We start from the raw sequence: 57,061 nt of genomic DNA, 5'->3' as shown, positions 1-57,061 counted from the left end.
TCAAAAAGGTGAGCTCATCGAGGTGCTCGGGCTCGGTGAAATACAGCCGGGCTGCCAGGTGAGCACCGTCCTCGTCGATGACGTTCTTCCACCGCATCTCGAGCACGAGTGGCCGCCGCACGGATTGTTTGACGTCGTGCGCGCATCCCCTCTGCGACGGGCCGCAGGGACAGAACTGCAATGTGCCTTCCAACGCCCGGTCGCGCTTGCGCTTGATCTGAGCGCGCAGGTCGGCGCGAACCGCCGGCGGCAGGGACGCCAGCATCTCGCGCAGGCCAGGGTCTGCTCGCGCAACATCCGGCGTCACCCACATCGCGGCGCCGTCACGCGTCGACCGGACTCCGGGCGGCCACGCCAGCCTCATCCGGCACCTTCACTCATCATGATCCCGAGAGTGCCACCCGCCACCGACAACGCTCAACGCTCACTCGAGTAGGGCCTCAGCGCGGTTCAGCACCTCACGAACCGAAGCGGTACGCCGCTGGCGGCCGAACGTGGCGAGCGTGGCGGCCTGGACTTCGGGCGCTGACGCCGGAGCGCCGAGCTGGTCGGTCCAGTAGCGCAGCGCGTTCGCTACTTCGCGTGGACACAGATCCTCCGGCTTTGCCCGGGGCCCGGGCCGGAATTGCGTCCACTCCGCGAGCTTGATGTCCACCGGCCAGATGAAGCCATCACTGTCGATGTCGCCCGGGAGCTGCTTGATCTGGCGCATCAGGCTCCGCCGCAGGGCAGGTGAGATGCGACGCTCGAAGGCTGCGGCAGTAAGCCGCGCCAGCCGTTCCGTCGACACCGGCCCTTCTGTCTCTACGATGATCTTCAGCGCGCCTTGCACACGTTGACGGCAAGCGTCCCGTTTCAAGTTCTCGATGTCCGAACGCTCCCCGAGGATGACGGGGTGCCACGGTTCGTATGCCAGCCGTTCGTCGCCGAGTGGGGCACCGTCCAGCACTGCGGGGATGGCGGGGATGGGGACCTCCGGCGTGACGGCCCCGTCGATGTCCTCCGCGGGCATAAGCTCGCGCCGCGCTGGCATGGGCTGCCCACCCCCGTACAGTGCGCGTCCAACGTCGTCACGAATCGCAGCGAGACGGCGCGCCCCCTCAACGTCTCCCAGCGCATCGAGGAGTTGCGCAGCATGGTCACCGGCGCGCCATGCGTCGTGGGGTTCGAGAACGTCGTTGTGTCTTTCCGTGTTCCGGAGCTGGCGCAGCTGGGTGCCGAGGGACGAGACGCGTCGGGGATGTCGCGGGTCATCGTCAAATGGGTAGCCGAGTTCACCCAGTCTCTCGGTGAGCATGCGCAACTGCGCGGCGAGGTCGTTTCGCGAGTACTGGCCGCGTGGACGCCCCCGGGATTCGTCGAGGGCTCGGAGAATCTCCGTCCATTCCAGACCGTGGAGGAACTCACGAAGACGCGCGTCGATCAGCGGCTCGAGTCTTTCTTCGAGAGCGTCGAGAGCCCGGCGGACCTCGTGCCTCGTCTGCACTGGGTCACTCATCGCGCGTCCTCCGCATACTTCGGGGCCAGGGTTTCCATCTGCTGCATGACTCTCACGATGGCTTCGGGTTGCTGATCCGGCGGGTAGCCGTACTTGCGCAGCAGTCGTCGGATGGTGGTGCGTAGCTTGGCGCGCACGTCTTCACGCACCGTCCAGTCGATGCGCGTGTCGCGTCGCATGGCGGCCACCAGATCACGCGCGATCTGAGCGAGCACGTCGTCGCCCATGACGTCGACGGCGGCTTCGTTCTCGGCCACGACGTCGTAGAACGCCAACTCGTCATGTTCCAGCGGTGGTGAGAACCGCTCACCACGCCGCCCCTCGGCTGCGGCCTCCTTGGCGAGCTCGACGAGCTCGGCGATCACCTCGGCCGACGTCAGCTGCTGGTTGGTGTACTTGAACATCAGTTCGTTGACGCGTTCGGAGAACAGCTTGGAACGCACCTCGTTGCCGGCGGTCGCGGTGCGCGCGTCGGTGAGCAACTGCGCCTTGAGCGCGTCGATCGCGGCCTGTGCACGGTCGGGCTGTGCGGCCTCTTCGATCCAGGTCGGCGACAGGTCCGACAGCGTCGGCGGTTCGAGCCCGGCGGCACGGTAGATGTCGACGACACCCGTCGCCTCGGTCGACTCGACGACGAGGGCCCCGAGCTGCAGTCGGATGTCCTCCGGGATCGGTTCACCGCGCGCGACACGATCGGCGGCGTCGCGCTTCGCCATCCACTCGCGCACCTCACCGAAGAAACGCACCTGCGGGCGCACCCGCTCGACCGTCGTCTCACCGGCTGCGAGCGCCCACGCTCGCGCGAGCTTCGCGGCGGTCACCCGGAACTGCTCACCCAGGGGCCGCACGTCGGGGTCGCCCTCGTCGCGGTTGCCCGGCGTCAACGGCGAACGCAACGCATTCGTGACGGCGAGCGCCGCGTTGCGCCACGCGCGCGGCGTGTCCTCGTTCGCCAGGGCACGCCAGTCGACGCCGGCAGCGGTGACGGTCTCCTCCAGCGAGTCGACGAGGTCGAACACGATCTCTGCGGCTTCACCGGCCGTCTGCCCGACGGCTTTCTCGCCGGGCGTCCCGGCCTCGCGGGTGAACTCGCCGAGCGCCTTCGTCAGGTTCTCCGCGAGCGGCGCGTACGCGACGAGCAGGCCGTCGGCCTTGCCCCGGTAGGTGCGGTTGACCCGGGCGAGGGTCTGCATGAGCAGTGCGCCCTTGAGCAGACGGTCGATGTAGATCGTGTGCAGCGCCGGCGCGTCGAAGCCGGTGAGCATCATGTCCTTGACGATGACGATCTCGAGCGGGTCGTCCGCGTTCTTCATCCGCTTCTTCACGGCGGCCGTCGCGCTGGGGCGTCGCAGGTGTTTCGTCACCTCGGCGTCGTCGCTCGGCGTGGCGTTGTAGACGACCTTGATGACGCCCTTGTCGTCGGCGTCGTCGTGCCATTCCGGGCGCAGCGCGACGATCTTCGCGTAGAGACGCGCCGCGGTGCGTCGCGTCGCGCAGACGATCATCGACTTGCCGGGCCCGCCGATGAACGGCGCCATGAGTTCGCGCCGCCTCTCCCAGTGGCTCACGACGTCCGCGGCCAACTTCTCGAGACGTTCGTCGGAGCCGTAGATCGTGTCGAGCTTGGCGATGCTCTGCTGCAGTCGCGCCTTGTCGGCGTCGTCGAGCCCGGCGGAGACCTCCTCGGCGCGTTCGTCGATGTCTTCGTCGCCGAAGCCGTCGACGCGTTGTACCTGGATGAGGCGCTGCTCGAACGCGACCGGCACGGTCGCGCCGTCCTTGACGGCTCGCAGCAGGTCGTAGACGTCGATGTCGTCGCCGAACACGCGCCGCGTGTCGCGCTCACCTTCGGCGATGGGGGTACCGGTGAACGCGATGAGCGTCGCGTTCGGCAACGCCATCTTGAGGTGACGTGCGTACCCGTCGAGGGTGTCGTAGTGGCTGCGGTGCGCCTCGTCGGCCATGACGATGATGTTGCGCCGATCCGACAGCAGCGGATGGTCGGCGCCCGCTTCGCGTTCGCTCTGGGTGAGGCCGAACTTCTGCAGCGTCGTGAAGTAGATGCCGCCCGTCAGCTGTTCGCTGAGCAGGCGCCGCAGCTCGTCGCGCGAGGCCACCTGCTTTGGTTCCTCCGGCAGCAGGGCGCTCACCCGGAACCCGTCGAAGAGCTGGGTGTCGAGTTCTTGACGGTCGGTGATGACGACGACCGTCGGGTTCGCGAGGCGCTGGTGGCGCATCACCTTGGCCGTGTAGAGCTCCATCTCCATCGACTTGCCGGAGCCCTGCGTGTGCCAGACGACGCCGGCGCGGCCGTCACTGTCGACGGCGTTGATGGTGGACGCGACGGCTTTCGTCACGGCGAAGTACTGGTGGGGTTTGGCGATGCGCTTGCCGAGGCCTTCTTCGGATTGATCGAACGCGATGAAGTCGCGCATGATCTGCCCGAACCGGTCGATGTTGAACAGGCCCGTCAGTGTGAGGTCGAGTTCGGTCGTCGCCTCGCCGTCGAGGTCGGTCTCGCCGAACTCCATGAGGTGGCCCTCTTCGTCGACGCTCCACGGCGCGAAGTGGTTGTACGGCGTCCACGGCGTACCGTACTTCGCGCTGATGCCGTCGCTCGCGACAACGAACGCGCAGAACCGGAACGCCATCGGAAACTCGCGCAGGTACGTCTGCAACTGGTTGTAGGCGCCCTCCACCGTCGCGTTCTTCGCGGCGGCCTGCTTGAGTTCGACGATGACGAGCGGCAGGCCGTTGACGTAGAGGACGACGTCGAAGCGACGCTCGCGCTCACGGCTGCGGATGGTCACCTGCTGCACCGCGAGGTAGGCGTTCTTCGAGACGTCGCCGTGAGCCATGAAGTGGATCGTCGGGCTCTGCTCGCGGCCCTCGTCGTCGACGTACGTGATGCCCGCGTAGCCGCGGATGAGGATGTCGTGCAGGCGCTTGTTCTCCGCCAGCGCGTCCTGCGACTGCGGCGCGAGTACCTCCGCCTTCGCCTGCTGCAGGTACTCCTCGGGCACCCCGGGGTTGAGGTCGCGCAGCTTCTGACTCAGCGTGCCGTGCAGGACGATGTCGGCCCACGACTCGCGCTCCTTCGAGCCGGGTGCCAGCTCCTTGCCGTGCTTCGGCTGCCACTCCAACTCGCCGAGCTGATCGAGCACGAGCTGCTCCCAATCGGCCTCAGTCATGACCGGCACTCACACCACCCCTTCCACGCGCTTCTCCGCGTCCCTGACGGTGATCTTGCCCGACATGAGCAGCGTCAACAGCTCATCGCGAGTTTTCGCGAGGGCTTCGTTCTCCGCCAACGCGCCCAGAGCCCTCACATGCATCGCGCTCACGCGCTCTTCCACCTCCGGGGCTGCCGCCCGATCGATGACGGGGAGGCGCGTCTGACGCACTTCTTTTCCGTTGACGGACGCGAAGACTGTGCCGGTTCCCTGGAACTCGTTCCAGGCATGTGAACTCGCCCGCACGGTGTAGAAGAAGGACACAGGGTTCTCGTATGCACGCAGCGCAGCAAGGCCTCGGCCGATACACGTGGGCTCAATCGCGACATTCACCTCACCGACCGGAGCGCGCACAGCGAACAGAACGTCCCCCGCCTGGGCCATCCTGACGGGCTGAGTCGCAAAGACCCTGCGTGTCGGCGACAGCAGCCCAAAGTCACGCACACCTTGGAAGAAGGTAACGCCGCCCCCGTCCTCATTGAGGTATTCGCCCTTAGGAGATGAACCCATGACCACTTGCGCCCGCTCCTCCAGGGGCAGGGACTGAGAGGAGAAGGCTCCGCTCACGATGCCCTCGGAGAGCGAGACCGCAAGCTCAGCGACCCGACGGTTGGCGGCGATCTTGTCATCCAACGCCCCCAGCACCTCGGCTAAACGCTTGCGTTCACTGGCGTCAAAGAGCACCACGGGAAGCCGACGCAGAATCTCCCCATTCATGGACAACATGGTTGACCCCGCCGCGTGCTGAAGCAGCCAGGATTTACACGAACGTTGTTGCAGGTACAAACCCCAGAAGCGCGCGTCCACCTCCGATTCGAATCGCAGTGCTATACCGTCACTACCTAGGAATAGTGGACCGTATTCCGGCGAGATCCAAGAACTACGCTCGACGCCCCCCTTCCGGGCAACTACCACATCATGGCTCGTAAGAGTGAACCTCGGCAAGCGCTCAATCGTCGCTGCAGAAACTCGCGGCGTGGAATCGTTGATCTGGACTGCACCTGCCCGGATCTCTCCGACCGAGACCAGCGGCACCCCGCCATCGCTGGCGTATTCGTTCGCCTTTAGCTGGGTTCCGAACGGGCCAGTTTGCACGGCGCGCAGTTCTGGCACCTCCCCCAACGTCGTCACGCCAACCTCCTCAACTGCTCGCGCACGACGGCATCGAGGCATGCCGACTCGTCGAGCGCGGCCGTCAGTTCCTTCGTCAGGCGGGCGATCTTCTCGTCGATGGGTTCGGAATCCTCTTCTGCCGCAGCGGCGCCCACGTATCGTCCGGGCGTCAACGCGTAGTCGGCGGCGCGGATCTCGTCGAGCGTCGCGCTTTTGCAGAAGCCGGGCACGTCCCCGTACTCACCCTCAGCCGAGGCGCGGCCACGCCACGTGCGGAACGTGTTGGCGATGCGCGTGATGTCGTCGTCGGAGAACGTGCGCTCCACCCGGTCGACCATGTGGCCGACCTCGCGGGCGTCGATGAACAGCACCTGCTTGCGGCGATCCTCGGCGCCTGCCGTGCCGGCCGCCTTGTCCTTCGCGAAGAACCACACACACACCGGGATGGCCGTGCCGCGGAAGAGGTTGCCCGGCATCGCGATGACGCACGAGACGACGTCGTCCTCGAGCATCGCCTTGCGGATGTCGCCCTCACCGCCGGTGTTCGACGCCATCGTGCCGTTCGCCATGACGACGGCCGCTTCACCGCGCGGCGTCAGCTTGCTCAGGATGTGCTGCATCCACGCGTAGTTGGCGTTGCGGGCCGGCGGCACCCCGTACGTCCAGCGCGCGTCGTCGGTGTTGCGCGACCAGTCCTTCTGGTTGAAGGGCGGGTTGGCCATCGCGTAGTCGGCCTTCATGCCCGGGTGGATGTCGCGCGCGAACGTGTCGCCCCAGCGCGGCCCGAGACCCTTCGAGTCGATGCCGTGGATGGCGAGGTTCATCTTCGCCAGACGCCACGTCTCCTCGATGCTCTCCTGCCCGTAGACGACGATGGCGCTCGGATCCTCGTCGTGACGTTCGAGGAACTTCTCGGCCTGCACGAACATGCCGCCGGAGCCGCACGCCGGGTCGTACACGCGCCCCGAGTGCGGTTCGAGAATCTCGACGAGCGTGCGCACGAGCACCGGCGGCGTGAAGAACTCGCCGCCCCGCTTGCCCTCGGCCTTGGCGAACTTCTCGAGGAAGTACTCGTACACCTCGCCGAGCAGGTCGCGCGCCTTCGTCGCGCCCTCACCGGTGAAGCGCACCGAGTTGAACAGGTCGATCAGTTCGCCGAGGCGTCGCTGGTCGATGTTGTCGCGCCCGAAGATCGTCGGCAACGTGCCCTGCAGCGACTCGTTCTGCTTCATCAGCGTCGCCATCGCCTCGTCGATGAGCTTGCCGACACTCTTGCTCTCCTGGCCCGCGGAGGCTTCCATGCCCTTCGCGTGACGGGCGATAAACTCCCAGCGCGCGTTCGTCGGCACCCAGAACACCCCGTTGCCGACGTACTCGTCGGGGTCTTCGAGCGTGTCGCTGACGAAGTTCTCCGCCTCACCCGCGAGCTCCTCACGGATCTGCTCGCGGCGCTCCTCGAACGCATCCGAGACGTACTTGAGGAAGACGATGCCGAGCACGACATCCTTGTACTGGCTCGCGCTCATCGAGCCGCGGAGCTTGTCCGCGGCCTTCCAGAGCGTGTCGTGCAGTTCCTTCTTCGACGACGGCGCCATTGCGGCGGCCTTGGCCTTGGGTGGGGTCACGGGGTTTCTCCTTGCAGGTACGGGCTTTGAGTCTTCGGTGCCGCGTCGAGACGTGTGCGCGTCGTTTCACGGCAGATGGATGTGGCGGGATCGGGGACGCACCGACGAGGTTCGAGTCCCTGTTGCTGGTGTGGCCATCCCCTGCGGCGACAGGAGGGGACGCGCTGCTCGGCAGAGTGGGGGCACGCCTGGGGCCCACCATCGATGTCAAGGCTTAGAGTCCCTTTACATCGGTGTTGTGGCCTCGCTGGGACGAGCCACTGCAGTGGCGGTCGCGCGGATCGGACGATCAGTCTTCCAAACTGATCACACGACATTGCTCCCGGCTGCAGAAAGCGCGCCGCTCGAGTCGCGGGTTCAAGTCCCGTTACTCGCGGCGTTTCTGCCTGCGGCCATCGACGGACTGTTGCTCCGTAGGTCGAGACGCCGACCTCATAGGTGTTCCACAACCACCTGTTTACAAGGCAGGTGGACAGTTGCCCGTGCCACTGCCAATCACGGACGGTCATGCGGCGCCGCCCCTCGACGCTGCACCTTCTTGCATGTCATGCGTAGGACGCGTGGACGAGATCTCGGCGCGCAAGACGCCTTCTGCGATGCCGGTGAGCACCGTCGTCTCGTATGCGTCGAGCGCTGTGAGCTGGTCGCGCAAGGCCCGTCGCCGCACGGCCACCGTCGTCGCGACACGCTGCGCTGCGTCAGCCTGCTCGGCCGGCGTGAGATGCAGGTGCCAACCGGCGGTGTCGACGCCGCGTTGAGCGTTGATGTCGAGCGCAGCCTGCGCCGAGATCAGGCGCAAACCGTCGGGCGCGCCACTTCGAGGTCGCAGGATGCGTGCTGGCGCCTGCACGACACGTCCGCCCCACTCGTCGACGATCGCGGCCGGCCGTTCGACGGCGACGAACACAACATCCCCAGGTTCGGTGTAGCGCACCTGCGGCACGACACGCTCGACCTCGAGACGATCCACGCGCCGCGCACCGACCGCGCGCAGGCCCCGCACCTCGTCAGCACCGATGACGTCGACGAGCGCGCCTCGCGTCGCCGCGGTGATCGCGTCCGGCACGCGGTGGCCCCGACGCACACTCGCCCACGTGCTGACGACGTCAGCCCAGGTCTTGGGCGCCCGGGCGGCAACCAGCCCCGCGGAGACGAGGTCGACCTCGGACGCCAACGGCGCGCCGGCGCGGCTCTCGTGACCCCACGCCTGGGCAAGCACCTCACCGCCGTCACGCGGCTCGCGCACGCCGGGCGGAATGACGAGCGACGACTCGTCGAGCAGGTTGTACGTCGCGCGATGACGCGCCCGCAAGAACGCGTGCGTTGCGCGATCACCCGAGCAGGCGGCGGCGACATCCGCAGCAAGGGCATCGCACTCACCGGGGTCTAGCGCGTGGTTCGCGTGGTCGCCGTACGTCGTGAAAGCCGGGCGCGTGTCGTCGGTGTTCGGGGCCAGTGCCCACAGTGCGAGGCGGCGGCGACCCGTCGCGCGCAGCATCCCCTTCGGCAGCGTGGCGACGTAGCGTAGCGGCAGCGTGTAGTCCGGTGCGAGGCCGGCTCGCTGCTCCTGACGATGACGTGACACCGCCCTCTGGGCCTGGCTGATGTTGAAGCACTCACGGCGGGCTTCGTCGAGGTTCGATCCCTCGCCGAGGGTGCCGACGAGAAGATCGGCGGGGGCGAGGACGAGGGCCACGTCGCGATCTGCAAGGTCATGGGAGACGGCACGAAGCTTCTCGAACAGCGTGATGGCAGCATGCGCGTCGGCGCGGTTCTCGACGATGACGTGGAGGCTGTCGCCTGCGTCGGTGCCCGTCGTCTCGATTCCGCGCGCGGCGAAGGCGCGTAGAGCCAGGCGTGACGCAGCCGAGGCCCGGCCCGGTGCCACCTCGGCGCCTTTCTCGCGCACACTCAGCCCGGCGTTGAGCGGCATGGTGCCCTGGCCGAGGGATGACGTTCCGTCGGCGGGGATGTCCGCCGCGACCTGTGTCAGCAGGGCCAGCGCGCCCTGTCCGTGAAGGACGACGTGATGGTCGGCCGTCGCCACCGCACGCAGCAGCGACGTGAACATCGCGGCGGCGTCGACCGTGAGCGAGTGCTCCGCGAAGGCTCCGCCCGGTGCGTGCTCCGCCGCGACGAGCCGCCACAGCACGCGTTCACCGCCGTAGCCGGCTTCAGCGAGGGTGTCGACGTCGGCGACGAGGGCTGCGTCATCGAGAGCCGCGAGCGTCTCGCGCGGCGGGAGCAACGCCGGCAGCTGCGCGTCCAGAATGGCGTCGAGCGCCGTCTCCGCGTCGAGGTCGGCGAGGAGTTCGCCGGTGAGGGCCTGCAGGAGCAGCAGACCCGACGCGGCGTCGAGATGCTCACGGATCGTCGCGAAACGGGACGAATGGAGCGCCGCATCGACCGCCGCGTCCGGGTTGTTGCCGCGGCCCGTACGAGTGAGCCATTCGCCGACCGCGTCGGCGCTGAACGTGAGCGAGCGCGCGTCAACAGGGGCCGGGAACCCACCCTCGGTCGTGGGGTAGCGCGATCGCCACATCGACACGACGGCTCGTCGGACGCCCGCGAGGTCGGCCACCTGCTGCATCGTCAGGGTGTCAGGCATCGGCGGCTCCTCTCATGGTCTCGGGCGGTTCTCAGGGGGCTGGAGGCGACAGCTGACCGATGCGGCGGCTGCGGTCGCCCCTCGGCACTGACTCTACGGGGCTGAGCTCGCATTCATATGAAGTGCGCGATAAGTGGTCTTATCGCGTTGCTGGTTCCTTTGTTCCGCGTCGGAGACTGATGGTGGAGACACGACGCACCACCCGCACCGAACGAAGGAGAGCTGACGATGAGCCGCCGCACCCCGTCCCACATCCGCACCACCCGCCGTGCCCTGCGGCACTTCGCGAAGAAGCATCCCGACCGCAGCTGCGACAGCGGCAAGATCCGCTATCGCGATCACGCCGCCGCCGTCAGCGCCCTACACAGCGCCGCGACAGCCCGCCACTTCGCCGAACTGGCTGGCCACGACACCCGTCGTCGCGAGAGCCGCATCTACGGCTGCGCGATGTGCCAGGGGTTCCACCTGACGTCGATGCGCGAACTCGCCGCTGCCTGACGGTGCGCGCGCCATCCGTGCATCACGATTGTCGCCGCGCCCCTGGCAGCCCATTCGAACCACCGATTCCGGCACACACACAGACGCTTGCCTCTTCCTGCTGCCCACGTTGTCGGTGCCGGCAGACAGACTTACTCACACCCGGCACTCCACTCCTCGAGACAAGGAACAGTTCCGTGAACGGTGCACCCTTCAACCAGCCCGCCACCCTCGCCACTCTCCTCGTCACCGCAGCCCGCGATGACAACGACTTGCTGACCGCGAAGGTCAACGACCAAACCGTCATCCCGCTCTTCACGAGCCATGCCGCACTGTCCGCCAGCCCGCTCGTTGCCGGGTGGGCAAAAGTCGAAGGCGACTCCGCCATACGTTTCTTCATCCGAGCGGCACAGCGTGACATGGGTGTGACCATCGACGACGGGTACGTCAGCGTCCCGTTCAGCGTCGAAGAGGTTCGGCTCATCACGGACGCGTACATGACCCTGCGCGATTGACTCCCCCGACGCCCCAGACTCCGTATCTGCGCCGAATCTGCCGTCGGCGCAAGGAGAGCCCCGGGCGCCGCGACGAATCCGAGCGAAATGGGCGACTTCGAGCGCTCTGCCGCTCGTTTCCGCGCATTTCGCTCGGATCCACGTTGGCGGCGCCCGCCAGACGGCCACAGCAGAAGTGATCGGCGCCGACAGCGTCAGCCCCAGAACGCCTCTCGAGCTTTGAGCGCCTTCTTGGGCTTGTTGGTGATGATGGCGTCGACACCGTTGCGCAGGCAGCGTTGGATGTCGTCGGGGTCGTCGACCGTCCACACGTGCACCTCGTGTCCGCGTGCGTGCTGTTCGGCGACGAGGCCCGGGTTGCGGCGCAGCATGCCGACGCTCATCGCCGCGATTGAGATGCCGGGCGGCAGTTGGCCGCCGCGGATGCGCTGCGGCACGACACCCTCCATGAGCCACGCGAGCGGCACCTGCGGCGCCAGCGTCGTCATGCGGGAGACGGCGGGCAGCGAGAACGACATGACGCGGACGTTGCAACGCGACGGGTCCGGCGTGTCGAGGCCGAATTCGGCGAGCGCGCGCGCCAGTTCTTTCTCGACGCGTCCGGTGTGCTTCGACGGATGCTTCGTCTCGACGGCGAGGTCGACGCGGCGCCCGGCGTCGAGCGTCGTGCGCAGCAACTCCTTGAACGTGAGCAGATGTGAGCCGCTGCGGTCGGCGATCTCCCAGTCGTCGTCGGTATCGTCAGATTCGAGACGCGCCTTCCACGACCCCCAGTCGAGGCCCTCGAGCTTTGCAAGCTCCAGGTTCGAGATCGCGCCACGCCCGTTCGACGTCCGCTTCGCCGTGCGATCGTGCACGCAGACGAGATGGCCGTCAGCGGTCAGCCGGACGTCACACTCGAGCGCGTCGGCACCGACGCGGATGGCGCGTTCGTACGCCTCGAGCGTGTGCTCCGGCTCGTGGTGCGACGCCCCGCGATGCGCCACCACCTGCGGGCGCTCACCGGACAGCGTCGGCAGATCGAGCGGCGCGACGACTGGGCGAGCCGCGCGATAACCGGCAGCGAGCGCCTTGGTCGGGCGCGGAACGGCAAGACGAGACTTCGACGAACTCACCACTACATCTCTACCCCCCGCGCATGAATAGCGGGTTAATGAGGCGCCACTCGTCCGCACCACAGACGCTACGGTCTCGGCGCGTGGCTCTCATTCGTGAACGCACCTCGCGGGCGGGCCAACGCGCTCGGCGCTCCCTCCCTTTCCGCGGAATGGCGGGGTTGTCGGGCGTGGAGGTTATGGTGACCGGGATCACCAGCCGCACTGGCCGCACCCGCCCGAGGAGGCGCGCATGCCCGACACGACGACCGACGATTTCACCGAGACCGCGACGCCGGACGTCCTCGTCGCCCGTCGCGGTTCACTCGCGCGCATCCTGCTGAACCGGCCCAAGGCCATCAACGCGCTCACGACCGACATGGTGAACGCCGTGAGCGCCGCGCTGGAGCAGTGGCGCGACGACGACTCCGTCACCGCCATCACGATCGAGGGCGCCGGCGAGCGCGGCCTGTGCGCGGGCGGTGACGTGCGCAGCGTCCGTGAAGCGTTCGTCGACGGCGACGGCGAGCGCGCGTTCGAGTTCTTCCGCGACGAGTACCGCATGAACGCGCTCATCGCCGACTACCCGAAGCTCATCGTCAGCCATCAGGACGGCATCGTCATGGGTGGCGGCGTCGGCATCTCGGCGTTCGCCGGGCTGCGCGTCGCGACGGAGCGCACGAAGGTCGCGATGCCCGAGACGATCATCGGATTCTTCCCCGACGTGGGCGCGCTCTACCTTCTCTCGCGCGCGCCGGGCGGCACGGGCGCCTACCTCGCACTGACAGGCACGACGGTTGGTGGCGCCGACGCCTGCTACGTCGGGCTGAGTGACGTCGTCATCGAATCCGACTCGTGGGCAACGGTTCTCGAGCGTCTCGCCGAGGGTGCTGACGCTGACGCAGCCGTTGCGCGGCTCGCGTCTTTCGATGCCGCTGGCAATGCACCTCTCGGTGCGCAGCGGGCTTGGATCGACGAGGCCTTCGGCTCCGGCGAGCATCTGCGCGCGCCGTCCGAGGTGCTCGAGACGCTGCGTACGTCCGACGTCGAGGCCGCACGTGAGGCGGCCGGCCTGCTGACGCAGCGTTCACCGTTGTCTGTCGCCGCGACGGTCGAGGCGATGCGGCGCGCGGCGGGCATGGACTCGGTGCACGAGGTGCTCGCTCAGGACATGGTGCTCGCGCGCGGCCTCATCGAACACGGCGACTTCGTCGAAGGTGTGCGCGCGCAACTCGTCGACAAGGATCGCCAGCCGATGTGGTCGCAGGCCTCGTTCGACGAGGTCAGCGGCGCCGATGTCGCGCGCTTGTTCGAGGGCTGAGCCCTCGGCGGGACGCCGGTGGGGCACTCATGGCGTAGCCGGGGCCTCGTCTTCGCACTGGCGTGCACCCATCTGCGATTCTTGTCCACATTCAACGGCCATTGCGACGCCGCCCCCGATGGAGGCAGTTGTGATGGTCACGAGCGCGTCGCATCCCCGGTGCTCGCGCAGGATGGCGGGCAACTCACACGTTGGCGCGCAACTTCCCGCCCACTCGTGAGTTACTCGCCATCTTGACGACGCCCGCCAGCGCTCAGACGCACGCCCGTGTCAGTGAACGAGCTTGAGTCCGATCACGCACCCGATGATGCCGAGCAGGAGGCAGATCTTGACGATCGAGACGGACTCGGCGCCCGTCATCATCGCGTAGGCGATGGTGAGCACGGCTCCGATGCCAACCCATACGGCGTAGGCGGTTCCGACAGGGAGGGTCTTCATCGCGTAGGCCAGACCACCCATGCTCAAGGCGCACCCGAGGGCGAAGACAACACTCGGGCCGAGGCGACTCAACCCGTCCGACTTGTCGAGCGCCGTCGCCCAGACGGCCTCCATCGCACCGGACACCACGAGCACGAACCACGCCATCATTGATCACTCCTGATGGCCGTCTTGTCGCGCTGCCGGTACGGCTCCCTCGTCCGGGCCCGCATCGACGGGCTCTGCAAGCTTGTCACACGAACGGCGCTCCCTCGCTTCGCTCTGTCCAGGGGTGTGCCGGCAACCGCAGCCAACTTCCACAGGATGGCGGGTAACTCACACGTAGGCACGTAGTTGTCCGCCTACTCGTGAGTCAGTCGCCATCTCGTGCGATTGCCACGTACCCCATCGCCACGCCCGCCTATATGGGAATGATTCTCACTAAAGGGATGTTGAACCCACCGTCGAACGAAGGAGAAGATCATGACCCGCACGACGAACCGCCCGAAGATCACCCTGCGCTCCACCGCGGGGACGGGCTACAGCTACACGACGCGCAAGAACCGCCGCACGACGTCCGACCGTCTCGTGCTGCGCAAGTACGACCCGATCGCGCGCCGCATCGTCGAGTTCGCCGAAGCCCGCTGACCTCGCAGGAGCACGCGTCAGACAGCCGAGGAGCGAAACCTCGCTCCTCGGCTGATGCGCGCCCCCGCTCCTCGAACGGCAGACCCGGTCCTGCACATGGCCGAGGCCCGCCCTAACCCACTCTCTTAGCTCTTTCTCAGCCACCCGGTGATGAGGTCTAACCATTCACCACCCAGGCGAGCACCCGGTGGATGCTCGCGCGCCGAGAGAGGCCATTCATGTCGTCCGTCGTCGCCACCCGCCCCCGTCGCTCGCCGACCACCGGCGCCCGCCGCGCCCCCGCAGCCGAGCCCGCTGCACACCACCTCACCGCCAAGGCCGGCGCAGCCGGCGCAACGCTCGTCGCCGGCGGGCTCGGCCTCGGCGCCGTCGTCACCCACGAAGGTGCTGCGGCGACGGGCGAGCTCGGCCTCGACACGGCTCTCTCGCACGACCGCCTCAGCCCGCTGGTCAGCCTCGCGCACGGCATCGACGTCGTCATCGGCCCCATCGTCGGCCCGCTGCTCGTCGCCATCGTCGCGGCGCTGCTCTTCGTGCGCCACCGTCGAGCAGCCGTCATCTTCGCGCTGAGCACGGCCGGCCTGTGGCTCGCGACGTCGTCGCTGAAGCTCGTCTTCACACGCGCGCGCCCGCCGGCCGATCAGGTGCACGCCCTCGTGCACGAGACGGCGCGCGACAGCTTCCCGTCCGGCCACACCGCGCTCGCCGCAGCCATCGTCGCCGGGGCGTTCTTCGCGGCTCGCTCGCTCGGTCGATCCACGCGCCTCGTCCTCGCCATCGGCATCCCGTTCGCGCTCATCGTCGCGGCGTCGCGCCTCTACCTCGGCGCTCACTTCCTCGGCGACGTCACCGCCTCCCTCGTCTTCGTCACCGGATTCGCGCTCGTCGGCGCAGCACTCGCGCCGCTCGTCGCACGCCGGTTGGACCACTGACGACTGCGCCGACGCCCTGCGGCCCCGGAAAATGCGGGGTGCGGGCATCGACATTCCAGCGAGCATCCCACTCACGACCGGGGCCACACCGGACGACCCCCGGCCCAGGCAGCGACATACGAGCAACGACCCACCGACGCCCCGGCCGTCGACCGGCCGACACCACTGCCGCACGTCGAGGACGAATCGATGACCACCCCACCCACAGGCCCCGCATACGGTGAGGGGGTGCATTATCACCTCCCTCGCCGCGTACGGGGCTTGCGCGTGCGGGTCGTCGCGACGTTCGTCGTCGCGGCCCTCGTCGCACTCGCCATCGCGCTCGCGGCGTTCACGTTCGGGCTGAGGCAGATCCTCACCTCGAGCGCGGGCGACAGCGCGACAACGGAGGCGCAGCAGGTCGCGAAAGAACTCAGCACGACGGATGACGCCTCCGCAGCGTTGCGTGCCGCGGGCATCCACACCCAGGTCGTGCAGGTGCTCGACGCTTCGGGCGCGATGCTCGCCACCAATGATTCCCACGCCTCGACTCCCCTCGCCCGCCCCGCCGAGAGCACGCGTCGCACGGAGATCACCCTCGATGGCGACCGCGACCACTACGTCGTCGTGACGCTCGCCGCGCACACGCGATCCGGCGCCGAGCGCTGGGTCGTGGCGGCCGCGCCGATCGACCACGAGGACACGATCGTCGACACGACGATCGTCCTGCTCGCCCTGACGGCGGGATGCCTGCTCGTCGTCACCGGCTGGGGCATCCACCGTGTCGTCGGGCGCGCGCTCGCCCCCGTCGAACGTATCCGTCTCGACGTCGAACGCATCCGCTCCTCCCACCGTCCCGAACGCGTGACGGTGCCCGCGACGGGCGACGAGATCGAGCGGCTCGCCATCACGATGAACGCGATGCTCGACCGTCTTGACGCCGCCGACGCGAGCCAGCGCGCGTTCATCTCCGACGCCTCCCACGAGCTACGCAGCCCCCTCGCGACGATCCGCATCCTCACCGAGACCGACCCCGAACCGTCCGAATCGACGCGCGTCATCCACGCCGAGACGCTGCGGCTGCAAGGCATCGTCGAGTCGCTGCTCGCCCTCGCACGGGCCGACGATGACGCACTCGCGCTCACCCTGCGAGACGTCGATCTCGACGACGTCGCCCACACCGAGGCGCTGCGAGCCCGCAGCGCTGCCCCGACCCGTGGCGGCGAGCCGGTCGTAGTAAGCGCCGACCTCGCGCCCGTGCGCGTCGTCGCTGACGGCGAGCGCCTCGCGCAGGTCGTGCGCAACCTCGTCGACAACGCGCTGCGTCACGCGACGAGTGCCGTGCGCGTCACGACGCGGGTGGAGGATGCCGGCAACCGCGAGCCGGCCACGGACAGGGACGGGGCGGGCCGAGTGAACGAGCGCTCTGACGACGACGCACGCGGAACAGCCGTTCTCACCGTCGACAACGACGGAAGCGTTCTCGACGCCGGCGATCGTGAGGCGATCTTCGGCCGCTTCGTCCGCCTCGATGACGCCCGCAGCCGCGACGCCGGCGGCAGCGGCCTCGGGCTCGCCATCGCGCGGGCCATCGTTCAGGCCCACGGCGGGACACTCGTCGCCGAAGAATCACCCGACGGATGGTGCCGCTTCACACTCCGGTTGCCGATGGACTGAGCCTCATACGCCCCCCGACCTGATGCGGCCCGCCGCATCCACCCCTCGCCTCAGCGTCACCCCTGCGGCGCCCACCGCTCGGCGAGCGTCACTCCGCCGCCTCAACCAACCTGTAGCCGTGACCCCGCACCGTCTCGAGGCTGGCGGTGCCGAACGGCGCGTCGATCTTGCGACGCAGATACCCGACGTACACTTCGACGACGTTGTCGTTGCCTTCGAAGTCGGCGCCCCACACGTTGTCGAGGATCTCAGGCTTCGACGCGGGCTCTCCGCCACGTCGCGCGAGGTAGAGCAGCAGCGCGAATTCCTTTGCCGTCAAAGAAATCTCGACGTCACCGCGCATGACGACATGGCGCGCCGGGTCGATCGTCAGCCCGCCGACGTCGAGCACCGTCGGCCGCTCCGGCGCACCGCGTCGCGCGAGCGCCCGAAGCCGCGCCACGAGCACGGGAAAGCTGAACGGCTTCGTCAGGTAATCGTCGGCGCCGAGGTCGAACGCGTCGACCTGATCGAGGTCGCCGTCCTTCGCCGTCAGCATGAGCACGGGCGCCCACACCCCGTCGCGGCGCAGCCCGGCGAGCACGTCGTAACCGTTGCGGCCGGGCAGCATGATGTCGAGGACGATGACGTCGTACGGGTTCTGCGCGCCGAGCCACTGGCCGGTGATGCCGTCACCGGCGACGTCGACGACGAATCCCTCACGCCCCAGACCGCTCGCGACAGCGTCGGCGAGGTGCTTCTCGTCCTCGACGAGCAGAACCCTCATGCCGCCTCCTCGCGCGCGTCGATCGTCATGCCCCAGGTCTACACGACACCGGTGAGCCGACGCGATGCGTCAGGACGTGACGATGCAGCACCCGGCGAGCATGAGGGGCAGCGCGACAAGCCCGATGCCGAGCACCTCGAGCGGTTCGACGGCGGCGCGACGGCGCGTCAGCCACCAGCATCCGGCGAGACCGATGGCGAGTGCGACGGGCGCGAGGAGCAGCGTCGACGAGGCGAGCGACCCCCAGGCCGACGCGGGCCATACGTCGCCGATCAGCTGCCCGACGACGGTGCCCAGCGCCAACATCGCGGCGACGGCGGCGACCCAGGCGACGGCGAGGTCGGTGAAGCGTGAGCGCGGGGCGAGGTTCATGCCTCGACGATGCGCGTCACACCCAGGCGACACCTCGTGCGCGCCTGTGGCGTGGCTGTGGGGCGAACGGTGCGTCCTCATCCCCTTTGTGTGCAAATGCATCCGGGTGCATTTGCACACAAAGGGGTCCGGGCGTCGAACGCACGCACCGTCGGGTTCGGCGCAGGTCAGCACGGCCCTCATCGTCATGACCGGGCGGCGAGCATCAAGAAGTGGCCGACGATCGCCGCGACGACGCTGACGACGCCGATTCCGGCCCGAAGCGCGCTTCTCGGCCGCGGGTTGCCGCGCCCTCCTGAGGCCTTGTGCCAGTCATCTCGCCCATTGCACTCTGCCTCTCCTCACGTCGCCGCTCGAGCATGTCCACACTGCGACGCACCAGACGACATCACCGTTCCCCGCGCGGCGCGACGGGCGTTCGGCCACGCGTTGTTAGGCTCGCAGGGTGTATGTGAGCCGCGCAGAACTCGAGAAGATCCTGGGCGCGAGCGTGCCCGAGAGCGTCGACGGCATCGACGCCGTCACCCATGATTCTCGGGCCGCGAAGCCGGGTGGCGCGTTCGTCGCGATCCCCGGATTCACCGTCGACGGTGTGACGTTCGTGCCGCAGGCTCTCGCGAACGGGGCGAGCCTTGTCGTCGCCGAGCGTGACGTCGAGGGTGCTCCGACCGTCGTCGTGCCAGACGCGCGCGTCGCGCTCGCCGCCCTCGCCACCGCGACGGCCGGGCATCCGAGCCACGACGTCACCGTCTACGGCATCACCGGCACGAACGGCAAGACGACGAGTAGCTACGTCCTGCACGGCATCCTCAGCGCCGCGTACGGCGAGGAGAAGACGGGCCTGCTGACGACCGCCGAGATCGTCGTCGGCCGTGAACGCGAGCCGGCCGTCCGCACGACCGGTGAGGCTCCGCAGGTGCAGGGCAACCTCGCGCGGATGCGTGACGCGGGCGTCGAGCACGTCGTGCTCGAGACGAGCTCGCACGGCATCCACCTCCACCGCGTCGCCGGAACCCGTTACGCCGCAGCGTTGTTCACGAACCTCACCCGCGACCACCTCGACCTGCACGGCACGATGGAGGACTACTTCCTGACGAAGCGGCGCCTCTTCGAGTGGACCGACGGGCCGAAGCTGACGAACGTCGATGACGCCTACGGAGCGCGCATCGTCGCCGAGGTGCCCGGCACGCTCGGGTTCGGCGTGAGCGAGAACGCCGACTACCGCATCACGAAGGTTCACCCCAGCGATGGCGGCACGGCGTTCACGCTGACGACGCCCGAGCGCTTCCTCGACGGACGCGACGCCCCCGGCGTCATCGAGCTGCAGATGCCGCTGCTCGGCGACTACAACGTGCACAACGTCGCGGGCGCGTCCGCGATCGCGCTCGAGATGGGCATGCCGCTCGACACCCTCGTCGGCTCCGTCGCCCACATGGCACAGGTGCCGGGCCGCTTCGAGCGCGTGCCAGCGGCCACCGCGAAGGGCTTCGAGGTCGTCGTCGACTACGCCCACACCGAGGTCGGCCTCGAACTCGTCCTCGACGTCGCGCGCGCCGTCGTGGGCCGCGACCACGCCGACGGCGGCGTCCGCAGCGAAGGCGGGCGCGTCATCTGCGTCTACGGCGCAGCGGGACGGCGCGACCCGGCGAAGCGCCCGAAGATGGGCGAGGTGGCGAGTCGTCTCGCGGACGTCAACATCATCACGAACGACGACACGTACGACGAGGATCCGCAGGCCATCGCCGACGAGGTGATGGCGGGCGCCGATCCGTCGAACACGACGATCGTCCTCGACCGCCGCGACGCCATCCGTCAGGCGCTGACACAGGCGCGCCCGGGCGACATCGTCGTCGTCGCGGGCAAGGGCCACGAGCACGTGCAGCACCTGCCCGGAGGCGACGTCGACTTCCACGACACCACCGTCGTCACCGAGCTGCTCGCCGAGCTCTGACGCCCCCCCCCGTCCTCATCTGCGGTTCTTGTCCACCTCTACGAACGGCGTGCACGGGTGACCGAAAAGCGTAGAAGGGGGACGTAGGTCGCCGATGTGGACGGGAATCGCAGAAGGGGACGGCGGGCGCGGGCGCGGGCACCCATTGTGTCGGAGGTGACACCACCCCCGCTTGCCACACTCTTACTACAGGCGTAGTGTTCACATCAGACACCAGCACTACAGATGTAGAAGGAGCGTTTCCCATGGACAACCTCAACACCGTCTTCTGGATCCTCATGACGATCAGCGCCGTCGGCGTCGTCGCCTTCTTCGGCTTCCTCGCCACGTGGGGCGCCCAGATCGTCAAGGCCAACCGTCCCGTGCGCCTCGAACGCCACGAGAGCATCCCCAGCTACTACGGCCGCATGGTCGCCGCGCACTGACGCAGACCGCTCGTCGCCAGGTACGTCGCTCCGCGCCTCTCGTCGCCAGCCCGTCGCACCACGGCTCGTCGTCACGCAGGGACGCAGCCGCCACGGATGCACCGGCCACCCGCGCAGCCTCAGTCAGACGAGGGAGTGGACTTACCCCGACTCAGGACGGCGTCGATCGACTTGCTATAAAAGATCTTGGCCTACCTGGCCGTCAGCTTCGAAGGCCACAAGCCTTCGAGCGCCACTGCTCGCAGTGGTCGACGACGAAGCCCGCATCACCTCACCACAGGTGACGCGGGCTTCGTCACGTCCGGGGCGGCACCGGCGGCAGGTGCGAGGCCGAGGAACGTCGATCACGCCAGACGTCAGGCGGAAGTCGCCAGCCGGACGATGGGGCATCCCGTCAGTCGATGAGCGTCTCGCGCAGCTGGGGCGTCAGCAGTCGCCGGGCGCAGATCATGCGCTGTTCGACGGCCGACGTGACGGCCTGCGCAGCCAGGATCGACGTCGAGACGACGACCTGCGCCGTCGCCGCCTGCACAGCCGATCCGCCGCCGAGCATGACGCCGATGAACGCGCCGGGCAGCGTCACCATGCCGGCTGTGCGTGTCTGGTCGAGCACGGGGATGAGCGACTCGGGGAGGCGTCGCGCAATGACTTCGCTGATCGCGTCGCGGGGCAGCATGCCGATCGACAGCCCCGCTTCATACATGTTCTTCTCCTCGCGCAGCCCGTCGAACGCGCGCCGCGAGACGAGGGTGTGCACGCTCATGACGTTGCCGATGACGATGCCCGCCGTCGGGATGATCGACACACCCTTCATCGGCACGACACCGCTGACGGTGAGGATGACGAGGACAGGCACGAGCCCTGCCGCCATCGCGAGCGTCGCAGCGAGCCGAGCCCGCACGTCCGTCGCGCCCGACCGCTTCGTCGTCGTCAGCACAGCCACGATGAACATGACGGCAACCGCGAGCACCGACGCCCACAGGTAGCGCACGACGCTCGTGATGAGCAGGGCGGCGAGCGTCAGCTGCACACAGGCACGGGCGACGGCGACGAGCGACGTCCGCGTCAGCTTGACGCCCGAAGCCCGGTAGCCGACCTGGATCATGACCAGCAGACATGCAATGGCGACGACGACGTGCCAGCCGAACCCTGTTGTCATACGGCCATTCTCACCGACGCCGGCGCCGCTCCGCACACCGCACGACGCCAGGGGCCTCGCCCGTCGCGCACCGCCCGGCTGCCGGCGGGGACGCTCGCCCCAGTGTTCGGGACGTTTCGCTCCTGTCATGCGTTCGGCGGGCATGATGTGTTTCAAGGGGAGGAGCACACCATGACGACCCAGGCGCACCACGTCGGCGCACGCGACATGACACCCGAGCAGGTCGGCATGCTCAACGGCCGCGCAGCCGCACTGCAGGCGGCGACGGCGGATCTGCTCGAACGGGGACATCTGCGTCAGACGGCGTACGGGCGCCTCGAGGCGTGGACGATCCCACCCGCCGACGTCACGCCCCTGCAGCGCGCGGTCGTCGACGCCGTCCGTTGCCGCGCGCCACGCCTCGAGAACGTCCCCGCCGTGCGTGCGGCGCTCGACGAACTGCAGCGTGACGCCGTGCGCCGCGGCCTGCTCAATGCGCCGCGCAGAGGCGGCAAGGGCGAGGCCCTGAAGACGACGTTCATGACCCTGTTCGGGGTCGCCATGGCGATCATCGCCGCCACCGGAAAGTCTGTGGGTGGCGTGCTGGTCGGCTTGGGCTTCACGTGTTTCGGGGCGTACAACCTCGTGCGTGCTGTCCGCACCACACGGCAGGGGCGCCGCACGCAGGCCGGGGCTGCGGCCCTGGAGCAGCTACGGTTGCGCGTGCCGAGCCCTGCGGCGGGGCTCACGCAGCCACCGATGCGCGGCGGGCTCGGCTACTCCGTCGGCCTGTACGGGACGCGGCCGCTGCTCATCGCGTTCCCGGCCACCGCGGCCCTGGGATGGGGGCTGAGCGACCACGTCGTCGACGAGGAGATGCAGCGTCACGCGAGGGCGAGTTCGGGCGCAGAGCCGTCGAGTACGAACGGGTACACGTGCTCGTCGGGTACGTCGAGCTCCGACTGGTCGTGCGACACCCATTCCGGCCATTCCGGCGGTTCCGGCGGTTCCGGTGACGCCTGGTGCAGCGGCGGAAACTGCTGCGGCAGTGCAGGATCGTGCAATTCGGGTTCGTGCGGCGGCGGCTCGTCCTGCGGCGGCTCGTCGTGCGGTTCGAGTTGCGGTGGCGGCAGCAGCTGCTCGAGCTGACGCGACGCCCGGCCACCGCGTCATCAAGGCCTGCACCATCGGCTGCCGCGTCAGCTGCATGAGAAATGCGCATCTGCCCGAGGAACATGCTGCGTATTCCTCGGGCAGATGCACATTCCTCGTGCAACGTCAGCGGGTGCGCGACAGCCTTCGCAGCTCCTCAAGTCGACGCTGACTCACGCAGGGAGCTTCACGTCAGCCATCCGCCGGAAGCCACACGTCACCGTGCCGGCAGTACGTGCTTACCGTCGCGGTCGGTCGCGACGCACAGCGAGCAGACAGCACCGTCACCCGTCGCGGAGGCCAGCATGTCGGGGCGTTCGAACACGTCGCCGCAGGCCTCGCAGTCGATCTCGGCCGCCGACGGGTTGCCGTGCTCGTCGAACATCTCGTGCGCCAGCCCGTCGGTGTCGCGGCGCAGGTAGTAGCGACCCTTCGTCGCGACGGCGATGACGGGCGGCAGAACGACGGAGAGCACGACGGCGATGATCGGCGAGTACGGCTGCAACCCACTGCCGAGGCCGCCGAAGAAGGCCACGATCGACAGGCCCCCCGCGACGATGACGGAGACGAACCCGACCGGGTTGATCGCGTACAGCATGCCCCGGCGGAATTCGGGAGTCTTCGGCGAGAGCTTCAACAGATAGGTGTTGACGATGATGTCGCTCGCGACGGTCACGATCCACGCGATGGCAAGGTTTGCGTAGAAGCCCAGGATGTCGTTGAGGAAGTCGAACATGTTCGCCTCCATCATGACGAGGGCGATCGTCACGTTGAACAGCACGAACACCATGCGGCCGGGGTAGTGCTTCGTCACGCGGGTGAACGAGTTCGTCCACGCGAGCGAGCCGGAGTACGCGTTCGTCACGTTGATCTTGATCTGGCTGATGACGACGAGCACGACGGCGAGCGTCATCGCGAGCCAGTGGGGCATCATCTGCTCGTACGCCGAAAGGAACTGGTGCACGGGCTCGTTGGCGATCGACGCACCGCCCGCGACGTTGGCGATGAGGTAGACGGCGAGGAACAGCCCGATCATCTGCTTGAGTGCACCGAAGAAGACCCAGCCGGGGCCGGCGACGATGACGGCCGTCCACCAGCGTCGCGAGTTCTCCGGGGTCTTCGCGGGCATGAAGCGCAGGTAGTCGATCTGCTCGGCTATCTGCGCGATGAGCGAGAGGCAGACACCTGCAGCGAGCATGACGGCGCTGAAGCTGACGCCCCCACCATGCGCGCCCTTGTAGTCGAGGAAGGTGTCGACCGAGCCGGGGTGCGCCTGAACGAGATAGACGAGCGGAACACCCATGAGCAGCAACCACAGCGGCGTCGTCCACACCTGCAACTTGCTCAGTGCCTTCATTCCATACACGACGAGCGGTATGACCATGAGACTGCTGACGAGGTAACCCGCCCACAGCGGCACCCCGAGCCCCAGCTTGAGCCCCTGCGCCATGATCGAGCCCTCGAGCGCGAAGAAGATGAAGGTGAAGCTCGCGAAGATGACGTTCGTCAGCACCGAGCCGTAGTAGCCGAAGCCCTTGCCGCGCGTGATGAGGTCGAGATCGAGGTTGTAGCGCGCCGCGTAGTAGGCGAGGGGCACACCCGTCACGAAGATGATGGCGGCCGCGACGAGGATGCCGAGAATCGCGTTCGTCGTGCCGTGCTGGATGCCGATGTTGGCGCCGATCGAGAAGTCGGCGAGGTAGGCGATCCCACCGAGCGCCGACGTCGCGACGATGCCTGGGGCCCAGCGCCGATAACTGCGCGGCGCGAACCGCAGCGTGTAGTCCTCCAGCGTCTCGCTCCTCGCCTTCGCGGTCCCGACGGCGGACGCGGTGGCCCGCTCGTCGACCAGTGGTTCCAGTTGCGACGTCGCCATGCTGTGCGCCCCTCTGCTCTCGTCCTGCGTTTCGACAACCGAGGTGGCGGTATCGCCATTCGGTACGCAGGAATCTAGGCAGCCGATGTTTCGACGGACGCGTGACGATGTTTCACGAGAGTTAAGCCCCCTACCCCGATGTTGCCCGCGTTTTCGGTCACCCGCGCCGCGAAAAGCGGGCAACATCGCGACTGGACGAGGCGTCGGCGGGCCGGACGCGTCGGCGACCCGCCGTCAGCACCGTAAGGGGCTGAGGTGGACGTCGTCACCCAGCCAGCGTTCGATGCGTCCAGGCGCGAAGAGGTCGAGGCGCGTGACGCCTACCGGGAGGTCATGACCCACCGGCGCCGAGCCCAGCATCGTCGAGTCCGGGCGCGTTGACTCCGGCGCGGCGGCTGCCGGCTTTGCGGCGTCTGCCCGCGTCAGTGCCCCCGGCGCCCGCTGCAGGATGGCGGCCGCGCCGAGCGTCGTCACCTGATCGACGACGCGGCGCCCGCCGCGGATGCCGGGCGCGTCGTCGTCGGCTGCGAGGCGAAACTCCTCGACGAGCGCCGGGCGCCCCGCATGAGAGATGTCCGTGCGAGCGACGAGTTCGCCGCCCGCCTCACCATGGCGGCCGAGGACGAGGGTGTCGCGCAGCATGAGCGACCCACCGTCGGCGATGTCCGCACGAGTCGTCCGGGTGGCGCGGGCGTCGGTGGCGACGACGAACGGCTCCCCGGGCCAGCGAAGCGACGCCCCCTCCGCCACGCTCAGATTCGCCGACCAGGAACACGCTCCCCCACGCCCGGCGTAGGCGACCGTCGCCGCGACCTCGACGATCTCGAGTGCGACACCGTCACCGACGACGATGTCGAGTTCGGCCTCGTCACCCGCGAGCAGCAGAGCCGTCGTCGCGACGAGGGCGACGCGCGCGGACGTCGGCGTCACCCGCAGGATGCGCGGCGCAAGCAGGCTCGAGCGGGTACGGACCCGAACGGCTGAGCCCGCGGCGCCTCGTTCGACGTGGAGCTTCATCGCTCACCACCGGCCGGCCGGGGAGCCCACGCTCGCGCCTCCTGCTCCGCGAGGACTGAAACCCGGCCAGGCGCCATGTGGTGTTTCGGCCCCCAGGCCGCGCACGGCTCGCGTCGCTCAGTGCGTGTGAGTGACGCCGTCATGCGTGTGCTCACCCTCGCTGTCGGCGTGGACATGCGGCGCCATCGGACCCGGATCCTGCGCGACGTGCCCGCCGCCTTGGTAGGCCGCGAGCACCTCGCGCACCCAGGCCGTCAATCGCTCGACGGAGGCCGCATCCGTGCGCGACAGCGCGATGACAGGGCGTCCGTCACGAGCCTCACGGCCCTGCTGCTCCATGAGTGCGGCGTCGACCCCGACATGCGGCGCAAGGTCTGTCTTGTTGACGACGAGCAGGTCGGCGCGTGCGATACCCGGCCCGCCCTTGCGGACGACGTCACCGCCGCCGGCGACGTCGAGGACGAAGATCTGCGCGTCGGCGAGGGCCGGCGAGAACGTCGCCGTCAGGTTGTCGCCGCCCGATTCGACGAGGACGAGCTCGACGTCAGGATGGTCGGCTGCGAGATCCTCGACGGCGACGAGGTTGGCGCTGACGTCATCACGGATCGCGGTGTGCGGGCATGCCCCGGTCTCGACGGCGCGAATGCGATCGACGTCGAGAACGCCTGCGGCCCTGAGCATCTGGGCGTCTTCGTCGGTGTAGATGTCGTTCGTGATGACACCGAGCGAGATCTCCTCGCCGAGTTCGCGGCACAGCATGCCGATGAGCGAACTCTTGCCCGTACCGACCGGACCGGCCACCCCGAGCCGCATGGGGCGCGATGGATTCGATGCCGCGTCACGGCGCGAATCGACGCCGACCGTGATCTTCTGGGACGTCGTCGCGCCCTGTCCGGCGGCGGCGGGCGTATCGATGCCGGACGTGGCGGTGGCTTCACTGCCGGGGCGCGAGGTCATGGCGATCTCAGACACGGAACAACTTCCTCTCGGTGGCGGCGTGAGCGGCATGCCACGCCTCGAGCTGGGGTGCGGAATGGGCTGGGATGTCGTACGGCGCGACCAGGTCGGCGCAGGCCGCGACGAGGTCGTCGAGATGGGACGCCGAATCGAGCGTCCAGGCCACGGCATCCACAGGGTCGAGCGGTTCGAGCTTCAACGCGGCGGCGGTGACACTCTGGACGTCGTCATATCCGACGACGCGGGCGACGGACGCACCGTCGAGGCCCAGCTCGCCGGCGAAAGCGCCGAGGACGGCGGCGCGGGCGGTGAGCGGGCGGGGCAACCCCTCGAGCCACTGTGCCGCGGGGCCGTCAGGACGCAGCCGGTGCACGAGGCGCAACATCGCCCGCCCCTGGGCGATCGACGAATCACGCACCGCCGCGACGGGGTTGCGGGCCGCCCAGGCCCACGCGACGTCCTCGGACGCGAACGCGGGCTCGGGCACGGGCACGGGCTCGGCCGTGGCGGCATCCCCGCCTTGCGTGCAGGTGCACCCGGGTGCACCTGCACGCAGATGACGGACGGCGGCGGACGCGACGACGGCCGTTCCCGCCTCGACGCGTGCCACCGTCGCGAGGCGCATCGCGATGAAGGCGGGCACCTCGTGCACCGGCAATCCCCCGAGCAACGCCGGTTCGAGACCACCTGAGGCGGTGTAGCCGCCAACAGGCAGCCTCGAATCAGCGAGCAGCAGGCTCGCCATCCCCACACCGTCCGTCGCCGCGTCGGGCCTCATGACGCCACCGCCCCGCCCCTGCGTGCAGCTGCACCCGGGTGCATCTGCACGCCGGACGTCGGACGTGGGAGCTGAGCCGCAGCAGGACATGGCGATCAGAAGAGCGAATACCGCTGCGCGAGCGGCAGTTCCGTCGCCGGCTGCGGGGTGACGAGCTCACCGTCGACGGCGATGGCGAACGTCTCGGGATCGATGTCGATGCGCGGTGTCGCCGAGTTGTTGATCATGTCGGCCTTCGTCACCTCGCGTGTCGGCCGCACGGCTTCCACCTCCCGCCGCAACCCGAGCGACTCCCGCAGACCATTCTCTGCAGCCGCCGGCGACACGAATGACACCGCGAGCGACGCAGCGTCGTCCGCCACGAGCGCCGGGCGCATCAGCACGGGCTGTGGCGTCGGGATCGACGCGTTCGGGTCGCCGAGGGCAGCCCACACGATGGCACCCGACTTGAGGACGACGGACGGCCGCACGCCGAAGAACTTGGGCTCCCACAGCACGAGGTCGGCCAGCTTGCCGGGCTCGATCGACCCGACGAGATGGTCGATGCCGTGCGCGGCCGCCGGGTTGATCGTGTACTTCGCGACGTACCGACGGGCACGTTCGTTGTCGGCCGGCAGCGTCTCGCCGAGCGAGCCATAGCGTGACTTCATGACGTGCGCGACCTGCCAGGTGCGCGTGATGACCTCACCGATGCGACCCATCGCCTGAGCATCGGAGCTCGTCATCGACAACGCGCCGATGTCGTGGAGCAGATCTTCGGCGGCGATCGTCGTCGCCCGGATGCGCGATTCGGCGAACGCGAGATCTTCCGCCACCGCCGGGTTGAGGTGATGACACACGATGAGCATGTCGAGGTGCTCGGCGACCGTGTTGACGGTGTGCGGCAGCGTCGGGTTCGTCGAACCGGGCAGGACATTGGGGTGCGACGCGATCGACATGATGTCGGGCGCGTGCCCGCCCCCGGCGCCCTCGGTGTGGAAGGCGTGGATGCTGCGCCCGCCGATGGCGCGCAGCGTCGAGTCGACGTAACCGGCTTCGTTGAGCGAGTCGCTGTGCAGCGCCACCTGCAGCCCGTGCTCGTCGGCCGCGCGCAGGGCAGCGTCGATGGCGGCGGGCGTCGCGCCCCAGTCCTCGTGCACCTTGTACGCTGCCGCGCCCGCGAGCGCCTGCTCGGCGAGGCCCTCGGCGCTCACGGTGTTGCCCTTGCCCATGAGCAGCAGGTTGACGGGCAGGTGATCCAAGCCGCGCAGGACGCGCCCGAGGTGCCAGGCACCGGGTGTCACCGTCGTCGCCTTCGACCCCTCGGACGGGCCGGTACCACCGCCACCGAGCGTCGTCAGACCGGTCGCGAGCGCTTCGTGCACCTGCGACGTCGACAGGAAGTGCACATGCATGTCGATGCCACCGGCGGTGAGGATCTTGCCCTCCCCCGCGATGACGTCGGTGCCCGGGCCGATGTGGAGATCCGGGTGCACGCCGTCCGCGACATCGGGGTTGCCGGAGCGGCCCAGCGCGACGATGCGCCCGTCACGGATGCCGACGTCGGCGCGCACCACACCCCAGTGGTCGAGGACGACGACGTTCGTGATGACGGTGTCGAGCGCCCCGCCCGCGCGGGTCGTGAGGCCCTGCGCCATCGACTCGCGGATCGACTTGCCCCCACCGAAGACGGCTTCCTCGCCGCCGACGGTGTGGTCGTGCTCGACCTCGATCCACAGGTCGGTGTCGCCGAGACGAATCTGGTCACCCGTCGTCGGACCGTAGAGCGCGGCGTACGCGTCACGTGTGATGGTCGTCGGTTCGGACGGCCGTGGGCGGACAGCCGGCACCTCGGGGTGGGACGTCGTTCCGTGCGGGACCGTAACACCGGGCCCGAGGTCGTCGTGTGACTCGTCGGCCCCACCTGCGTCAGCCTGCGAAGTGTCTCCGAAAGACGCGGCCGTGTCGCGGATCTGCAGCCCCGGCACACGCCGCTCGCCCCGCAACGCGACGAGCGCCACCTCGCGGCTGACGCCCGGTTCGAAGCGCACCGACGTGCCGCTCGGGATGTCGAGGCGGTAGCCCTGCGTCAGCTCGCGGTCGAATGCGAGCGCCGCGTTGGCATCGGGCAGATGCAGGTGCGAGCCGATCTGTATCGGCCGGTCGCCCGTGTTCTCGACGACGACGCGCAGCCGTTCGTTCACTGAACGATCGGTGTTGAGCGAGATGTGCCCCGGGGCGACGCGGATGGCGCCAGGAGCGCTCGTGGCCCCGGGGGTTGCTGGGTCGTCGGCTGCGTCCTGCGGCCGACGGCCTGAGTTCGCTGTCATGGCTCGTTCCTTCAGGCGATCGGGTGATGGAGGGTGACGAGCTTGCGGCCATCGGAAAAGGTGGCCTCGACCTGAATGTCGGGGATCATCTCGGCGACGCCCGGCATCACCTGCTCACGTGTCAACACCTCGCGTCCGGCGCTCATCAACTCTTCGACACTGCGACCCTCGCGGGCACGTTCGATGACCCACGTCGACAGCAGCGCGACGGACTCGGGGTGATTGAGCAGCACGCCGCGCTCGAGTCGATCACGCGCCACCATTCCCGCGACGGACAAGAGCAGCTTCTCGGTGTCGGCGGGCGTCAGATGCATGGCAGGAGGTTAGCGAGGTGATGTTTCGCGGGTGTTTCGCCGGTCCTGGCGGAGGGGAGGTGACCACGAATCGTCGCGAGTACGGCGGGCCGGAGCCACAGCTGCGCGAGAAAGACACATCTGTCCGAGGAATGTGCGTCATATACCTCGAGCAGATGCACGAGAGTCGAGCAGGTGACGTCACGCCACACCTGTCGGTGCGGCATCATGCGAGACATGAGCATCACGACGTCCGACGCAACACGGCCCGCACCGGCCACGTCGATGCCTGCGGGCGTCGGCATCGGATGGCGCCCCGAGATCGCGGACGTCCTCGCCGCCCAACCTGGGTTGACGTGGGTCGAAGTGGTCGCCGAATCCGTCATGCACGGCATGCCGCCAGCCCTGAGGCAGCTGCGCGAGCGCGGCGTCACCGTCGTCCCGCACGGGGTGAAGCTCGGGCTCGGTGACGCCGAGGGCCTCGACGTCGATCGCGTCGCGCACTTCGTCGGGACGGCCGCCATCACGGGCGCGCCGCTCGTCAGTGAGCACATCTCGTTCGTGCGGGCGGGTGGTTTCGAGGTCGGCCACCTGACGCCGCTGCCGCGCACGCGCGCCGCCGTCGACGTGATGGTGCGAAACGTCCGCAGCGTCCAGGCCGAGCTCGACGTCCCGCTCGCGCTCGAATGCGTCGCGGCGCTCTTCACCTACCCCGAGGACGAGATGAGCGAGGCACAGTTCGTCACCGAGATCATCGAACGCACCGACGCGCTGCTGCTGCTCGACATCGCGAACGTCTACGCCAACGCCCGCAATCACGGGGGCAATCCGCTCGAGACGCCCCTCGCGATGCCCCTCGAACGGCTCGCGTACATGCACGTCGCGGGTGGGGTCGAGAACGACGGGATCTACCACGACACGCATGCGGCCGCGGTGAACCCCGAAGTGCTGCACCTCATCTCGGAGCTCTCGAGACGCACGACATTCCCGGCCGCGATGCTCGAACGCGACGGCGACTACCCGCCCGCCGAGGAGTTGCTCACGGAGCTCGACGCCATCGCCGACGCCGCCGGCATGCCGCGCGTCACGGCCGCGCAATGACGATCCACCGCGCATCGTCGCCGGCCGGGCACAGCGACAGTTCGACGTCCGCGCCCGAATTGGCCGACGAGGGGGGCCGCCCCCACGAGTTCGACGGCAGGACGGAGGCCGCGTCCCCCATGGATTCTGCGTCGGATGAACACGCTGATCTCGCCGCACGCCAGGCGCAGATCGTGGCAGCGTTGACGGGGTTGGCGTGCGTCCCGGCAGGCTTCGACGCCCGTCACCTCGACGTCGCGCGGCGAGCGCTGCTGCGCAAGCGAGCGAACGAGCTGCAGTTCGTGTGGCCGATCCTCATCGCGTCACTCGGCGCGCGATTGCACCCGTTGTTCGCCGAGTTCGCTCGCGAGCGTCCGACGCGTGGCTCGCGCGCTGACGGTCACGCGTTCGCGCAATGGTTGCGCCGACGCGGCGAGCTCCCCCTCGCCGCCGACCTCGAACTCGCCGAGGCACGCCTGTTCTGGACGTTTCCGACCGACACGTCCGGCAGGCCGACGGCGCCGGTGCGGCGCACGTCCCGCGTCGCCGTCGAACGGTTTCCCGGCGGTATGCTCGTGCGCCGCGGCCGTCGCGTGACGACGCTCGGACGCCCGTCTGAACGGTAGACACCGACCTGAACGATAGACACCGACACAGAACCGTTCGCGGTCGACGCCCGCTGGCCGTGGACGGAAATCGCAGGGGGTCAGGGTTGCATGTGGCGCCAGGGCTTGGAGAGCTGGAAACGTCGGCCGGTGATCTCGTTCACGGTGATGCGGACGATCGTGTGTTTCTCCGTCGGCACCCAGGGGCGCAGCGGCAACTGTTCCGCACGAGCCTTTTCGGCGCCCTCGAGCACCTCAGCGCGTCCTCGGACGATGACGCTCGACGCCTCGCCGTCGCCGAACCGTCCACTGCCGTTGAGGTCGTCGACCTCGAACGCGACGTCGGAGTTCATCGTCACCCCGAGCAGTTTGCTGCCCTCGGCCGTGCGGAAGAAGATCGCTCCCGCGTCGCTGACGTAGTTGATCGGGACGATCTGCGCCTCACCGACGAGCGTGTATGCCAGTCGCCCGAACGCGTGCTGCGCCAGGAACGCCCAGCACTCGTCCTCGGCGAGGGCGTTGATGACGTCGTGGTCGGCCTGGAAGTCGGGCATGGTGGTCTCCTTCGGGCGGGCGTGTCCTCGTGCCGTTCTCGACATCACCAGCTTGCCGCGTCGAAGCCTCCGATGGGGCAAGACGCGTCCGGGCCCTTCGTCCCTGCCCGCTCGCCCCGTTCCCGCACTTCGACGAGCCACGTCCGCTCCTCACTGTCTTCAGCAACGAGCGCTCTCGACGGGAGGGGCGCATGCCTCGCCGCATCAGGGCCGGCGCGACTACCCTGGGAGGAGCGACGGGACGAGGGAGGAAAGCACATGCTGGCCGCAGTGTTGCTCATGATCGTCTCCGGTGTGCTCATGGTCGCGATCGTCGCGTTCCTGCTCATCATCAACACCCGCATCGAACGGCAGCAGCGCGAACGCTACTTCGGCGACATCAGCCACGTCCGCATCCCCGACAACGCCCGAGAACTGTCGAAGCCGGCGAAACGCCCCAAACCGCCCTATCGCCCCTTCTGACGGCGATGCACCTCACCCATCTGCGATCTTCGTCCACATTCGGCTCCGCCCGCCCCAGGCACCGTCAGTGCGCGGGGTCGCGCACGACCAGCAGGACGACGAGGGCGACGCCGCAGCCGATGAGCGTCTCGACCGCGCGGTCGACGAGTAGCGGCCCGACGCGCACCTCGTGCACGATCTGCCCCATCATCAGCGCGAGCGGCGTGATGCACAGCAGCGCGAGCGCGTAGTTGCGGCCCACGAGCAGTTCGGCGCTCACCTGCAGCGCCGCGATGACGAGCACCGCCGCGAAACCCTGGGGGTGCCACGGCAGGATGGCGGCCGCCGCGAGCACGCCGAACAGCGTGCCGACGAACCGTTGACCACCGCGGATCATGCGCGCCCGGTGCGTCGCGCCGGACAATCCCGCGACGGCGGCAACCATCGCCCAATAGGGATGCGAGCCGCCGTACTGCGTCCCGATCAGCTTGCCGACGACGCCCGCCGCGCCCACCGCGATGACGAACCGGGCGAGGTGCACGCGCGTCCCCTCAGCCTGCCACGCCTCACGGATCCTGGCCCGCGGCAACGGAATCCAACGACGTTCCCCCGTCTCGCGCAACAGGCCGACACGTCCGATGAGCACCGAGAACGCAGCCGACGCCGCGGAGACGAAAAAGCCGACGGCGACGTTCGACGCCGCCGCGGGCAGCGTCGCGCAGACGGTGAACGCGAACACGACGAACAACGGCCCCGGCGGGTGCCAGCGGAAGGCGTCCGACAACAACGACGCCGCCGCGGCGACGAGCGCACCGGCGGCGATGAGCCACCACTGGTGATGCGGCAGTAGCCCGACGGCGCATCCGAGCGTCACCGCCATGACGAGGACGCCGGCGATCGTCACCTGCAACGCCGTGCGTTCCGCATGCGGCGCGGCGCGTCCGTAGAGGGACGTGAATGCCCCGAAGGCCGCGAACGCCGACCAGTCGAGGTGCCCGGTCACCGTCAGCAGAGTGAGCGGGACGAAGACCGAAACGCCGGCCCGCGCCGCCACCCGGTGAGCACCCGCGTGCGGGCCGAAGCGGAAGAACTCCTGGAGAAAACTGGGATGGGCAGGCGTCGTCACCACGCCATCCTAGAAGCCGTGCCCGCAGCAGCCGGATGCGCCGCGTTTGGACGCCACAGCCACAACTCCTCACCACCCAGGCAGAGCTCCTGCCACCCCATCACTCCTCATGACGACGACACGGCTCGTCGGGGCGACGAGCGACCGCCTCCAGCCCCCTTCCACCGCGCGACGCTGGGGTCACGACCCCGACACCGCGGTTGGTCATCACCCCTCGAGCCCACGCCGCTCTCAGACTCGACCATCGTGTGAGATGGTTCACGCAGCGCCCGAGCAACCTCATGACACTCTCCAGCCATGACGGGGCGTTCGAGGTCTATTCTTACGCCCCCTCACCCCGCGGGGGCTGTACCCGTCTGCGTCAACCGCCTACTGTGAGCAGCAAGCTGGGCGGCGCCGTCGCCCCCACCATCCGGAGCGACGCTCGCCCGGATCGGCCAGATCTGCACAAGGAGTTGCCATGTTCGCTCTCGCCGTCCTGCTGCTCATCGCCGCAGCAGCCCTCGTCCTGTGGGTCCTCTTCGGGCTCAACGGAGAGAACAACAACGACGTCCACTTCCACGGTTTCGGCATCGACGCCAACCTCACGCCGCTCACCGTGTTCCTCCTCGGCGCCCTGACGCTGCTGCTCGTGTGGGCCGCGACGCGCCTGATCGCCGCCGGCACGAAGCGCAAGTACCGCCAGCACAAGGAGACGAAGGAGCTCAAGAAGGAGCACCAGCTCAGCGAGAAGCAGCGCCTCGAGGCCGAGCGCGAGCGTGAGCGCCTCGCCGCCGAGCGCGACAAGGAGCACGATCTGCGCGAGACCGCCGAGGCCCGCCAGCGCGTCGCGCAGCGCGACGTCGAGCGCTACCCCGAGGACCACCGCACCACCGAGCACATCAGCACGGAGCGTGTCGGCACCGACCGCGCAGCCGAGGGTCGTCGCGCGGGCGAGGGCGACGTCATCGGCAACCGTGTCGACGGTGTCGTCGACGAGCGCGCCACCGACGGGCGCCACTACCGCAACTGATCTCACCGCGACGACGGTCTGCGTCACCGACCGGATCGCGCCGCCCATGACGAAGGCGCCGCACCCCAGCGAGGGTGCGGCGCCTTCATCGTTCTCGACGCTCCTGACGCCGGAACCCATCGCCCCGGCGCCCTCCACGTCAGGCCACTCAGACACGGCCGTTGCGGCCGGGCCCGCCCGTCAGCCTCACCCAGCTGGCGGGGCGCCACCCATCACACACGACAGCGCGCGTGCTCCGCGGGCAGAACCGCAGAACCACGCGCGCTGATGGCGACGTCGGGCGTCAGCTCACTTGGCGGCCTCGACGTGCTTCGGCTCCTTCTTCGGCGCCGGCTTCGAGTTGGCGGCGTCGACGAACGCGTGGCGCGGCGTCTCGAGGTCCATGAGGGCGGTGGCGTCGCGGCCGAACATCATGCCGACGGCCCAGTTGCCGAGGATGCGTGCCTTGCGCTCGAGTGTCGGCATCGCGTACGCGTGGTAGCCGCGGTGCATCATCCACGCCGGCAGGCCGCGCAGGCCGTACTTGCCGACCTGGGCGACGCCCTTGCCGACGCCGAGCCCGGCGACGGAGCCGATCGTCTTGTGCTTGTACTGCTTCATCTCGCCGCCGCCGCGAATCGTCGTCAGGATGTTCGCGGCGAGGACGGGCGCGTGACGCAGCGCGTGCTGGGCGTTCGGCACGCAGAACCCGCCGGGGCCCATGCCCGTGACATCGGGGACGGCGGCGTTGTCGCCGGCACCCCAGGCGCCCTCGACGACGTTGCCCTCGTCGTCACGCACACGCAGGTCGGTGCCGACCATGAGACGGCCGCGGTCGTCGATCGGCAGGTCGGAGTCGACGAGGACGGGATTGGCCTTGACGCCCGCGTTCCACACGATCGTGTCGGCGTCGAACTCCTCGCCAGTCGACAAGACGATGTGCTTGTTCTCGCAGCTCTTGAGCTGCGTGTCGAGGTAGACGTCGACGCCGCGCTCGCGCAGGGAGGCGACGACCCACTTCGCCTGCTCCTCGCTGACCTCCGGCATGACGCGGCTCATGGCCTCGACGAGCACGAAGCGCGGGTCTTCGGGCGACAGACGCGTGTAGTACTTGATGGCGTCCTTCACCATGTCCTGGATCTCGGCGATCGCCTCGATGCCGGCGAACCCGCCGCCGACGAAGACGAACGTCAGCGCACGCTTGCGCTCCTCGGGATCGGTGAGGACGGCGGCCTCGTCGAGGCGCGCGAGGACGTGGTCACGCAGCGTGACGGCTTCCTCGATCGTCTTGAAACCGATGCCCTCCTCGGCGAGGCCGGGGATCGGCAGCGCGCGCGGCACGGAGCCGGCGGCCATGACGATGTGGTCGTACTCGAGCGTGAAGTCGTCACCGAGCTCGGGGTCGACGTTGACCGTGCGGTTCGCGTGGTCGATCGACGTCACCTTGCCGGTGATGATCTCCGCACCCTTGAGGTGACGGCGCAGCGGCACGAGCGCGTGACGCGCCTCGATCGAACCGGCGGCGACCTCCGGCAGGAAGGGCTGGTACGTCATGTAGGGGTTCGGGTCGACGACCGTCACCGAACCTTCGCCGTCCTTGAGGGAGGCGAGCAGCTTCTTGGTGGTGATGAAACCCAGGTACCCGCCGCCGACGACGAGGATGCGCGGACGCACGTTGGTGTTCTGCGTGAAAGCCATGCAACAACTCTAGAACCGCCGAGTACGTTCGGCGAAACGCTGACCAAACGACTGATGTTACCGGACAGTAAGGCGCAGCGGGGGTCTGTGAGCCGCGCGACTTCCCAGAGCCCCTCCTCTTTCTGCGTGCAAGTGCACCCAGGTGCACTTGCACGCAGAAGGAGGGGCCCGCGCGTCAGGTCCTGAGCATCGACAATCGAGCGTCAGAGCTCGAGCGTCAGTTCCTTGCCCTTGCAGCGGCTCACGCAGATCATCATGATGTCGCCCTCCTCACGCTCGTCGTCCTCGAGCACGGAGTCGCGGTGGTCGATCTCGCCGGCGATGACGCCCGTCTCGCAGGTGCCGCAGATGCCTTCGAGGCAGGAGCCGAGGACGCTGACACCGGCCTCGCGCACGACCTCGAAGATCGACCTGTCGGCGGGCACGGTGAGGCGCATGTCGGATTCTTCGAGGATGACGTCGAACTCGGTGTTGCCCGAGTCGTCGATCTCCTTGGGGCTGAAGCGTTCGACGTGCGCGACGAGGTTGGCGCGGCTCCTGCACCCGTCCTCGATCGCCGCGAGCAGACGCTCCGGCCCGCACGAGTAGACGAGCGCGGGGCCCGCAGCGTCGGCGTCGGCGAGGGTGGCAGCGAGGTCGAAGGCACCCTTGTCGGCCTTGGGCCAGAACGTCACCCTGTCGCCGAAGGAGGCGAGTTCGTCGCGGAAGGCCATCGTCGCCCCGCTGCGCCCGAGGTAGTACAGGTGCCAGTTCTTGCCCTGCGCCTGCGCGGCGCGCACCATCGTCAGGATCGGGGTGATGCCGATGCCGCCCGCGACGAAGACGTACGTCGGCGCCTTGCGCAGTTCGAAGTGGTTGCGTGGGCCGTAGCTGACGAGTTCGTCGCCGACCTTCAGCGTTTCGTGGATGTAGGAGGAACCGCCTCGCGATTCGCTCTCGCGCAGGACGGCGACCTGGAAGCGGCTGCGGTCGGCCGGGTCGCCGCACAGCGAGTACTGACGGATGAGTTCGTCGAACGGGTCGTGCTCGGGCAGGTCGCCCTGCTCGGCGTCCTTCAACTCGGCGTCGCTCACGCCGCCGAGGACGAGGTCGAGGTGCGCTCCGGGGGCCCACTCGGGCAGGTCTGCGCCGTCGGCGGCGCGCAGCGTCAGGAGGCGGACGCCGTCGGCGGCGTCGTCGATCCCGTCGACGACGAGAAGCGTCTTCGCCTCGGGCTGAGTCGATTCCGAAACCATGCCTGTCTCCTTCACTGGGCACAGCGCGCCGTCTCGCCCCCCTTGCGTGCACGTGCACCCGGGTGCATCTGCACGCAGGGAGGCGAGGCAGGACGCGATGTTGTTCGGGTGCGAACGAGTTGTCAGTCTACGCATGTTCGTGACGGGCGCGTGACCCAGGCAACATTCCATCGGCGCAAAGTCTTTCGGGGGCGAACGATCTGGCCTAGCGTGGGAGCACGCCGCCCCATCGCCCCCGCCTGACGCCTCGATCGTCGTGCGGGCCGTCCGCCAGGAGTTCGTCATGACCAAGCGTGTCCTCATCGTCCAGCACGACCACTGTTCGCCCCCCGGCGCCGTCGCGGATCGCTTTCGCGAGTGCGGTTACGAGGAGACGCTCTTCCAGGTCGTGCCGGAGAAGGATTTCGAGAACCCGGGCGTCGACGTCGAGTTTCCCGACGTGCGCGAGTTCGACGCGCTCGTCGTCATGGGCTCGTACTGGTCGGCGTGGGACGACGAGATGATCGGCTCATGGTTGGCGCCCGAGATGCAGCTGCTGCGCGACGCGGACACCGCGGGCGTCCCCGTCCTCGGCATCTGCTTCGGCGGGCAGCTTCTGGCGCGCACGCACGGCGGCTCGGTCGGGCGCGCGCCCGAACCGGAGATCGGGTTCGTCGAGGTGAGCAGCGAACGCGAGGACATGGTGCCCGGTGGCAAGTGGTTCGCCTGGCACTACGACCGCTGGCAGGTGCCGCCGGACGCCGTCGAATTCGCGCGCAACGACATGGCGTCGCAGGGTTTCGTGCTGCGCGAGAACCTCGCCGTGCAGTTCCATCCCGAACTCTCCAGCGAGATGCTGACGGGCTGGTGCGACAACGGCGGACGCGAGATGCTCGCCTCCCTCGGGCGCGACGCCGACGCCGAGATCGCTGCCGCGAAGGAATGGGATGACGAAGGCCGCCGCCGCGCCGGCGTCCTCGTCGACGGGTTCCTGGAGCAGGTCGCCGCGAGCTGATGAGCGCTGACCTATTCGAACGCGAGGTTCGGCGCCACATGGCGCCGGCTGACGCCCGAGTTCTCGAAGAGACCGACGTAGGAGACGACCTCGACCCCCTTGTCGGCTGGAGCGCGGAGCATTTCGACAGCCTCGACTGACGCGGGCGTCAACGTTGCCCGGATCCGCATCACGGTCGACGCGTTCTCGGGCGATGTTCACGCCCGATAGGCGGACGCGCCTTTCAGGACGTGAGGTCGTCGCGGTAGAGCCGCGCACAGAAGTCACGCAGCTCGGCGGCGAGGGCGGCGATCTCGTCGACGGCGTGATGCGTCGGCGTCCACGCGGCGTGCAGCGGCATCGTCAGCACCGAACCGTCGGCGTCACTCACGCGGCGCGGGATGAGTCCGAACCGGGTGTCGTTCGTCAGCACCGCGACGCCGCGCCCCGAGGCCGCGAGCGCCTGGGCGGCTTCCGGCGAGTCGACCTCCTGCACGTGCTGTGGCGTGAGGCCCGCCTCGGCGAACGCGCGCGTCAACACCTGGCTGACGGGGTGTCGGCCCGGCAGCATGACGAGCGGGTCGACACGTGCGAGCGCCTCGAGACTCACCGAGCGGTCACGTTCGGCGCCCTCACCGTCGAGCACGCCGCGGGCGCCGACGTACGCCCGCACCGGCAACTCGGCGATCAGCATCGACGCCACCTCCGGCGGCGGAGCGGCCGGTGCGACGACGATGTCCGCGCCCTCCCCGAGCGCCGCGAAGACCTCACTCGTCGAACGGCTGACGACGTTGACCTCCGGCGCCAACGCACCCCGCGCCGGGCCCGCCGCGAGGAACGGTGCGATGACGTCGCTGAGCGTCGTGCTCGGCGCGGCGATCGTCAACGACGTGAGCCTCCCGGACGCGAGAAATGCCGCGGTGCGCTTGAGCGTCGCCTCCCGTTCGAGCAGGCCGCGGGCCAGCACGAGCAGTTCGGCCCCGGCCGCTGTCAGCCGCACCCCACCCTCGGAACGGACGAGCAACTCGACCCCCAGCTCGCGCTCGAGCGCCCGCAACTGCCGCGAAACCGCAGGCTGGCTGACGTGCGACGCCGCGGACCCCGCCGTCACCGATCCGGCGTCGGCGACCGCGACGAAGTAGCGCAGCACTCGCAACTCCACGACGGGCGACCTTCCGATGAGGCCATGCCCAGAAGGCATGGCAGAGAGTGAGAACAGGTATCGAGGAGCCTAGCCCCATCTCGTCTATTTCACGTGGCCCACGTCACAGAATGTGCAGGGCACCACTGCCTGACATCACGCGCGAGCATCGGAGACGACCATGACGATCACCCCGCCTGACGGCGCCACAGCTGCTGCTGGCGTGCCCGGGCTGTCGGCCGACGCGATGCCGCAGCTGACCGAATACCTCGGCGAGGCAACGCGATTCATCACGGAGTGGATGAACGAGTACGGCCCTTCCACCCCGCATCCGGCGCAGACCGTCGACCACGCGCAGTTCAAGGCGGCATTCGACGAACTGACGTCGCGTCTGAGCGTCAACTACCCGTTCTTCCACCCTCGCTACGTCGGCCAGATGTTGAAGCCGCCGCACCCGGCGGCCGTCGTCGGGTATCTCACGACGATGCTCATCAACCCCAACAACCACGACCTCGACGCCGGCGCCGCGACGACGCGCATGGAGGTCGAGGCGGTCGATGAGATTGCGCGCATGTTCGGGTGCACCGCTCGTCGAACTGCGAGTGAGGACACGAGCGAAGCGCGGCCCGGAGCGAGCAGCCGAGACGAGCCAGAGGAATGTGGTGACGGGAACCGACTCTGCCACCTCGGCCACCTGACGACGTCGGGCACCGTCGCGAACCTGGAGGCGCTGTTCGTCGCGCGTGAGACGCATCCGCGCAAGGCGATCGCGCACAGCGCTGACGCGCACTACACGCATGGGCGCATGAGCCACCTGCTCAACGTGCCGTCGGTGTCGATCCCGACCGACAGCCGCGGACGCATGGATCTTGACGCGCTCGAGTGGTTCCTCAAGGGCGGCGGCATCGGCACCGTCGTCATGACGGCCGGGACGACGGGCTTGGGGGCCGTCGATCCGATCGACAAGGCGATTCCGCTGTGCCGCAAGTACGGCGTCCGCGTCCACGTCGACGCCGCGTACGGTGGGTTCTTCCGTCTCCTCGCCGACGACGACTCCCTGCTCGCGCCCGAGGTGGCGGCGGCGTTCCGCGCGATCGACGAGGCCGACTCCGTAGTCATCGACCCGCACAAGCACGGCCTTCAGCCGTACGGCTGCGGCGCGGTGATCTTCAGGGATCCGAACGTCGCGAACTTCTACGACCACACCTCGCCGTACACGTACTTCACGACGGGCGACGACATCCACATGGGCGAGATCTCGCTCGAGTGCTCGCGCTCCGGTGCGTCGGCGGCCGCGTTGTGGATGACGCTGCAGCTGCTGCCGTTGACGCGTGAGGGCATGGGTGAGGTCGTCGCGCCGGGGCGTCGCGCTGCGCTTGCGTGGGCCGAGAAGTTGCGCGCGTCCGACGTGTTCGAGCTGTACCAGGAGCCGGACCTCGACATCGTCAGCTACTTCCCGATCGGCGACTCGCTCACCGACATCGACCGTCGCTCCGGCGCGATCCTCACCGCCGGCATGAATGCCCCGCGCGACGAGTCGCTGTTCGTCGCGACGTATCAGGTGGACGCCGACGACATGGCCGCGCGCGGGCACGTCATCGATGAGCGCAGCGCCGGGTCGGCGCAGGAGGGCGAACCCCTCGTCGGCGCGCGCATTCTGCGCAGCGTGACGATGAAGCCCGAGACCGAACCCGTCATCGACCAGATCCACGCGGCTGCCGAGGCCCTCGCCCGACAGGCCGCCACGGCCGAACGCGACGCTCCCCTGCCCGACGAAGAGGTCGCCGAGCCGGGCATCTGACGCATCGCCGGGCCCGTCACACGCGCGTACGGCCAGGTGAGTCACGAAGTGCACGGTGAGTCATGTGGAAGCGACTCACCCTGCACTTCGTGACTCACCTGCGTCCTGGATAGCCGCCGCGAACACCCGGGCCGACGCCTCGAGACCGTGCGCTCCGAGGTACGCGCCGCCGGGACGAACAGTGCCTTTCTGTCAGCGCACCTGCGGTTGAGCGACGAGGTCGCCATATCCGGTGCCCCACAGGCGGTCAGCCAGTTCATAGGCCGCGAGCGCCCAGGGTGCCAGTCGTTCACCCGGCTCGATGGCGAGGGGAGTGAAACGCACGAGCGCACCCATCGACGCCGGCCCGATCTCGAGCTGCCCCGTCGCCCCGGCCTCGTCGTCGACGACCTGGAGCGCGCCACGCACGTCATCGGTGACGAGCGCGTCGGGCCCCGGGTGACCGCAGACATGAACGGTGGTCGTCTTTGCGGCCTGCACGGCCTCCGTCGCCAGGTAGGCAGAGCCGATTCGCGCCGCGTCGCACGCCTCGACAACGAGGTCTTCGAACTGCGTCATCGCCAGAGGCAGCGTGCCGTGGATGAGCAAGTGCTGGTGCGTGTCGAGCAACGAGAACCGCTCGAGGCCCTTGCCGAGCGTTGAGATGCCGCCGCTGTGACGCGGATTGAGCTCATGGGGGATGAAACCCTCAGCGGTGAGGATGCCGTCGATGCCGAAGGAGCCGCGGTAGTGATGGCGCCGCGCGAGCACTTCGCCGACAGCGCGGGCGGTGGCGCGCATCTGATCGCGATCAGCCGGCGCCGGATCCCACCACGAAGAGATGCCCGCCTGACGAAAGCGATCGCTGCCGTGGGGCTGCAGCATCACGAGTTCCACCGGCCGGAGGACGGCGACGCCGTCGTCAGCGACCTGACCGTGGATGGAGCAGGGCACACCTTCGAGGTAGGGCATGAGACGCAGCCGCTCGGCATGGGGCGCGAGCGCTTCGTATGCGGCCGCGCCGTCGTCCGTGACGTGCCGCACCAGCACCGCGCCACCGTTGAGACCCTCGCTCGCGTCGGCCGACCAGACCGTTCCGACACCGCGATCGAGACGCGCGGCGGCCCCTCGCACCTCGTCGAGGCGTGCTGGGACGACCTCTTCGGGCGCATGCGGGACGCCTGCCGCCTCCCACAGCTCGCGGCTGAGCGTCTTGTCTTCCAACCGCTCCTGCGTCTCGCTGCGCGCGCCGTAGGTGCGTCGCTCGTAGAACGAATCAGCGCCGAGAGCGAGCGCGACGATGACGACAGCCCTCGCCTCGGGGTCGAACGCGTCGAGCACCGCGCCCACCCCGTCGTCCGACTCCCGCAGAAGGTGCTGCCAGGCGCGTACCTCATCGACCACGTCACGCACCGGGCTCATCGCCAAGCGGTGAACCGTGATCCGATCTGGCTCGGGCAGCGGGCCGGTGCCGTCGCCCCACGTGATCACGAGGATGCGCGCGGCACCGTTCTCGCGGGCCTGCACGACGTGACGGGTCGCGCTTGCCAGGACGGGGGCGAGGATGACGACCGGGCGCCCCTCGATGTCGTCACGCCGGCGCGCCGCGAGGTGCTTGCTCAGGCGCTGCAGAGGGTCTGGGCTGGTGTCCATACCCGATCGTAGGGCGGTTCGTGGCCACCGTTCGACCGATTTCCTCACGCGGCGCCATGGCCTGAGGCCGCGCAGCGCACCCCGCGATGGCACCCCGGCGCGGGACACCCGCGCTGCGTGCCGGCACCACGGCAAGACGCCGTATGCGAGCGGGTCGAAGATTCGGGCGGAGGGTGAATCACCCCGCGCCGGGTCATGTCGTTCTATCGCACGCCCCGTAGGCTGGGGGCATGGCTATGAACACGGCGTTCGCCGTCCTTCCCGGCATGACGATCGACGAGCTTCCCAGCGGCATCCTCGACGCGACGACCGACTACGTCACGGGTGAGGAAGCCATCTCGAACGCCCTGCCGGCCGGTTACGTCGGCGCCTTCACGGCGCGCACGAACGACGAGCGCGACGCCGTCGTCCTCGTCGGCTACGAGCTGATGCTGCAGCCCGACCTCATCCCGGACATCGCCGACGAAGCCGTCACCGCCGTCTTCGCGGGCGGCTCGAAGACGTGGCTGCTCATCATCGACGCCGGCGAGTCGAGCCGCATGCTGTCGCTCGACGACGCGCAGATCACCGCCGAGGACGGCGAGCCCGTCGAGGGAGAGCCGACGTCCGTCATTGACGGTGATCCCGAGAAGACGCTCAAGAAGGCAGTCGGCGACCTCACAGGCGTCAGCCTCGACGCCGTCATCGCCGACAAGGGCCTGCTCGTCATCGTCGAGGACTGACGCTTTGGGCGGCCGCGCGAACCGACCGACCACGTCGACTTCGCGTTCGCCGCTGCCCACGCAGCGAGGCGGGTAACTCACGGGTAGGCGCGAAGTTCCGCGCCAATCCGTGAGTTACCCGCCACCGTGCGTCATTCGCCGCGTCAGTTGGCCCACTGAACACGAACCGGGAGCTTCTTCACCCCGTTGACGAAGTTCGAGCGCACGCGCTTGACGTCGCCGGCAAGCTCGATCGAGTCGATGCGCGGCAGCAGCTCCTCGAGCAGCAGACGGATCTCGAGGCGCGCGAGGTTGTTGCCGAGACACAGGTGCGGTGAGCCCTTGCCGAACGTCATGTGATCGACGTTCTTGCGCGTCACGTCGATCTTGTACGGCTCGGGGAAGACGTCCTCGTCACGGTTGCCGGACGCGAACCACATGACGACCTTGTCGCCGGCCTTGATCTGCTTGCCGCCGAGCTCGACATCCCTCGTCGCCGTCCGACGGAAGTGGTAGACGGGCGACGCCCAGCGCAGCAGCTCCTCGAGGCCCGACTCGATGAGCGACGCATCGTCCTTCATCGCCTCGAACTGATCGGGCTGCGCGATGAGGCCGAGCATGATCTGGCTGATCGCGTGACGCGTCGTCTCGTTGCCGGCGATGACGAGCAGCGAGAAGTAGTTGTTGAAGTCCTGGTCGGTGAGCGGAACCCCGTCCTCGGGCATCTTGTTCGCGAGGATCGAGACGAGGTCCTTGCCGTCGCCACCGACGCGCTTGTCGCGCAGGTCGCGGCCGTAGTCCCACACGTCCTGAACCGTCGGCGAACGGAACGGCAAGTGACGGTACTTCTCCGACTCAGGCGAGTCGAGCAGGTGCTCGGTGTAATCGGGGTCGGTGTTCGCGACCATCTCGTTGCCCCACTGGATGAGCTGGCCCGTGTGCTCACGCGGCACGTCGAGCAGACGCGCGAGCACCTGGATCGGGAAGTCCGCGGAGATCTTCTCGACGAAGTCGAACTCGCCGTTCGGCGACGCCTTCTTCGCCTCGTCGACGGTGTTCTTCGTCAGCTCGCGCAGGAACGCCTCGTAGTTCTTCAGCAGGTTGCGCGGCGAGAACTCGCGCTGGATGAGCTTGCGCAGCGCGGCGTGACGGGCGCCGTCCGTCTCGAGGATGGAGCGGCGGAAATCCATGAGGTCGTCGTCGACGTCCTCGAGGTTGACGAACTGCTCCGACGTGAACGTCTCGGAATCCTTGTCGACGACCCAGATGTCGTCGTACTTCGTGACGGCCCAGAAGCCCTTGCCGTCGCTCTCCTCCGTCCAGTGCACCGGGTCGGCGTGACGCAGCGCGTCGAACTGCGCCCATCCCTCGTTGTCGCGGAAGCGGTCGATGTTGGACAAGTCGACGTCGGCGACGTCGAACGCGGCGTCGGCCTCGGGAGCTGCGCCCTGGTCGATGATGGTCATGTCGTCTCTCCTCGTTCAGCAGGAAAATCGGGAAGGGTGCGCGAAGCGCCTGGTCGCGGGCGCGATCACAGGTGGTAGGTGTACTCGCGGAACTCCCAGTCGGTGATGAAGCTGTTGAAGCGCTCGATCTCGTTGCGCTTGTAGGCGAGGAACGTCGCGACGAACTGCTCGCCGAACACCTCACGCATCTCGGTGTCTGCCTCGAGCGCGTCGAGTGCGGCGCACAGCGACGACGGCAGCATCGGCGAACGTTCCGGGTCGTAGCCGTAGCCGACGAGCGGCTCGCCGGAGTCGATCTCGTCGCGGATGCCGAGGTAGGCAGCGGCCAGCGTCGCCGCCGTCAGCAGGTACGGGTTGGCCGACGCGTCGCCGAGGCGCAGTTCGAGACGCGACGCGGAGCCGCGCTCCGGTGGGATGCGCACCATCGCGCTGCGGTTGTCGAGGCCCCAGTCGATGAGCCACGGCGCGAGCGTGTCGGGCCCGAACCGCTTGTACGAGTTGATCGTCGGGTTCGCGAGCGCCGTCAGCGCCGGCGCATGCTTGAGGATGCCGCCGATCGCGTGGTGCGCGACCTTCGACAGGCCGTGCTCGCCGTTCGGGTCGTCGAACAGGTGGTTGCCGTCGGCGTCCTGCGTCGAGAAGTGCAGGTGGAAACCGGAACCACCCTCGTCGTTGAACGGCTTCGCCATGAACGTCGCGAGCTTGCCGCGCGCCCGCGCCATCTCCTTGACGGCGGCCTTGAAGCGGAACGCGCGGTCGGAGGCGTCCATCGCGTCGGAGTGCCACAGGTTGATCTCGAACTGGCCGCTCGAGAACTCGTGGTTCGCGGCGACGACCTCGATGTCGTACTCGCCGAGTTGACGCAGCGTCTGCAGCAGCACGTTCTCCGGGTCACCACGCAGGCCGCTGACGTAGACGTTGCCGCTCATCTCGCCGTAGCGCGACCAGCCGGAATCGGAGTTCTCGTCCTCCTGCAGCACGTAGAACTCGAGCTCGGGCCCGCAGATCGGCGTGCCGGCGATCGAGGAGAACTTCTCGATGACGTTCTTCAGCACGTAGCGCGGGCTCTCGGCTGACGGCGAGCCGTCGGGGTTGAAGACGTCGGCGATGACGTGTGCGACGCCCGGCTCCCACGGCACGCGCGTCAGCGTCTCGATGTCGGGGCGCGCGACGATGTCCGGCAGGCCGGCGGCGAGCCCACCCTCGATGTCGACGACGTCGCCCATCGGCGTCGTGCCGTAGACGCTGCGGCAGAACGCGACCCCGTGACCCGTCGTCCGCTCGAAGCGGTTCACGAGCAGGTCCTTGCTGCGGTCGGTGCCGATGATGTCGGAGTAGCCGAGGCGGATGACGTCGATGCCCTCCGACCGGCACTTCGCCATGGCCTCGGCCACGGCCCCCGGCTCGCTCGACTTGCTCCCTGAGTTCGTCATGCCTCGTCGCCTCTCACGCCGTTGTGAGCGAACCTCGACGGTTGCCGGGTCGGGGTGCGCACGTTTCGTTCGGGTCCGAACATACCGTGTGACTCACGCCACACAAACCCTCATGATCGGGTAGCCTAGCGTGTGTCGTACGGATACGAACGATTTACGGCGAAGGAACTTCGACGCCCTCGCCGCGCGCACACGCGCCGACACCGAAAGGGCTCTGCCATGAGCGAATCCCCCGAACTCAAGGGTTTCTTCTACCCGCGCACCGTCGGCGGCACGTCGGGCATCATCCCGTCACCGCCGTGGTACTACTCGGGCGACCTGCTCACCGTCGAGTACCGCACGAACCCCGAGCGCGTACGCGAACTGCTGCCCGAACCGCTGAAGCTCGCCGACGAGGACCCGGGCGCCGTCGCGCTCATCTGGGCCGACTGGCAGTCGTGCAGCTCGTCGCGCGAGGAGCTGCTCGACCCGGTGCGCGCGCAGTACAAGGAGGCGTTCGTCGTCGTGCGCTGCTCCTACGAGGGCCGCACGTTCAGCCGCTGCGTCTACATCTGGGTCGACAAGGACTTCGCCATCGGCCGCGGCCTGCACCAGGGCTACCCGAAGAAGCTCGGCTCGATGTGGCAGACGCGCCCGCACCCCTTCAGCCAGGGCGCGCCGCAGATCGCGGAGGGCGGAATGTTCGGCGCGACGCTCGCGGCGGGCGACCGTCGCCTCGCCGAGGCGGTGCTGACGCTGCGCGAACCGTCCGAGACGAACGGCTTCGTCAACGGCCACCCGATGGCCCACCACCGCATCTACCCCGACATCGCCCGCGGCTCCACGGGTGACGCCTACAGCGAGCTCATCTCATCCGGCGCGGCCGAGTTCGAGGGCGGGCAGGCGTGGCGTGGTGACGTCGATCTGCGCCTGTTCGAATCGCCCACGGAGGAACTCGCCGCCCTGGAGGTCGACGAGATCATCGGCGGCTACTACCGGCAGATCGGCGTCGTCTGGAACGGCGGCGAGACGCTTGAACGTCTCGTGTGAGCCAGGCGGACGCGAAGGGCGGCAGCCTGCGTCGCAGATGAGTTCGTGGACACACGGCACGCAGCGTCACGCCGCCGACCCACCCCACCCCGGACGGGTGTAGTGTGAGGTGGGTCACTACGAGAGGGGAAGGGATGCGGCACAAATCCCGTCCACGGGGTTGCGCCTGCGGGTGCGGCCCCGGCTGCGTCCACGCTCGGCTCGCCGACGCGATCCCCCTCGTCAGTTCGCTGTTGAGCGCGACGGCACGCGACGAGGGTCTCGTCATCGCCATCGCGGACCGCGAGGCACGCCTGCACTACGTCGACGGAGACTCCCGCGCCCGCAGCCGCGCCGAGAGCATCGGCTTCACCGCGGGGGCGAACTGGTCGGAGGCGCAGGTCGGCACGAACGCGCCGGGCCGAGCTGTGGCCCGCGGCGAGGCGGTCTCGATCCATCGCGAGGAGCACACGCGCCCGGACGTCCACCCGTTCAGCTGCTCCGCGGCGCCGCTCGTCGACCCCGTCACCGGCGAGGTGCTCGGCGCTCTCGACGTGACGGGAGGTGACGCTGCGGCAGACCGGCGCACCCTCGCACTCGTGCAGGCCACCGCGGCCGCGGCCGCTCGTGAACTTCGCCTCGCCGGGGTGCCGGTCGCCCCTCCACCGCACACGAGCGCGCGGCTGCGTCTCGTCCACCACGGCCGCCCCTGCATCGAAACGGGTACGGCCACCCACGCACTCACCGACCGCCACGCCGAACTCCTCGCGACACTCGCGCTCGAACCCCAAGGCCTCAGCGCCGACGAGATCGGGGCCCTCGTCTACCCGGACGGCACGCCGCCCGCCACCATCCGCGGCGAGTTGCTGCGGCTTCGTCGACGGCTCGACACGATTCCCGGCGCGCCGAACCTCGAAAGCCGCCCCTACCGCCTCACGGGGCCACTGCTCATTGATGCCGTCCAGGTCACGGAGCATCTGCGTCGCGGCGAGCACGACGAAGCCCTCGAGCTGTATCGCGGAGCCTCGCTGACGCGCAGCGAGGCGGAGCCCGTCGTCGACCTGCTGCGTTCGACGTCCGGGTCGCTACGCGAAGCGATGCTCAGTGACGCCACTCCCGAGACCCTTCTGCGCTACCTCGACCTGCCCGAGGCCGCCGATGACGTCGAGTCGTGGCACATGGCACTCACCGTCCTGCCACCGCGCGCGCCACAGCGGGCCATCGTTCTCACGCATCTCGAACAGCTCGACACTCGTCTGCGCCAGGCGAACTGACGCGCGCAGAGCGCGTTGCACGGGCAGTGCAACGTTGATGCAACGCAGCCCTTCGTAACGTGACGCACATCACGCAACCCCGCGTCACATCCCGCGGGCTCAGGGAAAGGAAGCTGCGATGACGGTCTACGCCAACCCGGGAACCGAGGGCTCCAAGGTCGAGTTCAAGAAGCGCTACGAGCACTTCATCGGCGGCGAATGGGTCGCGCCGAAGAAGGGGCAGTACTTCGAGAACCCCACCCCGGTCACCGGCAAGACGTTCTGCGAGGTGGGCCGCGGCACCGCCGAGGACATCGAGGCCGCCCTCGACGCGGCATGGGCGGCGGCACCGACGTGGAACAAGACCTCGCCCGCGGAGCGGGCACTCATCCTCAACCGGATCGCCGACCGGATGGAGGAGAACCTCGAGAAGATCGCCGTCGCGGAGACGTGGGACAACGGCAAGCCGGTGCGCGAGACGCTCAACGCCGACATCCCCCTCGCGATCGACCACTTCCGCTACTTCGCCGGCGCCATCCGCGCGCAGGAAGGCAGCCTCTCGCAGATCGACGAGGACACCGTCGCTTACCACTTCCACGAGCCGCTCGGCGTCGTCGGGCAGATCATTCCGTGGAACTTCCCCATCCTCATGGCCGTGTGGAAGCTCGCGCCGGCGCTCGCGGCCGGCAACTGCGTCGTCCTCAAGCCCGCCGAGCAGACGCCCGCGTCGATCATGGTGCTCATCGAACTGATCGAGGACCTCATCCCCGCCGGTGTCGTCAACGTCGTCAACGGGTTCGGCGTCGAGGCCGGAGCGCCGCTCGCGTCGAACAAGCGCATCCGCAAGATCGCGTTCACGGGTGAGACGACGACCGGCCGCCTCATCATGCAGTACGCCTCGGAGAACCTCATCCCGGTGACCCTCGAACTCGGCGGCAAGAGCCCCAACATCTTCTTCGAGGACATCGCGCAGGCGGACGACGCGTTCTACGACAAGGCGCAGGAGGGCTTCACCCTCTTCGCCCTCAACCAGGGCGAGGTGTGCACCTGCCCGTCGCGCGCGCTCGTCCAGGAGTCGATCTACGAGCAGTTCATGGCCGACGTCGTCGAACGCACGAAGAAAATCAAGGCCGGCAACCCGCTCGACGACTCGACGATGATCGGCGCGCAGGCCTCGAACGACCAGTTGCAGAAGATCCTTTCCTACCTCGACATCGGCCAGAAGGAGGGCGCGAAGGTGCTCACCGGTGGTCGGCAGGCCGAGTTGGACGGCGATCTGGGTGGCGGTTTCTACGTCGAGCCGACCATCTTCGAGGGCACGAACAACATGCGGATCTTCCAGGAGGAGATCTTCGGGCCGGTCGTGTCCGTGGCGAAGTTCGGTACGTACGACGAGGCGCTGAAGATCGCGAACGACACCCTCTACGGCCTCGGCGCCGGTGTGTGGTCCCGCAACGGCAACACCGCCTACCGCGCGGGCCGCGACATCCAGGCGGGCCGCGTGTGGGTGAACAACTACCACAACTACCCGGCACACGCCGCGTTCGGCGGCTACAAGAGCTCCGGCATCGGGCGGGAGAACCACCTCATGATGCTCGACCACTACCAGCAGACGAAGAACCTCCTCGTCTCCTACTCGGAGAACAAGCTCGGCTTCTTCTGAGCCGACCCGCATCACGGATCAGATCGCAACCACACGAAGGGAAGAGTCATGAGCACCATGCAAGCTGCAGTCGTGGACGTCTTCGGCGAAGACCTGAACGTCAAGGATGTGGAAGTGCCGGAACCCGGGCCGGGTCAAGCGCTCGTCAAGCTGATCGCATCGGGTGTGTGCCACACCGACCTGCACGCCAAGGACGGTGACTGGCCGGTCAAGCCCGAACCGCCGTTCATCCCCGGCCACGAGGGAGTCGGCGTCGTCGAGAAACTCGGCGAGGGCGTCACCGAACTCGCCGTCGGCGACATGGTGGGCAACGCCTGGCTCGCCTCCGCGTGCGGCACGTGTGAACACTGCCGCAACGGCTGGGAGACGCTGTGCGAGGAGCAGACCAACGGCGGGTACAGCGTCAACGGCTCGTTCGGGCAGTACATGCTCGTCGACGCCACGTTCGCCGCTCGCATCCCCGAGGGCGCGGACCCCCACGAGATCGCTCCCGTGCTGTGAGCCGGCGTCACCGTGTACAAGGGTCTGAAGGTGACGGAGGTGCGCCCCGGGCAGTGGGTCGTCATCTCCGGCATCGGCGGGCTGGGGCACATCGCCGTCCAGTACGCCAAGGCCATGGGCATGCGGATCGTCGCCGTGGACGTCGCCGACGACAAGTTGGAGCTCGCGAAGAAGCACGGCGCGGAGGTCACGGTGAACGCCGCGGTCGAGGACCCGACGCAGGCCGTCCTCGACGCCACAGGCGGTGGCGCCCACGGCGTCCTCGTCACGGCGGTGCACCCCAAGGCGTTCGGCCAGGCCATCGGCATGGCGCGTCGCGGGGGAACCATCGTGTTCAACGGTCTTCCTCCGGGTGATTTCCCGGCGCCGATCTTCGACGTCGTCCTCAAGGGCCTGACGATCCGCGGATCGATCGCCGGCACCCGGCAGGACATGGTCGAGGCTCTCGACTTCTACGCCCGAGGCCTCATCCACCCGACGTTCAGCAAGCGGAACCTCGACGACATCAACGCGGTGTTCGACGAGATGCACCACGGCAAGATCGACGGGCGCGTCGTCATCGACTACACGACGGAGCGCGAGGACAAGTGATGAACCTCGAGTCACGAGCCGGTGTGGCCGGAGAGACCGTCAGCCGGGTCGCCCTGACGCCGGACGCCGTCGCTCTGCTGCACCAGCTCGTGGCCGAGCACGGTCGTCTCATGTTCCACCAGTCCGGCGGGTGCTGTGACGGGTCGACCCCGATGTGTTACCCGGCAGGACAGTTCCGCACGGGTCAGGCCGACGTCCTGCTCGGCACGTTCACGCTCCCGGACGTGGCAGGCGGCGATGCCGAGTTGGAGTTCTGGATGAGCCGGGAACAGTTCGAGACGTGGAAGCACACTCACCTCACCGTCGACGCCATCGACGGACGCGGCGGAGGCTTCTCCCTCGAGGCGCCCGAGGGCAAACGCTTCCTCATTCGCTCCGATCTGATGTGAGAGAACCTCGCGCGGCCGGGGGCACGGTGGACGTCATCCACGTCTGTTCGGATCCGAAAGATAATGTGGGCTGATGCCGAGTCATCACACGCTGCTCGAGACCGAGACCCTGGCCTCGAGCAAGCTGGCCGACGCGAAGATCGATGTCGCCGCCATGCACGCCGTCAGCAGCATCCACCGCGCGGCGAACGCATCGCGCAACCACATGACGAACACCGTCCTGCGTCCGCACGAGCTGTCGTGGACGGGTTTCGTCGTGCTGTGGAGCGTGTGGATCTACGGCGAACCCGAGACGCGCGAGGTCGCCGAGAGCGCCGGCATCAGCAAGGCGACGCTGTCGGGCGTCGTCAAGACCCTCTCAGCCCGGGGATGGCTCAAGCGCACCCAGTCGTCGAGTGACAGGCGGTTCGCGCACCTGTCACTGACGCCCGCCGGTATGACGCTCATGGAGGAGCTGTTCCCCCAGTTCAACTCCGGCGAACAGCAACTCGTCGCCGACCTGACGCCCGACGAACTCACCGTCCTGACGAAGGCACTCCGCAAGGTCGTGACGACGGCCGAAGGCCTCGGCGCCGACACGTCTGTCTGACGTCCACCCGAGGCCCGCCCGGCGCCCGCCCGGCGCAGCGTGGCCGATGATGTGACGCCTACCAGTCAACCCGCCCGATCGAGGAGAACCATGCCGTTGCGCCCCGTCACCACGTGGACGCTCGAGATGCCCGAGCGCCCGCACACCACGCCGCGTGGCCACTGCGTCAGCACCCCGACGGCCGACGCCCCCGACGTCGCATCCGGCCCGCATGACGACATGGCGAGCCGTCCTGAGGACGTTCGGATCGACCTGGTGCCGAACCCGAGCCCCGAGTTTGCCCGCTACCTCTACGCCGTCGTCGGCGGGCCGTGGACGTGGACCGACCGCCTCGGATGGACGCGCGAGCAGTGGCTCGCCGACCTCGGCGTCGCCGGCACCGAGACCTACGTCGCGTACGTCGGCGGCGAACCGGCGGGCTACGTGCAGATCCAGCCGACACCGGTCGGCGCGGCGGAGGCGCGTGGTCGAGCGAGCGTCGAGATTCGCTACTTCGGACTCGTCGAGACCGCCATCGGACGGGGCCTCGGCCGCACGCTGCTGGCCCATGGCATCGACGCAGCCTGGACGCTCGCCGAGCGTCATGAGGCGCCGGCGACGCAACGCGTCTGGGTTCACACGTGCAGCCTCGACGGCCCGGCGGCGCTGCGAAACTACGAGCGACGCGGCTTCGTCATCATCGACGAGACGACGGAACTCATGGACTACCCCGCACAGCCCCTCGGCGCCTGGCGTTCCGCCGGCGGGCCCGCGTGAGCAGGGCCCGGCCGGCACGCCCCCTCTGAAGTACGCCCGAGGCGAGTGAGTGGCTCCGCACTCAGACTCTGCGCAAATGCACCCGGGTGCACTTGTGCCGAGGTGAACTGCCCCCCGGGCCGAGGTGAACGCGAGACGCCGACGGCCCCTTCGGCGCCTGGCTCTTGGCTCGCGTCCTCGGAAACACAGCGTGAAGAACCGGGGTCAGTGTGCGTGGGCTCAGGCGTGACGAGCGCGCTCGACGAGATCGCTGAGCAGCCGCAGTTGTTGCACGTCGGCGTCGAAGGTGCGTCGCGCTCAGGCGTGACGAGCGCGCTCGACGAGATCGCTGAACAATCGCAGCTGCTGTCCGTCGGTGTCGAAGGTGTCCTCCGGGTGCCATTGCACCGCGACGATGCTGGCCCCCGCGCCCACAAGGCCTGACTCGCGCTCGCTCGCCGAGGTGCCTGCCGCCACAGCGTCGGTCGTCGGGTCGAGTTCGACGGCTTCCGTCGTCCCGTCATCGGCACGCGCGACGACCCGCCAGCCGGGCGCGACGTCCCGTAGGCACTGGTGGTGGTAGCAGCTGGCCTTGACGCTCGACCCGCCGAGCACCTGCGCGAGGCGAGACGACGGGTCGAGCTCGACGTCCTCGACGCGATGACGGTGCGCCGACACGCCGAGCTCGTCGTCCATGTCGAAGTGCAACGTGCCCCCCAAGGCCACGTTGAGCAACTGCATGCCACGACAGATCGCGAGCGCCGGCACGGCCCGTCCGACGATGACGCGCGCGAGTGCGAAGTCGAACGCGTCCTGTTCGACGTCGACGTCGTAATGGGTGTCGTGCATCGCTTCGCCTGTCCAGACGGGCGAGATGTCGCCACCACCGGGCAGGAGGATGCCATCGGCGAAGGCCACGCGTTCGGCGACCCGGTCGACGAACGTGTCTGGAAGACCGGCGAATCCACGCGTTGGGTCGACGAGTGCGTCGGGAGCCCCGCGCTCGGTGCCATCATCGCCCCCAGCGGTCATCGGCTCGGCGATCGGGGCAACGGGGTGGATGACGACCGGCTCGCCCCCCGCCGCCCAGACGGCGTCCATGAGCGCGCGCGCCATGACATCTGCGCCGTAGCGCAGAGCTGACGCGGACGCGGAGAACCGCGCCGGCATCGCGATGATGGGTCGACTCACGCCGTCACCCGCCTTGTCTTCGTCGTCATCGTCATCACCTCACAGTTCTCCCACGTGGTGCGTTTCGACACCACGTGGGGAGATTTCGCCACGAACAACTCCCACATCGTGCGTATCAACACCGAGTGGGACATCATTCCGCGCCGCCCCCGCCGGTCGTGTCGCACCGAGCGGTGCGGCTGAGCCTGCGAAGCCACACCGCCGGAAGACGCGCCAGAAGGTGCGGGCATCACGGCTGCGGAGGCATCGGCTTTCGGATACCGCGGAACTCCCAGTCGCCACCCTGGGCGGTGGAGAGGACTTCCTCCGACTCGGTGACCTGCGCGCCGACGTCGGTGCGGATGGGCGTCGGGCCCGTCACGATGTGGTTGCGCAGCGTGCCGAGGCCTTCGACCTCGACCTCGACGACGTCACCGGGGTACACCGTCCGCGAGATGGCGGGCGTGCCGGACAGCAGCAGGTCGCCGGGCTGCAGCGTGATGGTGCGGGCGATGTCGGCGACGAGGTAGTGCATGTTCCACTCCATCTCGTCGGTCGTGCCGTCCTGCTTCACCTCACCGTTGACGAGGGTGCGGATGCGCTTGCCGCGGAAATCCCAGCCCTCGATGACGCCGGGGCCGACGGGGCAGAGCGTGTCGGCACCCTTGACGCGCAGCATCGAACCGGAGTCGGTGTCGCGGAAGTCGTGCAGGCCGTAGTCGTTGGCGACGGTGTAGCCGCGGATGTAGTCGCCGGCCTCCTCGGGCGAGATGTTGCGGCACGTCTTACCGATGACGATGGCGATCTCGCCCTCGTAGTTGAGCCACTTGCAACCCTCGGGGCGCACGACGGCACCCTCGTGCGTGTTGAGCGCGGAGACGGGCTTGTGGAAGTACGTCGGCGCCTTCGGCAGCGTCGTCATCATCTCGTCGACGCGGCTGCGGTAGTTGAGGTGCACGCAGACGATCTTGCTCGGCGTCACGGGCGGCAGGTGCGTCGCGTCGGCGATGGCGACGCGACGACCGTCGCCGGCGACGAGGTCGTCACCGTCGACGACGACGTCGACGGGGTTGCCGTCCAGCAGGATGCGGCGGGTTTCGCGCAGGGTCATCGGGTTCTCCTCGTGGGGTGGATCGGGATCAAGGTCAAGGTCGGCGGACAGCCGACGCCCTCAGCCCGCGGCCGGGACGTCGGGAATGTGTTGCGGGCCCGCCTCAGCAGCCGCCGAGGCAGCCTTCTGACGCAAGACGTCGTCGTCGATGACGGTGCGGTGCGGCGCGGGGAAGCCACCGTCGGGCTGGTCGAACCACAGGTGCACCTGGCCAGTACCGACGGAGTTCTCGTACTCGCCGTACTGACGCGACGGGGCGGTGCAGTCGCCTTCGCCGAGGGCACCGATCATCATGAGGTAGTGCCCGAATCGTGCTTCGGGCTTGTACCGGTAGAACTCGTCCATCGTGTCGAGGACGCGCGCGTGATCGCCGTTCGCGAACCATTCCATGCGCTGCAGGTCGGCCTGGCACGCCTCCTGCGAGAAGATGTGCTCGCTGCCGGCGGCCTCGTGGTCGCGCAGCTTGCGCAGCGGCCAGAACGTGTGGCTGAGCGCGCCGGAGGCGATGAGCAGCACCTTGCGGTCGCTCTCGCGGATGGCGTCACCGAGCGCGCGGCCGAGGCGCAGGTTGTCCTCCGTGTCGGCTGTTTGGCACACGCCGATGGAGATCCACTTCTTGTCGTCGAGGCCCTTGCCGAGGTACTCCCACATGTTCGTCGTCGCGTAGAAGATCGGCAGCGAGTGGTCGTCGATCGCGGTGATCCACGTGCCGTGCTCGTCGGCCTTGCTCGCGATGAGGTGCGCGAGCTCCGGGTCGCCGGGGAAGTCGTAGTGACGGCGCGTCATGCCGCGCGGCAACTCCTCCGACGTGAACAGCCCCGAGCGGCGATCCTGCGCCGTGACGACGAACTCGACGGTGGTCGCCCAGTGGCTGTCGAGTACGACGACGGTGTCGTAGTCGAGCACGTCGAACACCTCGCGCCGCAACTGCTGGAGCCCGGCGACGAGCGTCGTGTCCTCGCCGTTGTTGAGGCTGCGCCGCACGTCCTCGGGCAGCATGATC

Annotated in this window: 50 protein-coding genes, 2 pseudogenes and 1 riboswitch (2 of these 53 running past the window's edge); of the genes and pseudogenes, 23 read left to right on the top strand and 29 right to left on the bottom strand. The window is 68.4% G+C overall.

The window, feature by feature from the left end; translation table 11 throughout:
* The 6 genes from EDC82_RS01370 to EDC82_RS01345 all read right to left on the bottom strand — a co-directional run.
* A protein-coding gene (locus EDC82_RS01370) for a hypothetical protein (RefSeq protein WP_131940348.1) crosses the window boundary here: on the bottom strand, positions 1-313 show its 5' portion. The gene continues 101 nt to the left of window position 1, outside the view; only the first 313 of its 414 coding nucleotides appear in the window; it begins with the start codon at positions 311-313; the stop codon falls past the left edge of the window.
* 111 nt (positions 314-424) lie between these two features.
* Positions 425-1,498 (bottom strand): Swt1 family HEPN domain-containing protein, encoded by a 1,074-nt coding sequence (locus tag EDC82_RS01365; protein ID WP_131940346.1) that lies wholly within the window; start codon positions 1,496-1,498, stop codon positions 425-427.
* Positions 1,495-4,689, bottom strand: a complete 3,195-nt coding sequence (locus EDC82_RS01360) for a type I restriction endonuclease subunit R (RefSeq protein WP_131940344.1) — start codon at positions 4,687-4,689, stop codon at positions 1,495-1,497. Before EDC82_RS01360 ends, EDC82_RS01365 begins: the two co-directional genes overlap by 4 nt.
* A gap of 9 nt (positions 4,690-4,698) precedes the next feature.
* Entirely contained in the window at positions 4,699-5,862 is a 1,164-nt protein-coding gene (locus EDC82_RS01355; RefSeq protein WP_160126168.1) for a hypothetical protein, read from the bottom strand.
* Positions 5,859-7,439, bottom strand: coding sequence for a class I SAM-dependent DNA methyltransferase (locus tag EDC82_RS01350; RefSeq protein WP_131941976.1), 1,581 nt, complete (start codon positions 7,437-7,439; stop codon positions 5,859-5,861). The genes EDC82_RS01355 and EDC82_RS01350 overlap by 4 nt, the downstream gene beginning before the upstream one ends.
* A gap of 535 nt (positions 7,440-7,974) precedes the next feature.
* A complete protein-coding gene (locus EDC82_RS01345) occupies positions 7,975-10,077 on the bottom strand; it encodes a hypothetical protein (RefSeq protein ID WP_131940340.1) in 2,103 nt (700 codons plus the stop codon).
* 228 nt (positions 10,078-10,305) lie between these two features.
* Between EDC82_RS01345 and EDC82_RS01340 the strand changes: the two genes are divergently transcribed.
* Positions 10,306-10,575, top strand: coding sequence for a hypothetical protein (locus EDC82_RS01340; RefSeq protein ID WP_074045895.1), 270 nt, complete (start codon positions 10,306-10,308; stop codon positions 10,573-10,575).
* A 176-nt stretch (positions 10,576-10,751) separates the two neighbouring features.
* Positions 10,752-11,069: a hypothetical protein gene (locus EDC82_RS01335; protein WP_074045894.1), complete on the top strand. Its 318-nt coding sequence runs from the start codon at positions 10,752-10,754 to the stop codon at positions 11,067-11,069.
* 194 nt (positions 11,070-11,263) lie between these two features.
* Here the strand turns inward: EDC82_RS01335 and EDC82_RS01330 are convergent, their stop codons facing one another.
* Positions 11,264-12,184: a glycerophosphodiester phosphodiesterase family protein gene (locus tag EDC82_RS01330; RefSeq protein WP_235006066.1), complete on the bottom strand. Its 921-nt coding sequence runs from the start codon at positions 12,182-12,184 to the stop codon at positions 11,264-11,266.
* A gap of 232 nt (positions 12,185-12,416) precedes the next feature.
* On the opposite strand from EDC82_RS01330, the gene EDC82_RS01325 reads away from it, so the two are divergent.
* The gene (locus tag EDC82_RS01325; protein WP_062258489.1) at positions 12,417-13,484 is read left to right on the top strand and encodes an enoyl-CoA hydratase/isomerase family protein; all 1,068 of its coding nucleotides are present in this window, start codon (positions 12,417-12,419) and stop codon (positions 13,482-13,484) included.
* A gap of 270 nt (positions 13,485-13,754) precedes the next feature.
* On the opposite strand, the gene EDC82_RS01320 is transcribed toward EDC82_RS01325, so the two are convergent.
* Positions 13,755-14,069 (bottom strand): multidrug efflux SMR transporter, encoded by a 315-nt coding sequence (locus tag EDC82_RS01320; protein WP_131941975.1) that lies wholly within the window; start codon positions 14,067-14,069, stop codon positions 13,755-13,757.
* 14 nt (positions 14,070-14,083) lie between these two features.
* Positions 14,084-14,147: riboswitch (guanidine-III (ykkC-III) riboswitch) on the bottom strand.
* A 237-nt stretch (positions 14,148-14,384) separates the two neighbouring features.
* Here EDC82_RS01320 and rpmG point away from each other — a divergent pair.
* From rpmG to EDC82_RS01305, 3 genes are all read left to right on the top strand, one after another.
* Positions 14,385-14,549 (top strand): 50S ribosomal protein L33, encoded by a 165-nt coding sequence (gene rpmG / locus EDC82_RS01315; RefSeq protein ID WP_038566531.1) that lies wholly within the window; start codon positions 14,385-14,387, stop codon positions 14,547-14,549.
* Positions 14,550-14,767: 218 nt separating this feature from the next.
* Positions 14,768-15,481: a phosphatase PAP2 family protein gene (locus EDC82_RS01310; protein WP_006947151.1), complete on the top strand. Its 714-nt coding sequence runs from the start codon at positions 14,768-14,770 to the stop codon at positions 15,479-15,481.
* Positions 15,482-15,709: 228 nt separating this feature from the next.
* Complete coding sequence (locus tag EDC82_RS01305; RefSeq protein WP_160126167.1) at positions 15,710-17,137, top strand: cell wall metabolism sensor histidine kinase WalK; 1,428 nt, start codon at positions 15,710-15,712, stop codon at positions 17,135-17,137.
* 88 nt (positions 17,138-17,225) lie between these two features.
* Here EDC82_RS01305 and EDC82_RS01300 read toward each other — a convergent pair whose 3' ends face one another.
* Together EDC82_RS01300 and EDC82_RS01295 are read right to left on the bottom strand one after the other, a co-directional pair.
* Entirely contained in the window at positions 17,226-17,903 is a 678-nt protein-coding gene (locus EDC82_RS01300) for a response regulator transcription factor (protein WP_006946951.1), read from the bottom strand.
* Positions 17,904-17,972: 69 nt separating this feature from the next.
* Positions 17,973-18,275, bottom strand: coding sequence for a hypothetical protein (locus EDC82_RS01295; protein WP_006947131.1), 303 nt, complete (start codon positions 18,273-18,275; stop codon positions 17,973-17,975).
* 451 nt (positions 18,276-18,726) lie between these two features.
* On the opposite strand from EDC82_RS01295, the gene EDC82_RS01290 reads away from it, so the two are divergent.
* Together EDC82_RS01290 and EDC82_RS01285 are read left to right on the top strand one after the other, a co-directional pair.
* Positions 18,727-20,226 carry a UDP-N-acetylmuramoyl-L-alanyl-D-glutamate--2,6-diaminopimelate ligase gene (locus tag EDC82_RS01290; RefSeq protein WP_235006064.1) on the top strand — a complete coding sequence of 500 codons (1,500 nt, stop codon included), beginning with the start codon at positions 18,727-18,729 and terminating at the stop codon, positions 20,224-20,226.
* A 245-nt stretch (positions 20,227-20,471) separates the two neighbouring features.
* Positions 20,472-20,651, top strand: a complete 180-nt coding sequence (locus EDC82_RS01285) for a hypothetical protein (protein WP_006947113.1) — start codon at positions 20,472-20,474, stop codon at positions 20,649-20,651.
* A 394-nt stretch (positions 20,652-21,045) separates the two neighbouring features.
* Here EDC82_RS01285 and EDC82_RS01280 read toward each other — a convergent pair whose 3' ends face one another.
* Positions 21,046-21,810, bottom strand: a complete 765-nt coding sequence (locus tag EDC82_RS01280) for an ABC transporter permease (RefSeq protein ID WP_006946965.1) — start codon at positions 21,808-21,810, stop codon at positions 21,046-21,048.
* Between the two features lie 171 nt (positions 21,811-21,981).
* Here EDC82_RS01280 and EDC82_RS01275 point away from each other — a divergent pair, with 171 nt between their 5' ends.
* Positions 21,982-22,938, top strand: coding sequence for a TIGR04222 domain-containing membrane protein (locus EDC82_RS01275; RefSeq protein WP_006947032.1), 957 nt, complete (start codon positions 21,982-21,984; stop codon positions 22,936-22,938).
* A 220-nt stretch (positions 22,939-23,158) separates the two neighbouring features.
* Here the strand turns inward: EDC82_RS01275 and EDC82_RS01270 are convergent, their stop codons facing one another.
* The 7 genes and pseudogenes from EDC82_RS01270 to EDC82_RS01245 form a co-directional block, all read right to left on the bottom strand.
* The gene (locus tag EDC82_RS01270; RefSeq protein WP_074045888.1) at positions 23,159-24,817 is read right to left on the bottom strand and encodes a cytosine permease; all 1,659 of its coding nucleotides are present in this window, start codon (positions 24,815-24,817) and stop codon (positions 23,159-23,161) included.
* Positions 24,818-25,051: 234 nt separating this feature from the next.
* Positions 25,052-25,834, bottom strand: coding sequence for an urease accessory protein UreD (locus EDC82_RS01265; RefSeq protein ID WP_074045887.1), 783 nt, complete (start codon positions 25,832-25,834; stop codon positions 25,052-25,054).
* A gap of 117 nt (positions 25,835-25,951) precedes the next feature.
* Positions 25,952-26,647, bottom strand: a complete 696-nt coding sequence (ureG, locus tag EDC82_RS01260; RefSeq protein ID WP_040015085.1) for an urease accessory protein UreG — start codon at positions 26,645-26,647, stop codon at positions 25,952-25,954.
* Positions 26,648-26,798: 151 nt separating this feature from the next.
* Positions 26,799-27,569 carry an urease accessory protein UreF gene (locus EDC82_RS01255; protein WP_074040953.1) on the bottom strand — a complete coding sequence of 257 codons (771 nt, stop codon included), beginning with the start codon at positions 27,567-27,569 and terminating at the stop codon, positions 26,799-26,801.
* Positions 27,570-27,664: 95 nt separating this feature from the next.
* On the bottom strand, positions 27,665-29,398 hold the full coding sequence (locus EDC82_RS01250; protein WP_370447740.1) for an urease subunit alpha: 1,734 nt from the start codon (positions 29,396-29,398) through the stop codon (positions 27,665-27,667).
* Positions 29,399-29,581: 183 nt separating this feature from the next.
* Positions 29,582-29,878: pseudogene (ureB, locus tag EDC82_RS14815) on the bottom strand (urease subunit beta); the annotation flags it as partial.
* 11 nt (positions 29,879-29,889) lie between these two features.
* Complete coding sequence (locus EDC82_RS01245) at positions 29,890-30,192, bottom strand: urease subunit gamma (protein WP_038566517.1); 303 nt, start codon at positions 30,190-30,192, stop codon at positions 29,890-29,892.
* A 216-nt stretch (positions 30,193-30,408) separates the two neighbouring features.
* Here EDC82_RS01245 and EDC82_RS01240 point away from each other — a divergent pair, with 216 nt between their 5' ends.
* Both EDC82_RS01240 and EDC82_RS01235 read left to right on the top strand, forming a co-directional pair.
* Positions 30,409-31,272 (top strand): DUF692 domain-containing protein, encoded by an 864-nt coding sequence (locus EDC82_RS01240; RefSeq protein WP_131940334.1) that lies wholly within the window; start codon positions 30,409-30,411, stop codon positions 31,270-31,272.
* Positions 31,269-31,877 carry a hypothetical protein gene (locus tag EDC82_RS01235; RefSeq protein WP_131940332.1) on the top strand — a complete coding sequence of 203 codons (609 nt, stop codon included), beginning with the start codon at positions 31,269-31,271 and terminating at the stop codon, positions 31,875-31,877. The genes EDC82_RS01240 and EDC82_RS01235 overlap by 4 nt, the downstream gene beginning before the upstream one ends.
* Positions 31,878-31,957: 80 nt before the next feature.
* Here the strand turns inward: EDC82_RS01235 and EDC82_RS01230 are convergent, their stop codons facing one another.
* A complete protein-coding gene (locus EDC82_RS01230) occupies positions 31,958-32,410 on the bottom strand; it encodes a pyridoxamine 5'-phosphate oxidase family protein (protein WP_131940330.1) in 453 nt (150 codons plus the stop codon).
* 258 nt (positions 32,411-32,668) lie between these two features.
* On the opposite strand from EDC82_RS01230, the gene EDC82_RS01225 reads away from it, so the two are divergent.
* A complete protein-coding gene (locus EDC82_RS01225; RefSeq protein WP_006947152.1) occupies positions 32,669-32,872 on the top strand; it encodes a hypothetical protein in 204 nt (67 codons plus the stop codon).
* A 64-nt stretch (positions 32,873-32,936) separates the two neighbouring features.
* Here the strand turns inward: EDC82_RS01225 and EDC82_RS01220 are convergent, their stop codons facing one another.
* Positions 32,937-33,977: an FUSC family protein gene (locus tag EDC82_RS01220; protein ID WP_131940328.1), complete on the bottom strand. Its 1,041-nt coding sequence runs from the start codon at positions 33,975-33,977 to the stop codon at positions 32,937-32,939.
* Positions 33,978-34,437: 460 nt separating this feature from the next.
* Here EDC82_RS01220 and EDC82_RS01215 point away from each other — a divergent pair, with 460 nt between their 5' ends.
* Complete coding sequence (locus EDC82_RS01215) at positions 34,438-34,989, top strand: hypothetical protein (RefSeq protein WP_062256229.1); 552 nt, start codon at positions 34,438-34,440, stop codon at positions 34,987-34,989.
* A 288-nt stretch (positions 34,990-35,277) separates the two neighbouring features.
* Here EDC82_RS01215 and EDC82_RS01210 read toward each other — a convergent pair whose 3' ends face one another.
* Both EDC82_RS01210 and EDC82_RS01205 read right to left on the bottom strand, forming a co-directional pair.
* Positions 35,278-36,666 carry an NAD(P)/FAD-dependent oxidoreductase gene (locus EDC82_RS01210; protein ID WP_006947068.1) on the bottom strand — a complete coding sequence of 463 codons (1,389 nt, stop codon included), beginning with the start codon at positions 36,664-36,666 and terminating at the stop codon, positions 35,278-35,280.
* 203 nt (positions 36,667-36,869) lie between these two features.
* A complete protein-coding gene (locus EDC82_RS01205; protein ID WP_062256231.1) occupies positions 36,870-37,901 on the bottom strand; it encodes a PDR/VanB family oxidoreductase in 1,032 nt (343 codons plus the stop codon).
* A 283-nt stretch (positions 37,902-38,184) separates the two neighbouring features.
* On the opposite strand from EDC82_RS01205, the gene EDC82_RS01200 reads away from it, so the two are divergent.
* Positions 38,185-38,895: a type 1 glutamine amidotransferase gene (locus EDC82_RS01200; RefSeq protein WP_131940325.1), complete on the top strand. Its 711-nt coding sequence runs from the start codon at positions 38,185-38,187 to the stop codon at positions 38,893-38,895.
* Positions 38,896-39,118: 223 nt separating this feature from the next.
* Here EDC82_RS01200 and EDC82_RS01195 read toward each other — a convergent pair whose 3' ends face one another.
* Positions 39,119-40,036 carry a LysR family transcriptional regulator gene (locus tag EDC82_RS01195; RefSeq protein ID WP_160126166.1) on the bottom strand — a complete coding sequence of 306 codons (918 nt, stop codon included), beginning with the start codon at positions 40,034-40,036 and terminating at the stop codon, positions 39,119-39,121.
* Positions 40,037-40,196: 160 nt separating this feature from the next.
* Here EDC82_RS01195 and EDC82_RS01190 point away from each other — a divergent pair, with 160 nt between their 5' ends.
* Positions 40,197-41,816, top strand: coding sequence for an aminotransferase class V-fold PLP-dependent enzyme (locus EDC82_RS01190; protein ID WP_131940321.1), 1,620 nt, complete (start codon positions 40,197-40,199; stop codon positions 41,814-41,816).
* A gap of 192 nt (positions 41,817-42,008) precedes the next feature.
* Here the strand turns inward: EDC82_RS01190 and EDC82_RS01185 are convergent, their stop codons facing one another.
* On the bottom strand, positions 42,009-43,448 hold the full coding sequence (locus EDC82_RS01185) for a hypothetical protein (protein WP_074045882.1): 1,440 nt from the start codon (positions 43,446-43,448) through the stop codon (positions 42,009-42,011).
* A 230-nt stretch (positions 43,449-43,678) separates the two neighbouring features.
* Here EDC82_RS01185 and EDC82_RS01180 point away from each other — a divergent pair, with 230 nt between their 5' ends.
* A complete protein-coding gene (locus tag EDC82_RS01180; RefSeq protein ID WP_131940319.1) occupies positions 43,679-44,170 on the top strand; it encodes a hypothetical protein in 492 nt (163 codons plus the stop codon).
* 143 nt (positions 44,171-44,313) lie between these two features.
* Here the strand turns inward: EDC82_RS01180 and EDC82_RS01175 are convergent, their stop codons facing one another.
* Both EDC82_RS01175 and EDC82_RS01170 read right to left on the bottom strand, forming a co-directional pair.
* Complete coding sequence (locus EDC82_RS01175) at positions 44,314-45,615, bottom strand: cytochrome P450 (RefSeq protein ID WP_131940317.1); 1,302 nt, start codon at positions 45,613-45,615, stop codon at positions 44,314-44,316.
* A 65-nt stretch (positions 45,616-45,680) separates the two neighbouring features.
* A complete protein-coding gene (locus tag EDC82_RS01170; protein ID WP_200829264.1) occupies positions 45,681-47,048 on the bottom strand; it encodes a glutamine synthetase family protein in 1,368 nt (455 codons plus the stop codon).
* A 219-nt stretch (positions 47,049-47,267) separates the two neighbouring features.
* Between EDC82_RS01170 and EDC82_RS01165 the strand changes: the two genes are divergently transcribed.
* The 7 genes and pseudogenes from EDC82_RS01165 to EDC82_RS01135 all read left to right on the top strand — a co-directional run bounded on the left by EDC82_RS01165 (position 47,268) and on the right by EDC82_RS01135 (position 53,798).
* Complete coding sequence (locus tag EDC82_RS01165) at positions 47,268-48,077, top strand: acetoacetate decarboxylase family protein (RefSeq protein WP_006946947.1); 810 nt, start codon at positions 47,268-47,270, stop codon at positions 48,075-48,077.
* Positions 48,078-48,310: 233 nt separating this feature from the next.
* On the top strand, positions 48,311-49,330 hold the full coding sequence (locus EDC82_RS01160) for a GAF domain-containing protein (protein WP_050786604.1): 1,020 nt from the start codon (positions 48,311-48,313) through the stop codon (positions 49,328-49,330).
* Between the two features lie 118 nt (positions 49,331-49,448).
* Positions 49,449-50,972, top strand: a complete 1,524-nt coding sequence (locus EDC82_RS01155; RefSeq protein WP_074045880.1) for an aldehyde dehydrogenase family protein — start codon at positions 49,449-49,451, stop codon at positions 50,970-50,972.
* 48 nt (positions 50,973-51,020) lie between these two features.
* Positions 51,021-52,064: pseudogene (adhP, locus tag EDC82_RS01150) on the top strand (alcohol dehydrogenase AdhP).
* Complete coding sequence (locus EDC82_RS01145; protein WP_131940315.1) at positions 52,064-52,453, top strand: DUF779 domain-containing protein; 390 nt, start codon at positions 52,064-52,066, stop codon at positions 52,451-52,453. Before adhP ends, EDC82_RS01145 begins: the two are co-directional and overlap by 1 nt.
* A gap of 73 nt (positions 52,454-52,526) precedes the next feature.
* Positions 52,527-53,042 carry a MarR family winged helix-turn-helix transcriptional regulator gene (locus EDC82_RS01140; RefSeq protein ID WP_131940313.1) on the top strand — a complete coding sequence of 172 codons (516 nt, stop codon included), beginning with the start codon at positions 52,527-52,529 and terminating at the stop codon, positions 53,040-53,042.
* A 90-nt stretch (positions 53,043-53,132) separates the two neighbouring features.
* A complete protein-coding gene (locus tag EDC82_RS01135; RefSeq protein WP_200829263.1) occupies positions 53,133-53,798 on the top strand; it encodes a GNAT family N-acetyltransferase in 666 nt (221 codons plus the stop codon).
* Between the two features lie 297 nt (positions 53,799-54,095).
* Here EDC82_RS01135 and EDC82_RS01130 read toward each other — a convergent pair whose 3' ends face one another.
* From EDC82_RS01130 to EDC82_RS01120, 3 genes are all read right to left on the bottom strand, one after another.
* Positions 54,096-54,968, bottom strand: coding sequence for a gamma-glutamyl-gamma-aminobutyrate hydrolase family protein (locus tag EDC82_RS01130; RefSeq protein WP_131940311.1), 873 nt, complete (start codon positions 54,966-54,968; stop codon positions 54,096-54,098).
* Positions 54,969-55,197: 229 nt separating this feature from the next.
* Positions 55,198-56,058 (bottom strand): fumarylacetoacetate hydrolase family protein, encoded by an 861-nt coding sequence (locus EDC82_RS01125; RefSeq protein ID WP_200829262.1) that lies wholly within the window; start codon positions 56,056-56,058, stop codon positions 55,198-55,200.
* 60 nt (positions 56,059-56,118) lie between these two features.
* A protein-coding gene (locus EDC82_RS01120) for a 3,4-dihydroxyphenylacetate 2,3-dioxygenase (RefSeq protein WP_038566493.1) crosses the window boundary here: on the bottom strand, positions 56,119-57,061 show its 3' portion. 44 nt of this gene lie beyond the right edge of the window; the window shows 943 of its 987 coding nt (coding positions 45-987); its start codon lies beyond the right edge, outside the window — the gene reads right to left on this strand; the stop codon is at positions 56,119-56,121.

The organism is Dermacoccus sp. SAI-028 (assembly GCF_004346775.1).
GTDB lineage: Bacteria > Actinomycetota > Actinomycetes > Actinomycetales > Dermatophilaceae > Dermacoccus > Dermacoccus nishinomiyaensis.
This window is presented reverse-complemented; position numbering and strand designations above follow the sequence as displayed.

Bases quoted from the DNA above. Each gene is read 5' to 3' on its own strand.
- EDC82_RS01365 (WP_131940346.1), bottom strand. From the start codon at position 1,498: ATGAGTGACCCAGTGCAGACGAGGCACGAGGTCCGCCGGGCTCTCGAC.
- EDC82_RS01360 (WP_131940344.1), bottom strand. From the start codon at position 4,689: ATGACTGAGGCCGATTGGGAGCAGCTCGTGCTCGATCAGCTCGGCGAG.
- EDC82_RS01350 (WP_131941976.1), bottom strand. From the start codon at position 7,439: ATGGCGCCGTCGTCGAAGAAGGAACTGCACGACACGCTCTGGAAGGCC.
- EDC82_RS01345 (WP_131940340.1), bottom strand. From the start codon at position 10,077: ATGCCTGACACCCTGACGATGCAGCAGGTGGCCGACCTCGCGGGCGTC.
- EDC82_RS01340 (WP_074045895.1), top strand. From the start codon at position 10,306: ATGAGCCGCCGCACCCCGTCCCACATCCGCACCACCCGCCGTGCCCTG.
- EDC82_RS01325 (WP_062258489.1), top strand. From the start codon at position 12,417: ATGCCCGACACGACGACCGACGATTTCACCGAGACCGCGACGCCGGAC.
- EDC82_RS01320 (WP_131941975.1), bottom strand. From the start codon at position 14,069: ATGGCGTGGTTCGTGCTCGTGGTGTCCGGTGCGATGGAGGCCGTCTGG.
- rpmG (WP_038566531.1), top strand. From the start codon at position 14,385: ATGACCCGCACGACGAACCGCCCGAAGATCACCCTGCGCTCCACCGCG.
- EDC82_RS01310 (WP_006947151.1), top strand. From the start codon at position 14,768: ATGTCGTCCGTCGTCGCCACCCGCCCCCGTCGCTCGCCGACCACCGGC.
- EDC82_RS01300 (WP_006946951.1), bottom strand. From the start codon at position 17,903: ATGAGGGTTCTGCTCGTCGAGGACGAGAAGCACCTCGCCGACGCTGTC.
- EDC82_RS01295 (WP_006947131.1), bottom strand. From the start codon at position 18,275: ATGAACCTCGCCCCGCGCTCACGCTTCACCGACCTCGCCGTCGCCTGG.
- EDC82_RS01285 (WP_006947113.1), top strand. From the start codon at position 20,472: ATGGACAACCTCAACACCGTCTTCTGGATCCTCATGACGATCAGCGCC.
- EDC82_RS01280 (WP_006946965.1), bottom strand. From the start codon at position 21,810: ATGACAACAGGGTTCGGCTGGCACGTCGTCGTCGCCATTGCATGTCTG.
- EDC82_RS01275 (WP_006947032.1), top strand. From the start codon at position 21,982: ATGACGACCCAGGCGCACCACGTCGGCGCACGCGACATGACACCCGAG.
- EDC82_RS01270 (WP_074045888.1), bottom strand. From the start codon at position 24,817: ATGGCGACGTCGCAACTGGAACCACTGGTCGACGAGCGGGCCACCGCG.
- EDC82_RS01265 (WP_074045887.1), bottom strand. From the start codon at position 25,834: ATGAAGCTCCACGTCGAACGAGGCGCCGCGGGCTCAGCCGTTCGGGTC.
- ureG (WP_040015085.1), bottom strand. From the start codon at position 26,647: ATGCGGCTCGGGGTGGCCGGTCCGGTCGGTACGGGCAAGAGTTCGCTC.
- EDC82_RS01255 (WP_074040953.1), bottom strand. From the start codon at position 27,569: ATGAGGCCCGACGCGGCGACGGACGGTGTGGGGATGGCGAGCCTGCTG.
- EDC82_RS01245 (WP_038566517.1), bottom strand. From the start codon at position 30,192: ATGCATCTGACGCCCGCCGACACCGAGAAGCTGCTCTTGTCCGTCGCG.
- EDC82_RS01240 (WP_131940334.1), top strand. From the start codon at position 30,409: ATGAGCATCACGACGTCCGACGCAACACGGCCCGCACCGGCCACGTCG.
- EDC82_RS01235 (WP_131940332.1), top strand. From the start codon at position 31,269: ATGACGATCCACCGCGCATCGTCGCCGGCCGGGCACAGCGACAGTTCG.
- EDC82_RS01230 (WP_131940330.1), bottom strand. From the start codon at position 32,410: ATGCCCGACTTCCAGGCCGACCACGACGTCATCAACGCCCTCGCCGAG.
- EDC82_RS01225 (WP_006947152.1), top strand. From the start codon at position 32,669: ATGCTGGCCGCAGTGTTGCTCATGATCGTCTCCGGTGTGCTCATGGTC.
- EDC82_RS01215 (WP_062256229.1), top strand. From the start codon at position 34,438: ATGTTCGCTCTCGCCGTCCTGCTGCTCATCGCCGCAGCAGCCCTCGTC.
- EDC82_RS01210 (WP_006947068.1), bottom strand. From the start codon at position 36,666: ATGGCTTTCACGCAGAACACCAACGTGCGTCCGCGCATCCTCGTCGTC.
- EDC82_RS01205 (WP_062256231.1), bottom strand. From the start codon at position 37,901: ATGGTTTCGGAATCGACTCAGCCCGAGGCGAAGACGCTTCTCGTCGTC.
- EDC82_RS01200 (WP_131940325.1), top strand. From the start codon at position 38,185: ATGACCAAGCGTGTCCTCATCGTCCAGCACGACCACTGTTCGCCCCCC.
- EDC82_RS01190 (WP_131940321.1), top strand. From the start codon at position 40,197: ATGACGATCACCCCGCCTGACGGCGCCACAGCTGCTGCTGGCGTGCCC.
- EDC82_RS01185 (WP_074045882.1), bottom strand. From the start codon at position 43,448: ATGGACACCAGCCCAGACCCTCTGCAGCGCCTGAGCAAGCACCTCGCG.
- EDC82_RS01180 (WP_131940319.1), top strand. From the start codon at position 43,679: ATGGCTATGAACACGGCGTTCGCCGTCCTTCCCGGCATGACGATCGAC.
- EDC82_RS01175 (WP_131940317.1), bottom strand. From the start codon at position 45,615: ATGACCATCATCGACCAGGGCGCAGCTCCCGAGGCCGACGCCGCGTTC.
- EDC82_RS01170 (WP_200829264.1), bottom strand. From the start codon at position 47,048: ATGACGAACTCAGGGAGCAAGTCGAGCGAGCCGGGGGCCGTGGCCGAG.
- EDC82_RS01165 (WP_006946947.1), top strand. From the start codon at position 47,268: ATGAGCGAATCCCCCGAACTCAAGGGTTTCTTCTACCCGCGCACCGTC.
- EDC82_RS01155 (WP_074045880.1), top strand. From the start codon at position 49,449: ATGACGGTCTACGCCAACCCGGGAACCGAGGGCTCCAAGGTCGAGTTC.
- EDC82_RS01145 (WP_131940315.1), top strand. From the start codon at position 52,064: ATGAACCTCGAGTCACGAGCCGGTGTGGCCGGAGAGACCGTCAGCCGG.
- EDC82_RS01140 (WP_131940313.1), top strand. From the start codon at position 52,527: ATGCCGAGTCATCACACGCTGCTCGAGACCGAGACCCTGGCCTCGAGC.
- EDC82_RS01135 (WP_200829263.1), top strand. From the start codon at position 53,133: ATGCCGTTGCGCCCCGTCACCACGTGGACGCTCGAGATGCCCGAGCGC.
- EDC82_RS01125 (WP_200829262.1), bottom strand. From the start codon at position 56,058: ATGACCCTGCGCGAAACCCGCCGCATCCTGCTGGACGGCAACCCCGTC.